General features: G+C 53.9%; 53 protein-coding genes (1 of these 53 only partly in view). 28 read left to right on the top strand and 25 right to left on the bottom strand.

Annotated features, from left to right (window positions below):
• Window positions 1-1,065, top strand: the 3' portion of a protein-coding gene (gene argA, locus WKJ04_RS09230; protein ID WP_337880165.1) for an amino-acid N-acetyltransferase. The gene continues 255 nt to the left of window position 1, outside the view; the window shows 1,065 of its 1,320 coding nt (coding positions 256-1,320); its start codon lies off the left edge, out of view; its stop codon occupies window positions 1,063-1,065.
• Here argA and WKJ04_RS09225 read toward each other — a convergent pair.
• Entirely contained in the window at window positions 1,060-2,142 is a 1,083-nt protein-coding gene (locus WKJ04_RS09225; RefSeq protein ID WP_337880164.1) for a glycerol-3-phosphate dehydrogenase/oxidase, read from the bottom strand. The two genes, argA and WKJ04_RS09225, sit on opposite strands and share 6 nt — an antisense overlap.
• A 131-nt stretch (window positions 2,143-2,273) precedes the next feature.
• Here WKJ04_RS09225 and WKJ04_RS09220 point away from each other — a divergent pair, with 131 nt between their 5' ends.
• Entirely contained in the window at window positions 2,274-3,038 is a 765-nt protein-coding gene (locus tag WKJ04_RS09220; protein WP_337880163.1) for an ABC transporter substrate-binding protein, read from the top strand.
• Between the two features lies 1 nt (window position 3,039).
• On the opposite strand, the gene WKJ04_RS09215 is transcribed toward WKJ04_RS09220, so the two are convergent.
• The gene (locus WKJ04_RS09215) at window positions 3,040-4,290 is read right to left on the bottom strand and encodes a glutamate-5-semialdehyde dehydrogenase (RefSeq protein WP_337880162.1); all 1,251 of its coding nucleotides are present in this window, start codon (window positions 4,288-4,290) and stop codon (window positions 3,040-3,042) included.
• Window positions 4,287-5,399, bottom strand: coding sequence for a glutamate 5-kinase (proB, locus tag WKJ04_RS09210; protein ID WP_337880161.1), 1,113 nt, complete (start codon window positions 5,397-5,399; stop codon window positions 4,287-4,289). The genes WKJ04_RS09215 and proB overlap by 4 nt, the downstream gene beginning before the upstream one ends.
• Before the next feature lie 192 nt (window positions 5,400-5,591).
• Here proB and WKJ04_RS09205 point away from each other — a divergent pair, with 192 nt between their 5' ends.
• The 3 genes from WKJ04_RS09205 (at window position 5,592) to WKJ04_RS09195 (ending at window position 7,596) form a co-directional block, all read left to right on the top strand.
• Window positions 5,592-6,233 (top strand): OmpA family protein, encoded by a 642-nt coding sequence (locus WKJ04_RS09205; protein ID WP_337880160.1) that lies wholly within the window; start codon window positions 5,592-5,594, stop codon window positions 6,231-6,233.
• Between the two features lie 113 nt (window positions 6,234-6,346).
• Window positions 6,347-7,195 carry an EamA family transporter gene (locus WKJ04_RS09200; RefSeq protein ID WP_337880159.1) on the top strand — a complete coding sequence of 283 codons (849 nt, stop codon included), beginning with the start codon at window positions 6,347-6,349 and terminating at the stop codon, window positions 7,193-7,195.
• 140 nt (window positions 7,196-7,335) lie between these two features.
• A complete protein-coding gene (locus WKJ04_RS09195) occupies window positions 7,336-7,596 on the top strand; it encodes a PspC domain-containing protein (protein ID WP_337880158.1) in 261 nt (86 codons plus the stop codon).
• Between the two features lie 93 nt (window positions 7,597-7,689).
• Here WKJ04_RS09195 and speE read toward each other — a convergent pair whose 3' ends face one another.
• Window positions 7,690-8,544, bottom strand: a complete 855-nt coding sequence (speE, locus tag WKJ04_RS09190; protein WP_337880157.1) for a polyamine aminopropyltransferase — start codon at window positions 8,542-8,544, stop codon at window positions 7,690-7,692.
• Between the two features lie 125 nt (window positions 8,545-8,669).
• Between speE and speA the strand changes: the two genes are divergently transcribed.
• From speA to WKJ04_RS09170, 4 genes are all read left to right on the top strand, one after another.
• A complete protein-coding gene (gene speA, locus WKJ04_RS09185) occupies window positions 8,670-10,556 on the top strand; it encodes a biosynthetic arginine decarboxylase (RefSeq protein ID WP_337880156.1) in 1,887 nt (628 codons plus the stop codon).
• 75 nt (window positions 10,557-10,631) lie between these two features.
• Window positions 10,632-11,525 carry an acyltransferase gene (locus WKJ04_RS09180; RefSeq protein ID WP_337880155.1) on the top strand — a complete coding sequence of 298 codons (894 nt, stop codon included), beginning with the start codon at window positions 10,632-10,634 and terminating at the stop codon, window positions 11,523-11,525.
• Window positions 11,525-12,448 (top strand): acyltransferase, encoded by a 924-nt coding sequence (locus WKJ04_RS09175; RefSeq protein ID WP_337880154.1) that lies wholly within the window; start codon window positions 11,525-11,527, stop codon window positions 12,446-12,448. Before WKJ04_RS09180 ends, WKJ04_RS09175 begins: the two co-directional genes overlap by 1 nt.
• A complete protein-coding gene (locus tag WKJ04_RS09170) occupies window positions 12,442-13,644 on the top strand; it encodes a mechanosensitive ion channel domain-containing protein (protein ID WP_337880153.1) in 1,203 nt (400 codons plus the stop codon). Before WKJ04_RS09175 ends, WKJ04_RS09170 begins: the two co-directional genes overlap by 7 nt.
• Before the next feature lie 3 nt (window positions 13,645-13,647).
• Here WKJ04_RS09170 and WKJ04_RS09165 read toward each other — a convergent pair whose 3' ends face one another.
• Window positions 13,648-14,835: a methyltransferase gene (locus WKJ04_RS09165; protein WP_337880152.1), complete on the bottom strand. Its 1,188-nt coding sequence runs from the start codon at window positions 14,833-14,835 to the stop codon at window positions 13,648-13,650.
• A 140-nt stretch (window positions 14,836-14,975) separates the two neighbouring features.
• Here WKJ04_RS09165 and WKJ04_RS09160 point away from each other — a divergent pair, with 140 nt between their 5' ends.
• A complete protein-coding gene (locus WKJ04_RS09160; RefSeq protein ID WP_337880151.1) occupies window positions 14,976-15,365 on the top strand; it encodes a response regulator in 390 nt (129 codons plus the stop codon).
• A gap of 31 nt (window positions 15,366-15,396) precedes the next feature.
• Here the strand turns inward: WKJ04_RS09160 and WKJ04_RS09155 are convergent, their stop codons facing one another.
• From WKJ04_RS09155 to WKJ04_RS09145, 3 genes are read right to left on the bottom strand one after another with little or no spacing between them, the layout of a single operon-like run.
• Window positions 15,397-16,365 (bottom strand): FHA domain-containing protein, encoded by a 969-nt coding sequence (locus tag WKJ04_RS09155; protein WP_337880150.1) that lies wholly within the window; start codon window positions 16,363-16,365, stop codon window positions 15,397-15,399.
• Window positions 16,353-17,597, bottom strand: coding sequence for a serine protease (locus tag WKJ04_RS09150; protein WP_337880149.1), 1,245 nt, complete (start codon window positions 17,595-17,597; stop codon window positions 16,353-16,355). The genes WKJ04_RS09155 and WKJ04_RS09150 overlap by 13 nt, the downstream gene beginning before the upstream one ends.
• 15 nt (window positions 17,598-17,612) lie before the next feature.
• The gene (locus WKJ04_RS09145; protein WP_337880148.1) at window positions 17,613-18,458 is read right to left on the bottom strand and encodes a tetratricopeptide repeat protein; all 846 of its coding nucleotides are present in this window, start codon (window positions 18,456-18,458) and stop codon (window positions 17,613-17,615) included.
• Between the two features lie 352 nt (window positions 18,459-18,810).
• On the opposite strand from WKJ04_RS09145, the gene WKJ04_RS09140 reads away from it, so the two are divergent.
• A complete protein-coding gene (locus WKJ04_RS09140; RefSeq protein ID WP_337880147.1) occupies window positions 18,811-20,550 on the top strand; it encodes an acetolactate synthase 3 large subunit in 1,740 nt (579 codons plus the stop codon).
• A 1-nt stretch (window position 20,551) separates the two neighbouring features.
• Window positions 20,552-21,046 (top strand): acetolactate synthase small subunit, encoded by a 495-nt coding sequence (ilvN, locus tag WKJ04_RS09135; protein ID WP_337841562.1) that lies wholly within the window; start codon window positions 20,552-20,554, stop codon window positions 21,044-21,046.
• Between the two features lie 40 nt (window positions 21,047-21,086).
• Here ilvN and WKJ04_RS09130 read toward each other — a convergent pair whose 3' ends face one another.
• On the bottom strand, window positions 21,087-21,452 hold the full coding sequence (locus tag WKJ04_RS09130; RefSeq protein ID WP_337880146.1) for a response regulator: 366 nt from the start codon (window positions 21,450-21,452) through the stop codon (window positions 21,087-21,089).
• A 320-nt stretch (window positions 21,453-21,772) separates the two neighbouring features.
• Between WKJ04_RS09130 and WKJ04_RS09125 the strand changes: the two genes are divergently transcribed.
• The 7 genes from WKJ04_RS09125 to WKJ04_RS09095 all read left to right on the top strand — a co-directional run bounded on the left by WKJ04_RS09125 (window position 21,773) and on the right by WKJ04_RS09095 (window position 31,625).
• Entirely contained in the window at window positions 21,773-23,452 is a 1,680-nt protein-coding gene (locus tag WKJ04_RS09125; RefSeq protein WP_337880145.1) for a diguanylate cyclase, read from the top strand.
• Window positions 23,453-23,533: 81 nt separating this feature from the next.
• Entirely contained in the window at window positions 23,534-27,001 is a 3,468-nt protein-coding gene (locus tag WKJ04_RS09120) for an ATP-binding protein (protein WP_337880144.1), read from the top strand.
• Complete coding sequence (locus WKJ04_RS09115; RefSeq protein ID WP_337880143.1) at window positions 27,002-27,652, top strand: response regulator transcription factor; 651 nt, start codon at window positions 27,002-27,004, stop codon at window positions 27,650-27,652.
• A 294-nt stretch (window positions 27,653-27,946) separates the two neighbouring features.
• Entirely contained in the window at window positions 27,947-28,759 is an 813-nt protein-coding gene (locus tag WKJ04_RS09110; protein ID WP_337880142.1) for a protein-glutamate O-methyltransferase CheR, read from the top strand.
• The gene (locus WKJ04_RS09105) at window positions 28,756-30,675 is read left to right on the top strand and encodes a diguanylate cyclase (RefSeq protein WP_337880141.1); all 1,920 of its coding nucleotides are present in this window, start codon (window positions 28,756-28,758) and stop codon (window positions 30,673-30,675) included. Before WKJ04_RS09110 ends, WKJ04_RS09105 begins: the two co-directional genes overlap by 4 nt.
• Window positions 30,647-31,027 (top strand): response regulator, encoded by a 381-nt coding sequence (locus WKJ04_RS09100; RefSeq protein WP_337880140.1) that lies wholly within the window; start codon window positions 30,647-30,649, stop codon window positions 31,025-31,027. Before WKJ04_RS09105 ends, WKJ04_RS09100 begins: the two co-directional genes overlap by 29 nt.
• Window positions 31,014-31,625 carry a chemotaxis protein CheC gene (locus tag WKJ04_RS09095; protein ID WP_337880139.1) on the top strand — a complete coding sequence of 204 codons (612 nt, stop codon included), beginning with the start codon at window positions 31,014-31,016 and terminating at the stop codon, window positions 31,623-31,625. Before WKJ04_RS09100 ends, WKJ04_RS09095 begins: the two co-directional genes overlap by 14 nt.
• A gap of 67 nt (window positions 31,626-31,692) precedes the next feature.
• Here the strand turns inward: WKJ04_RS09095 and WKJ04_RS09090 are convergent, their stop codons facing one another.
• From WKJ04_RS09090 to WKJ04_RS09030, 13 genes are all read right to left on the bottom strand, one after another.
• On the bottom strand, window positions 31,693-32,892 hold the full coding sequence (locus WKJ04_RS09090) for an EAL domain-containing response regulator (RefSeq protein WP_337880138.1): 1,200 nt from the start codon (window positions 32,890-32,892) through the stop codon (window positions 31,693-31,695).
• Window positions 32,889-33,980 (bottom strand): chemotaxis response regulator protein-glutamate methylesterase, encoded by a 1,092-nt coding sequence (locus WKJ04_RS09085; protein ID WP_337880137.1) that lies wholly within the window; start codon window positions 33,978-33,980, stop codon window positions 32,889-32,891. The genes WKJ04_RS09090 and WKJ04_RS09085 overlap by 4 nt, the downstream gene beginning before the upstream one ends.
• An 8-nt stretch (window positions 33,981-33,988) precedes the next feature.
• The gene (locus WKJ04_RS09080; protein WP_337880136.1) at window positions 33,989-34,480 is read right to left on the bottom strand and encodes a chemotaxis protein CheD; all 492 of its coding nucleotides are present in this window, start codon (window positions 34,478-34,480) and stop codon (window positions 33,989-33,991) included.
• Window positions 34,477-35,298, bottom strand: coding sequence for a CheR family methyltransferase (locus WKJ04_RS09075; protein ID WP_337841574.1), 822 nt, complete (start codon window positions 35,296-35,298; stop codon window positions 34,477-34,479). Before WKJ04_RS09075 ends, WKJ04_RS09080 begins: the two co-directional genes overlap by 4 nt.
• A gap of 25 nt (window positions 35,299-35,323) precedes the next feature.
• Window positions 35,324-36,949 carry a methyl-accepting chemotaxis protein gene (locus tag WKJ04_RS09070; protein WP_337880135.1) on the bottom strand — a complete coding sequence of 542 codons (1,626 nt, stop codon included), beginning with the start codon at window positions 36,947-36,949 and terminating at the stop codon, window positions 35,324-35,326.
• A gap of 91 nt (window positions 36,950-37,040) precedes the next feature.
• A complete protein-coding gene (locus WKJ04_RS09065) occupies window positions 37,041-38,669 on the bottom strand; it encodes a methyl-accepting chemotaxis protein (RefSeq protein ID WP_337880134.1) in 1,629 nt (542 codons plus the stop codon).
• Complete coding sequence (locus WKJ04_RS09060) at window positions 38,659-39,156, bottom strand: chemotaxis protein CheW (protein ID WP_337841577.1); 498 nt, start codon at window positions 39,154-39,156, stop codon at window positions 38,659-38,661. Before WKJ04_RS09060 ends, WKJ04_RS09065 begins: the two co-directional genes overlap by 11 nt.
• A gap of 20 nt (window positions 39,157-39,176) precedes the next feature.
• A complete protein-coding gene (locus tag WKJ04_RS09055) occupies window positions 39,177-41,306 on the bottom strand; it encodes a chemotaxis protein CheA (RefSeq protein ID WP_337880133.1) in 2,130 nt (709 codons plus the stop codon).
• An 11-nt stretch (window positions 41,307-41,317) separates the two neighbouring features.
• The gene (locus WKJ04_RS09050; RefSeq protein WP_337880132.1) at window positions 41,318-41,620 is read right to left on the bottom strand and encodes an STAS domain-containing protein; all 303 of its coding nucleotides are present in this window, start codon (window positions 41,618-41,620) and stop codon (window positions 41,318-41,320) included.
• A 7-nt stretch (window positions 41,621-41,627) separates the two neighbouring features.
• Window positions 41,628-41,996 carry a response regulator gene (locus WKJ04_RS09045; RefSeq protein ID WP_337841580.1) on the bottom strand — a complete coding sequence of 123 codons (369 nt, stop codon included), beginning with the start codon at window positions 41,994-41,996 and terminating at the stop codon, window positions 41,628-41,630.
• 12 nt (window positions 41,997-42,008) lie between these two features.
• Window positions 42,009-43,208, bottom strand: coding sequence for a methyl-accepting chemotaxis protein (locus tag WKJ04_RS09040; RefSeq protein ID WP_337880131.1), 1,200 nt, complete (start codon window positions 43,206-43,208; stop codon window positions 42,009-42,011).
• Window positions 43,209-43,378: 170 nt separating this feature from the next.
• Window positions 43,379-44,026 (bottom strand): response regulator transcription factor, encoded by a 648-nt coding sequence (locus tag WKJ04_RS09035; RefSeq protein ID WP_337880130.1) that lies wholly within the window; start codon window positions 44,024-44,026, stop codon window positions 43,379-43,381.
• A gap of 137 nt (window positions 44,027-44,163) precedes the next feature.
• Window positions 44,164-45,402 (bottom strand): divalent metal cation transporter, encoded by a 1,239-nt coding sequence (locus tag WKJ04_RS09030; protein WP_337880129.1) that lies wholly within the window; start codon window positions 45,400-45,402, stop codon window positions 44,164-44,166.
• 157 nt (window positions 45,403-45,559) lie between these two features.
• On the opposite strand from WKJ04_RS09030, the gene WKJ04_RS09025 reads away from it, so the two are divergent.
• The gene (locus WKJ04_RS09025; RefSeq protein WP_337880128.1) at window positions 45,560-45,835 is read left to right on the top strand and encodes a hypothetical protein; all 276 of its coding nucleotides are present in this window, start codon (window positions 45,560-45,562) and stop codon (window positions 45,833-45,835) included.
• Here WKJ04_RS09025 and WKJ04_RS09020 read toward each other — a convergent pair.
• On the bottom strand, window positions 45,832-46,398 hold the full coding sequence (locus WKJ04_RS09020; protein ID WP_337880173.1) for a GNAT family N-acetyltransferase: 567 nt from the start codon (window positions 46,396-46,398) through the stop codon (window positions 45,832-45,834). The two genes, WKJ04_RS09025 and WKJ04_RS09020, sit on opposite strands and share 4 nt — an antisense overlap.
• Before the next feature lie 83 nt (window positions 46,399-46,481).
• On the opposite strand from WKJ04_RS09020, the gene WKJ04_RS09015 reads away from it, so the two are divergent.
• Window positions 46,482-47,822 carry an FAD-binding oxidoreductase gene (locus WKJ04_RS09015; protein ID WP_337880127.1) on the top strand — a complete coding sequence of 447 codons (1,341 nt, stop codon included), beginning with the start codon at window positions 46,482-46,484 and terminating at the stop codon, window positions 47,820-47,822.
• Window positions 47,823-47,886: 64 nt separating this feature from the next.
• Window positions 47,887-48,051 carry a hypothetical protein gene (locus WKJ04_RS09010; protein ID WP_337880126.1) on the top strand — a complete coding sequence of 55 codons (165 nt, stop codon included), beginning with the start codon at window positions 47,887-47,889 and terminating at the stop codon, window positions 48,049-48,051.
• On the opposite strand, the gene WKJ04_RS09005 is transcribed toward WKJ04_RS09010, so the two are convergent.
• Window positions 48,009-48,770, bottom strand: coding sequence for a transporter substrate-binding domain-containing protein (locus tag WKJ04_RS09005; protein ID WP_337880125.1), 762 nt, complete (start codon window positions 48,768-48,770; stop codon window positions 48,009-48,011). The genes WKJ04_RS09010 and WKJ04_RS09005 overlap by 43 nt on opposite strands.
• An 88-nt stretch (window positions 48,771-48,858) precedes the next feature.
• On the opposite strand from WKJ04_RS09005, the gene WKJ04_RS09000 reads away from it, so the two are divergent.
• Complete coding sequence (locus tag WKJ04_RS09000) at window positions 48,859-49,110, top strand: GNAT family N-acetyltransferase (protein WP_337880124.1); 252 nt, start codon at window positions 48,859-48,861, stop codon at window positions 49,108-49,110.
• 78 nt (window positions 49,111-49,188) lie between these two features.
• Window positions 49,189-49,737 carry a glycine zipper 2TM domain-containing protein gene (locus WKJ04_RS08995; RefSeq protein ID WP_337880123.1) on the top strand — a complete coding sequence of 183 codons (549 nt, stop codon included), beginning with the start codon at window positions 49,189-49,191 and terminating at the stop codon, window positions 49,735-49,737.
• Between the two features lie 104 nt (window positions 49,738-49,841).
• Here WKJ04_RS08995 and WKJ04_RS08990 read toward each other — a convergent pair whose 3' ends face one another.
• Window positions 49,842-50,429, bottom strand: coding sequence for a hypothetical protein (locus WKJ04_RS08990; RefSeq protein WP_337880122.1), 588 nt, complete (start codon window positions 50,427-50,429; stop codon window positions 49,842-49,844).
• 336 nt (window positions 50,430-50,765) lie between these two features.
• Here WKJ04_RS08990 and WKJ04_RS08985 point away from each other — a divergent pair, with 336 nt between their 5' ends.
• From WKJ04_RS08985 to WKJ04_RS08970, 4 genes are all read left to right on the top strand, one after another.
• The gene (locus WKJ04_RS08985; protein ID WP_337880121.1) at window positions 50,766-51,143 is read left to right on the top strand and encodes a DUF1294 domain-containing protein; all 378 of its coding nucleotides are present in this window, start codon (window positions 50,766-50,768) and stop codon (window positions 51,141-51,143) included.
• Window positions 51,144-51,234: 91 nt separating this feature from the next.
• Window positions 51,235-52,407, top strand: coding sequence for a dipeptidase (locus WKJ04_RS08980; RefSeq protein ID WP_337880120.1), 1,173 nt, complete (start codon window positions 51,235-51,237; stop codon window positions 52,405-52,407).
• Between the two features lie 24 nt (window positions 52,408-52,431).
• The gene (locus WKJ04_RS08975) at window positions 52,432-55,746 is read left to right on the top strand and encodes an MHYT domain-containing protein (protein WP_337880119.1); all 3,315 of its coding nucleotides are present in this window, start codon (window positions 52,432-52,434) and stop codon (window positions 55,744-55,746) included.
• On the top strand, window positions 55,746-56,741 hold the full coding sequence (locus WKJ04_RS08970; RefSeq protein WP_337880118.1) for an HD domain-containing phosphohydrolase: 996 nt from the start codon (window positions 55,746-55,748) through the stop codon (window positions 56,739-56,741). Before WKJ04_RS08975 ends, WKJ04_RS08970 begins: the two co-directional genes overlap by 1 nt.
• The last annotated feature ends 30 nt before the right edge of the window (window positions 56,742-56,771 follow it).

The following is a 56,771-nucleotide window of genomic DNA, read 5'->3' as shown; positions in this document are numbered from 1 at the left end:
ACCGACGATGCGTCCTTTAAAGTCATCAAGCAGGTGGCGGGCGCATTGCAGCTGGATATTACCGCCCGTCTGTCCATGAGTTTAAGCAATACCCCCATGCATAATGCCCAGATCAACGTGGTCAGCGGCAACTTTGTGATAGCGCAGCCTTTGGGGGTTGATGATGGTGTGGACTATCTGCACAGCGGCCGGGTACGCCGTATCGATGTGGCAGGTATCCGCCGTCAGCTTGACACCAACGGCATCGTGCTGATGGGGCCAATCGCGGCTTCTGTCACAGGCGAAAGTTTCAACCTGACGGCTGAAGAAATTGCGACCCAGGTCGCCATCAAACTGAAAGCCGACAAAATGATCGGCTTTAACGAAGCAGGCGGCATTATGGGCGCTGACGGAGAGATTACCGCCGAACTGATGCCCAATTACGCCGAAAAAGTGATGCTGGACATGGAGCAACAGGAAGGCGCCTGCACCGGAACTCTGGCCTTTTTGCATGCGGCTATTACCGCCTGCCGCTCCGGCGTGTCACGCTGTCACCTGGTCAGCTTCAGCGAAAACGGCGCCATGCTGCAGGAGCTGTTTTCACGCGACGGTATTGGCACTCAAATTGTCACCGAAGCAGCGGAACGGCTGCGTCTGGCGGCAATCAGCGATATTGGCGGTATTCTCGACTTAATACGGCCACTGGAGCAACAAGGCCTGCTGGTACGGCGTTCCCGTGAACAACTGGAGATGGAAATTGACCAGTTTACCGTGATTGAACGTGACGGCCTGATCATCGGCTGCGCGGCCTTATACCCTTTCCCGGAAGACAATGTCGGTGAATTTGCCTGCCTGGCCGTCCATGAACATTACCGTGATGCAGACCGTGGTACCGCCCTGTTGAAAAACATCATTCAAATTGCCCGTCAACGCAAATATGACCGCTTATTTGCACTGACCACCCGCAGCATTCACTGGTTCCAGGAGCAGGGTTTTGAACTGGTTGGGGTTGAAGACCTGCCAGCGAAAAAGAAACAACTCTACAACTACCAGCGTCGCTCCAAAATCCTGGCGCTGGACTTATAAGGCTTTTTGTTTCACCTGTTCAACCACAGCCCGGGCCAGAGCCCGGGCTGTGGTCCATTTACCACCCGAAACCGTCAGCACCTGCTGTTGCCAGTGCAGCTGATACTCCCGGCTGGCCCGTCCGGCGTCCTGACTCCCACCCAATAAAGGCCGCACCCCGGCAAACTCGCGCACAATGTCATTGCGGGTAGCGGGTTGATCAAAATAATGGTTATACAAACTCAACAGGTAGTGCCGCTCCTGATCGCTGACGACAATCTTTTCATGCAGCTGTTGCCGCACTTCGGTGGTGCCCACCAGAGTGTTGCCCTGGTAAGGCAATACAAACACCAGCCGCTGCTCGCCAGGTACCTGCAGCATATGGCCGTAACGGCTTACAGCAGGTAACACCAAATGGCTGCCACGCACCAGATCCAATGCTGTATCCAGCGCCAGACCCGACTGTTCCAGCAAGGCGTTGCTCCACGGCCCGGCCACATTGACGACAAAATCAAACTGCTGCCACTGCGTCTGTCCGGCCACAGCCAGAGCTCCGGCGCCACTCAGCTGCACCACGGGGCTCTGACAATGCAATATTGCACCAGCCTTACTGGCCTGCTCTGCCACCCACAGCCCCAGTTTGTAATCATCCATCTGACCATCAAAGAATAAATAAGCCCCGGTCAGCCCTTGTGGTTTTAATGCCGGCGAACAGCGCAACACCTGTTGTGGGGTCAGCCAACGGTGTCGGCCTATGCCTTTTTTTCCGGATAAAAAGTCGTACAGCATCAGGCCTAGTTTTAGCTGCCAGCGTGGCCTGCCACTGCCCTGATAAAGCGGAAACAACAGCGGTAAACGCCGGGTCAGGCTGGGCGCTTTTTTCAGCCACCAGCGCCGCTCCTGCAAAGCCTCACGCACCAGGCGAAACTCCGCCTGCTCCAGATAACGCAAGCCGCCATGCAACAGCTTGGATGATGCCTGACTGGTAGCCTGCATCAGCTCATCCCGCTCAAACAGCTCCACCTGATAACCGGCCAAAGCCAGCTGCCAGGCACAGCACAAGCCATTGATGCCTCCCCCTACCACTGCAACCTTCATAACTACACCCGCTAACCAGCTGATTTAGTTATCAAAGCAGAGCCCGGCGCTGTTGTCGAATAAAGCGACACCTTGACTTTGAACCTCACTGGAGTAGTGTCAGTAATAGCGGGAGCAGCGGAGGCACAGGAATGAAGGGTGGCATAGCAAAAAATCTGGTCCGACTGATTTTGCTTTTTGCCACAGCACCGGCTGTTGCAGCCCCATTACGTCTGTATACCGAAGAGTTTTTTCCCTACAACTACAGCCTGCGCAATGAAGTCTTAGGTATTAATGCCGACTTGCTGAAACAAGCCTGTCAGACCGCCAATCTGGAATGCCGTTTTCAGTCGCTGCCCTGGTTAAGGGCTTATGAACTGGCACAGCATCACGAAAGCTCAGGTGTCTTTTCGATAGTCCGTACCGCCAAACGTGAACGCCAGTTTCAGTGGGTGGGTCCGCTCGCGTCCTCCAACACCTATCTGTACCGGCTGAAAAGCCGACCCGAGGTGGCTCCGGCCGATCTGGAACAGGCCAAGGCTTTTGGTGTCGCCGTCACCCATGGCGATTTTTTTGAACAATACCTGCTCAGCCAGGGCTTTAAGCAGGATAAAAACCTGCTGCTGGTGCAAAGCAGGCTCGATGCGGTACCGCTGTTTCTGGCCGGAAAACTGGATTTACTGATCAGCTCCGATCAGGTCATAGACGGCTGGCTGCGGCCTTATGGCAAAAGCCGTGCTGATGTCGAACCTGTGCTGGATATCTCCTATCTGGGACAAAACTATCTGGCGCTGAACCTGGATGTACCGGCCAAAAAAGTCAAAGCGCTGCAACAGGCGGTTGACCAGTTGCGCGCAGAAGGTCTGGTGGAACAACTTTTCCAGCAATACAAACAGGAAAAAGCGCCAGCGCATTAGATCAACTGCGGATCTGACCATCCCCCAGCACCAGGTATTTTTCGGTGGTTAAGGCTTCCAGCCCCATAGGGCCATACGCATGCAGTTTGGAGGTGGAAATGCCAATCTCGGCGCCCAACCCCAATTCACCGCCGTCACTGAAACGCGACGATGCATTGACCATCACCACAGCACTGTTGATATCGCGGATAAAGCGCTGTGCTGTGCTGTAATCCTGGGTGCAGATCACCTCGGTATGGCCTGAGCTATGGCGCTGAATATGCGCCACAGCAGCAGCATAATCCGGCACTGTTTTGACCGACAACGCCAGACGCAGGTATTCCGTATCAAATTGCGCCTCATCGGCCAGCTGTGCCTGACTGAAAAAACCAAGACTGTGCGTACAGGCAAACACCTCCACCTGCTGTGCCGCCAGTGCGGCCGCCGCTTTGGGCAAAAAGTGCCCGGCAATCTGCTGATGCACCAGCAAGGTTTCCAGCGCATTGCAAACCCCGGGCCTTTGGGTTTTGCCGTTCAGCAGCAGCGCCAGCGCTTTGTCCAGGTCGGCATCTTTATCGACATACAAATGGCAAATGCCTTTGTAATGCTGAATGACCGGAATTTTGCTGTGGTCACTGACAAAATGGATCAGGCCTTCGCCTCCCCTTGGGATCACTAAATCAATGTACTGCTTTTGCTGCAACAGCTGCAGCAATAACCCGCGGTCCGGGTCTGGCACCACCGAAATAGCGGCGGAGTGAATACCCTGCTGCTGCAATGCCTGCTGCATCACAGCAGCGATGGCCAGGCTGGATTGCAGGGCCTCGCGGCCGCCCCGTAAAATCACTGCGTTACCGGACTTTAAACACAAAGCGCCGGCGTCGGCTGTGACATTGGGCCTGGCTTCATAAATCATCGCAATGACGCCGAGCGGGATCCGCATACGGCCCACCTGAATGCCATTGGGCCTGGTGGTCAAATCACGGATCTGGCCAACCGGGTCCGGCAAGGCCGCCACTTGCCGCACTGCAGCAGCCAGCTTCAGCAAGCGCTCCGGCGTCAGCAGCAAGCGGTCCAGCATGGCGTCGTCCAGGCCTTTGTCGCGGCCAGCCGCCATATCCAGCGCATTGGCGGCCAGAATAGCCTGCTGCTGATTTTCAATGCCTTGCGCTATGGCGTGCAGCGCGGCATTTTTTTCTGCTTCAGACAATTGCGCCAGCTGCAGCGACGCTGCTTTGGCCTGCTGACAAAACTCTGTGACCGAAAAACTCATGACTTGACCTCCAGCAGGGCTAAATCGTCACGGTGCACTGCCACTTCACTGGGGCAATAACCCAGCACACCGGCGATGTTCTGACTGTGTATGCCCTTAATTTTGCCAAGCTCAGCGGTGTTGTACTGGCTAATGCCTTTGGCCAGTTTTTGGCCCGCGCTGTCACATAACCAGATGGCATCGCCTTTTTCAAAATCACCGCTGACCGCCGTGATGCCTTTGGGCAACAACGAAGCGCCCCGTTCCAGCACGGCTTTGGCCGCCCCTTCGTCCAGCTGCACTTCACCGTAAGTTTTCAGGCTGTGCAGCAGCCAGTGTTTTTTCGCACTGACGCGGGATAACTGCTTATGAAACAGGGTGCCGGGGTTTTGTCCTGCCAGCAGGCTGGCAAAACTGCTGGCTTTCTGACCATTGATAATCAGGGTGTCTATGCCCAGGCTGGTCGCCTTTTGCGCCGCCTGTAACTTGGTGACCATACCGCCGGTGCCTGTCTGATGATGGCTGCCCCCGGCCATCGCATAAATGTCGCTGCTGAGCTGATGCACATCCGCCAGCAAAGTGGCCGCCGGATTGGTTCTGGGGTTGGCGGTATACAAGCCGTCCACGTCGGAACAAATCACCAGCACGTCGGCATCCACCACGCTGGCAACCAGCGCCGCCAGATTGTCGTTGTCGCCCACTTTCAGCTCGGCTGTGGCCACAGTGTCGTTTTCGTTCACTATTGGCAACACGCCATGGTCCAGCAAGGTGCGCAGCGTGTTATGCACATTCAGGTAACGGCGCCGGTCAGACAAATCGTCGTGGGTCAGCAAAATCTGGGCACAATCAAAGTCAAACAGGTTGCGCCAGCTTTGCATCATGCGGGTTTGCCCCACAGCCGCCATCGCCTGTTTGACGTTAATCGGCAAGGGGTGATGCGGGAATGGGATAGCAGCCCGGCCTGCAGCCACACTGCCCGAAGACACCAGCACCACCTCAACCCCTTGCTGCCGGCATTCGCTGATAAAATTCGCGATGGCCAGCAGGTAGCGGGTTGAACATCCTTTTGCTTCCGGTGCAATCAGCGCACTGCCGACCTTCAGCACCAGACGCCGCCATAACAACGCCATAACAGGCTTACTCCTTTGGTTAAAATTCACCCCGAGCATACTGGTTTGGACGTATAAATGTCTAGCCGACTTCAGACTGATTTTACCTGGCCTTCGCAACAAGGCTGAAATTCAGCAGCAATTCAGGCAGTTGCCATAGACTGGTCAAAAAGGCGTGTTAGATTGCGCCGTACAACGGTTAAGGAGAGAAGGATGAATTCAAAAGGTTTCACTGTGATGGCGCTGTGCAGCGCTTTGGTACTGACAGGTTGTGCTGTAGCGCCGCAAAACCAGAATACCGCCAAAGGTGCTGCCATTGGTGCCGGTGTAGGCGCGGTTTTAGGCAAAGCGACTGGGAACCATAAAAACAAGCGGCTGGCTATAGGGGCCGCTATTGGTGCGCTGGCCGGCGCCGCCGTCGGCCGTTACATGGACAACCAGGAAATGGCGCTGCGGGATCAGTTGTCCGGTACAGGCGTGAAAGTCCACCGCGACGGCAATATTCTGCGGCTGGAAATTCCGTCGCAAATTACCTTTCAGGTCAACCGCTCCGATATTCAGCCGCAGTTATACCCTGTGCTGAATGACGTGGCCAAAGTGCTGGGTGAATACGACAAAACCCTGCTGGTGATCAGCGGCCATACCGATGATACCGGCTCCTACGACTACAATATGCAGCTGTCGGCCAAACGTGCAGACAGCGTGAAACAGTACCTGATGGCTCAAGGCTTGAACCCGATCCGGCTGGAAACCCAGGGTCTGGGCCCAAGCTACCCGGCCGTGCCTAATACCTCAGAAGCCAACCGAGCCATGAACCGCCGGGTGGAAATTCATATTGAACCTGTGACTCAATAACTCAGCTTCGCGCTTCCTGACGGTGCCTTGTCCTTCCCAACCTGACGGGGCACTTTCGCTTCTGCCTGAAGTCCGCTACTCTGCGCCGGTGTTTTTCAGCGGTGAAACAATCTATGGCGTGGTTATGGCTGGTCACTCTGGTTTGGGCCTTTAGTTTTTCGTTAATTGGCGAGTTTCTGGCTGCAACGGTAGACCCTTACCTGGCCGTCAGCAGCCGGATGGCGCTGGCGTTACTGCTGTTCCTGCCCTTGCTGCTGAAATACCGCACACCGGCCAGACTGGCCAGCCAGCTGGCGGCCATAGGCGCCATTCAACTGGGGCTGATGTACCTGCTGCTGTATCACAGTTTTTTGTACCTTAGCGTGGCCGAAGTGCTGCTGTTTACCATTCTGACCCCTGTGTATATTTCAGTGCTGGATTATTACTGGCGTTACCGCCGCCTGCACTGGCGCTGGCTGGGGCCTGCGCTCTTGGCCGTGTTGGGCGCACTGGTGATTCGTTACCAGCAGCTCAGCGCCGAATTCTGGTGGGGGTTAGTGCTGATCCAGGCGGCCAACTTCTGTTTTGCTGTGGGCCAGGTGGCTTACCGCCAACTCGATTTAGGTGACGCCAGACAGCAAGCCTGCCACTACGGCTGGTTTTTTGCCGGTGCCGCTACCGTCAGTTTTAGTGCATCCCTGCTGTTTGCCAACTGGCAACGCTTGCCCGACACCCCGCTGGAATACGGCATTTTGCTCTGGTTGGGTCTGGTCGCTTCCGGTCTGGGGTATCTTGCCTGGAGTATTGCCTCGCGTCAGGTCAGCGCCAACCAGCTGGCGGTGATGAATAACCTGCTGATCCCGGCCGGGCTGTTGGTTAACTTTGTGTTCTGGCAACACCAGGTGAACTGGTGGACTTTAACCGCAGGGTCGGCGCTGATAGTGCTCAGCCTGGTATGGGCGGGCAGGCAAAAAGCCAGCTGAACTGCAAGGTCAGTTCCCTACATGAACGGCATGCAGAGCCCTCAAAAAAAACTGGACAAGTTTCAGGATATGATTGATTTTAGGGTAATAGTCACCCTAAATGCGTGTGATACCGCAATGAACAGCCACAAGGAGCAGGCATGCAAAACATTCACGAGAAGCCAATACTGACGCGGGGAAAATTTCCCCTTATTGCCGGTGTTTGTTCCGGTTTGGCAGACTATTATGGCCTGTCCATAAATGGCGTACGTGTCGCTTTCCTTATTACCAGCTTTTTCTTTGCCATCGCGTTGATTGCTTATGTTGTTTTATGGCTGGTGTTACCTAAATACCCATCTACCCAGGCAATGGCCCGTCATTTAAGACGTAAAGCTGCACAGCGCAGAGCTGTGGGCAGCTAAACATCCGATCTCCGAAAGCCAGCTAAAAGCCATCAATTCAGCCCAAAAACAAAGGGCAGCTCAGTGGCTGCCCTTTTTACCTGTTCATTCGGCTTATTTCAGGCCAAACTCGCGCAATACAAAGTTGGGCAGCGCCATCGCAGCCTGGTGAATGCTGGCGTTGTAGTACTCGGTGTTAAAGGGCGCCTGAGTGGCCGCCTCAACCCGGAAGCCGTCAAACTGGGCGTCTTTGCGCGCCAGGGTGCAGGTCCACCAGCCAGATGGGTACACCATCTGTGGGAACTGCAGGGTTTGCAGCGCGGCGAAACCGGCGTCACTCATGGCTTCGCGCATGGCTTTTAACAGCGGCATATGGATCAGTGGCGATTCGCTTTGTTGCACCAGAATACCGCCAGGCTTTAACGCCTTCAGGCAGCTTTCATAAAAGGCGCGGTTAAACAGGCCTTCGCCCGGACCAATGGGGTCGGTGGAATCCACAATCACTACGTCCAGTGATTCTGGCGCCGCGTCACGCATAAAAGCGATACCGTCGGCAAATTTTAATGTGGCGCGTGGGTCGTTATTGGACGCACAGAGCTCAGGAAAATACTTTTCCGCCATCCGGGTGACCTGCTCGTCAATATCAATCTGGGTGACTTGCGCTATTGGGTGCTTCAGCACTTCACGCAGCGTGCCACAGTCGCCACCACCAATAATGACCACCTGTTGTGGGTTCGGATGGGTGAATAACACCGGATGGCTCAACATTTCGTGGTACAGGAAGTTGTCGCGGCTGCTCAGCATAATGACACCGTCAATCACCATCATATTGCCAAACTGGGTGGTTTCGAACATCTCAATATGCTGGAAAGGGGAGCGCACCTCATCCAGTTTTTTGGTAATTTCCAGACCAAAAACACTGCCGCTGGCGGCAAACACTTCGGTAAACCACTGATCAGTTTTCAACATAAAGCACCCCTCCTGAAAAACGAAGCGCAACATTTTGCCAGCGCAGGCCGGCATAAACAAATTTTTCATGTTTTTTTCGCCGCATTGGTTTTAAAATACCGCATCTTTTTTATCAGGGCATGACAATGGCAGATTGGGGTATTGAAAAGGCACGTTCTATTTATAACGTCGCGGTCTGGAGCGAAGGCTATTTTGATGTGAACAACAAAGGCGATCTGGTGGCTTATCCGGATCAGGATCACAACAAACCTGGCATCAGCATGCCAGAGCTGACCGCACGTTTTAAAGAAGAAGGCTTAACCCTGCCGGTGTTGGTGCGTTTTACCGACATTCTGCAGCACCGCGTAGGCACGCTGATCAGCTCCTTTATGCAGGCCAAAGCCGAAAAGGATTATCAGGGCGAATACACCGCCGTTTATCCAATTAAAGTGAACCAGCAGTTTTCCGTGGTGAAAAAGCTGGTCAGCCATGACAGCGGTAAAGTGGGCCTGGAGGCCGGTTCCAAACCTGAGCTGATGGCTATTTTAGGTGTGACCGACCAACCACTGCGTATTGTCTGTAACGGTTATAAAGATTCCGAGTTCCTGCGTCTGGCCACCATTGGCCAGATGATGGGCCACAGCGTTTATGTGGTGGTGGAAAAAATTACCGAACTGAAAACCCTGTTGCGTGAAATCGACAGCCTGGGTCATGCGCCTTATATCGGCATCCGCATCAAGCTGAACTCAGTGGGTAAAGGCAAATGGCAGAACACAGGCGGTGAAAAAGGCAAATTCGGCCTGACCGCCACCCAGGTGCTGCAAGCCATTGATATTCTGCGTGACGCTGGCAAGCTGGAATTGCTGAAACTGGTGCATTTCCATATCGGCTCGCAAATTGCCAATATCCGCGACATTCACAACGCCATCCGCGAATGTGCCCGCCACTATGCGGAACTGCGTACTTTAGGTGTGCCTATTGAAACGGTCGACGTGGGTGGTGGTTTAGGGGTGGATTACGAAGGCTCGAACAGCCGCTCAGCCTGCTCAATGAACTACACCATGCTGGAATACGCCCGTAACGTGGTGTACGGCTTAAAAGAAGTCTGTGACGAATACGACCTGCCTCACCCAAACATTATTACCGAGTCGGGCCGTGCCATGACCGCGCACCACGCGGTGCTGGTGACCGACGCTATTGACATTGAACGGGCCCCGGGCCTGGTCAAACTGCCAGAACCAAGCGAAGACTCGCCGGCGGTGATTTGGGGGTTGTGGGATTCATACAAAAACGTCACGCCACGCTCAGCAGTCGAGGCTTACCACGACGCAGTGCATTTCTTTACCGATGCGCACGCTCAGTACGTGCACGGCCTACTGACGCTGCAGGACTGGTCGCTGCTGGAACAAATTTACTTCGCCACCTTAAACAAGGTGAAAAACATGCTCGACCTGTCATCCCGTTCACACCGTGATATTCACGACGAGCTGAACGAGAAGCTGGCCGACAAGCTGTTTGTCAATTTCTCTTTGTTCCAGTCAATGCCAGATGCCTGGGGGATTGACCAGTTGTTTCCGGTGATGCCGCTGGAGCGCATGAACGAAAGCCTGGAACACCGCGCCATTATTCAGGACATTACCTGTGACTCGGACGGCGCGCTGAAAAGCTATGCCGACGGCAATGGCATTGAATCCACCCTGCCGCTGCCATCCTACAAAGAAGATGAGCAGTTCCTGCTGGGTATGTTTATGGTCGGTGCGTACCAGGAAATTCTGGGCGACCTGCACAACCTGTTTGGCGACACCGACTCTGTGCATGTCGAGCTGGATGAGACCGGCGGCTACCGCCTGACCAACCCAATCAAAGGCGACACTGTGGCCGACGTACTGCGTTATGTGCAGTTCGACGCCAAGAAACTGATTGCTTCGTACCAGAAGCAACTGGCGAAAATTGACGTCACTGCCGAGCAGCAAAGCCTGCTGCTGGAAGAGTTGAAATCCGGCGTTTATGGTTACACCTACTTCGAAGATTAAGTTAAACTAGCCACTGATCGGATCAGTTACGGGGGTCAGAGTACGACTCTGACCCCAGCTTCAGATGGTGGTGTTATGTTGCATTTCTTACCTTCGCCCGTGCGCGGCTCCTTGTCTTTCCTGCTGTACCTGCTGAACACCCTGTTCTGGTTTGTGCCTATTTCTTTGCTGGCTGTGATGAAGCTGCCGCCGGTGAAACTGTGGCGCACCTGGATCACCCATTTACTGGATTTCTGCGCCAGCGCCTGGATCAGCCTGAATAACCTGACCACCCGCATCTTCACCCGCATTCGCTGGGACGTCAAAGGCCTGGAGACCTTAAGCCTGAAAGACTGGTACCTGGTGGTTGCTAACCACCAAAGCTGGGTCGATATTCTGGTGCTGCAGAAAATATTTAACCGAAAAATTCCGTTTCTGAAGTTCTTTCTGAAAAAAGAGCTGATTTATGTGCCGTTGCTGGGCACCTGCTGGTGGGCGCTGGATTTCCCTTTTATGAAGCGTTTTACCGCCAGGCAACTGGCCGACAACCCGGCGCTGAAAGGCAAAGACATTGAAACCACCCGCAAGGCCTGTGAAAAATTCCGCTACAAGCCGGTGTCTGTGATGAATTTTCTCGAAGGCACCCGCTTCACCGCGCACAAACATGACAAACAACAATCGCCTTTTGCCCACCTGCTGAAACCCAAAGCGGGCGGTATTTCTTTTGTGCTGAATGCGATGGGCGAGCACCTGCATAAACTGCTGGATGTGACCATTTATTACCCGAAACACAACCCCAGTTTCTGGGATTACATTTCCGGCAAAGTGCAGGACATTAAGGTGCGGGTGCGGGTGTTGCCGATAGAACAGCACCTGATTGGCGACTATGACGATCCGCAGTTCCGGCAAAAATTCCAACACTGGGTGAACCAGTTGTGGTTAGATAAAGACCGGACGTTAACAGAATTGGCGCATGGGGAAAAAGGCTGATGTTGTTGTGGTTACCTGCGGTTCTGAAAGCGCCACTGGCGTTTATTTGTTTTAGCCTGAATCTGGCGTTATGGGGTGCCTTGGTCACACTGACAGGTATTGGCAAGCTGCTCTCCCCTACCGCCACACTGCGGGCCTGGTGGTCAGCGCCGGCCCACCGCTTTTACCGCGGCTGGTCACGCGGCAATAAATGGCTGATGGAGCTGTTTAATCCGGTGCAGTGGCAACTGAGTGGTGCCGAAGCACTGAACCAGAACACCTGGTATTTACTGATTGCCAACCACAAAAGCTGGATGGATATTCCGGTGCTGAGCCAGTTTGCACTGGACCGCATTCCTGAACCCAAGTTTTTCCTGAAGGAAGAGCTGAAATGGGTGCCTTTTATCGGCTCCGGCAGCTGGGCTTTGGATATGCCCTTTATGAAACGCTACAGTCAGGCGCAAATTCACAAAAATCCGGCACTGAAGGGCAAAGACATTGAAACCACCCGTCAGTCCTGCGAAAAGTTTAAACACCAGCCCACTACTATTATCAACTTTGTCGAAGGTACCCGCTTCACGCCGGCCAAACACAAAGCCAAACGCAGCCCCTTCACCTATTTATTGCCGCCCAAAGCCGGTGGCATCGCCTTTACGCTGGCCGCTATGGGTTCCCAGTTTGATGCCGTGCTGGATGTGACAATTCTCTATCCGGACAATCCCGGCCATGTGATGCTGGATATGCTCTGTGGCCGCTTAAAGCGGGTGGTGGTGCAGGTGCAGGTATTGGCGGTGGACGAGCAAATTATCGGCGATTACTTTAACGATGAGCAGTTCAGAGTCCGCTTTCAGAACTGGCTGAATCAGCGCTGGCTGGACAAAGACCTGCAAATCAGCCGGTACCAAAACGCGGCTTCGGCTGCTGAGCAAAACGCCTTATGTTAGATACCTGGTTTGTGCAGGCGGCGCAGGCCGCAGGCTTAGACTGGCCTGTCTCCCATCCGGCTTTTTTGTTTGTCCGGCTGCTGCTGGCTTTTATCCTGCTGGCCGCTTTATTTACGCTGGCCCGACGTTACCTGCGGCCTTTATTAACCCATCTGCTGGACCGGCTGGATGGCAGGCTGGAACAGGAAACCGAACGGGACAGGCGCACATTAGCCAGCCATCTGGCCCATCTGGTGCCTGCTGCGGTACTGATTAACAGTGTGGCACCTTACTTCAGCCATTGGCCCGACTTTGTGCTATTGCTGGATGATGCGCTTTGGGTCTACCTGTATCTGGTGGCTGGCCTGGCGTTTGCCGCCTTAATCAACTTTGTCTGCCGTATTTACGCCACGCTGTACCCGGCCAGCAATGTGCCTTACCTGGGCCTGGCTCAGGTACTGAAGCTGCTGGACGCCATAGTGATTGGCATTCTGATTTTAAGCACTCTGCTTGGCAAATCGCCTGTCTATCTGCTGAGCGGCCTGGGTGCGCTAACGGCTGTACTGCTGCTGGTATTTAAAGACACTATTCTCGGCCTGGTGGCCAGTGTGCAGCTGGCCACCAATAAAATGGTGTCTCTGGGGGACTGGATAGAGATGCCCAAATACGGCGCCGATGGTGCAGTGATCGAAGTGGCCTTGACCACTGTGAAAGTGCAGAATTGGGACAACACCATTACCACCATTCCCACTTATGCGCTGATCGCCGACTCCTTTAAAAACTGGCGCGGTATGCAGCAATCCGGTGGCCGGCGTATTAAGCGGGCGCTGAAAATTGATATCCACAGCATTGGTTTTCTGGATGAGCAGGAAAAACAACAGATCAGCCAGCACGCCGAGCTGCGCGACTTTGTGCAAAGCGACAGCGCACAGCAGTTACTGCCTTTACCACAGCTGACGAATGTGCGGCTGTATCGCGCTTATGCCGAATGGCTGCTGCGCCAGCACCCTAAAATTAACCAGAATATGACCTTAATGGTGCGCCAGCTGGAATCCAACGAAGTGGGCCTGCCACTGGAGATTTACTGTTTTTGTGCCGACAAAGCCTGGGTCAATTACGAGCAGGTGCAGGCCGAGCTGTTTGAGCAGCTGTTCGCCACCTTGCCCCTCTTTACCCTGAGCGCTTTCCAGCGGCTGGGACACAGAGGCCCAGCATAACACTCAGCGCCTGGCCGCGCTGATCCACCAGTTTCTTGGCGTCAGCGCCGCCGGGCAAAAGCGCCTTAGCTGCACCTGATAGCCCTGCTCCTGCAAATACAGCACTCTGTCGAGCACCAGATACAACTCCAGTGCAGGCGCAAAAACGGAACGGACCAACTGTTGGCGGCGCACCTGCAGTTGCCGCGCGGCCCCTTCGGCCAAAAACGGCGCTACATCCAGATCGTCTGGGATGGACCAGCCATGCGCAGCCGCGGCAAAGTCCGCAAAAGCCCGAAACTCACCGCTAAACCAGTGTTTTGCCACCGAATCCAGTGGCCGGTATTCCGGCTGCCCGGTGCAGTGCTGATACAACGTCTGATAGCTTAGCCGCCACCAGACTTCCAGATGCCGCAACCGGGCTATGCGTTCTCCGGCCGTACTCTGGCTCTGCACCGCCAGTTTTAATTGTTCTTTGCTAAGCGGCAACAGCTGCCCCCGCTGAGCCTGCTGCGACAAGCCACTATACTCCGGCTGCCGTATTAAGTGGTAACAACAGGGGATCAGATCAATTTGCTGTGTCTGTTGCGAAGAGGCAGATTGCAGCAACTGCAGATGCAAATCGCCGCAGGCATGCAGTGCCACTGCATGTTGTTTGGCGTGCAGGTACTGCTGGCTGGCCGGTTGCAACACATCCGCCTGTACAAAACGCTGCGGTAACTTCAGCCGGCAGGCTTCCGCGTCTCCCTGGGCACACAGCTGTGCCTGCCATTCCAGGCTCAGCACCTGTCGCTGTTTACTGGCACTCAACCAACGCCCCAAATGCCCCTTACCAGCGCACCACTCCAGCACGGGCAAGGGTAAATCGGGTAATTGGTTTACCCAGAATTCTATTTGTTGCTGTTTGCGGCCTTTGATATCACGCGCCAACCAGAATGGCATAGGATCAGCTGTTGGTTTTATCTCCGTCTGGCGGGCCACTATCCAGTCGGTCACTTCGGCCAGTTGTGGAAAAAAATCAGCCAGTTGCTGGCGGCGCAGTGGCTCATTCTGCTCCAGCTGATCCAGTTGCGTTTCACTCAGCCTGTCCAGCCATGCCTGCAGCTGAGGGTGTTGCCAGCCTGGCTCCGCCTGATAAAAAGGTAAAAACCGCCAGAATGGCTGATGCTGGTACAGCAACTGCTCCAGCTGTTGCCACAAGGTACTGAACACTGACGTTCCCCTAAGCCCGAAAAGGCGCCACTATAACAACAGCCGCAAAAAAAATCTGGCTGCAGTTCTGCCTTAACTGGCAGCTCAGCGCAAAATCATGCACACTCAACAACAGATACCCCAAGGTGCGGAGAGCCCAGGTGACTGAACTTAAACGTATTATGCATGTGGAAGATGACCCGTCGATTCAGGCGGTCGCTAAAGTGGCGCTGGAAGTGGTGGGTGGTTTTACGGTGGAAACCTGCAATGGCGGTGAAGAAGCACTGCAACGTTTTACCAGCTTCGCCCCGCAGTTGATCCTGCTGGATGTGATGATGCCCGGCATGGACGGCCCCAGTACCCTGAAACAACTGCAGCAGGATCATGATCTGAGCACTGTTCCTGTGGTCTTTATGACGGCCAAAGTGCAGGCCAGCGAAATTCAGTCCTATAAAGCCTTGGGCGCTGCCGATGTGGTGGTAAAACCTTTTGACCCCATGGCCCTTTCAGACCAGATCCGCAGCATCTGGCGTGGTTTCGGCCAAAGCTGAAGAAGGCAGCGCTGCCGCTGCCACGCTTTGGTTAAAGGTCATCCTGCTGTGCAGATTCCGCCTGAAACAATGCGTCCAGTTGCTGCTGGTAGTCTGCTTCTGACATTCCCTGCCCCAAATAAAACACCGCTGGCAATAGACGTTCGTCGTATCGCAGCGAACGGTCATAAGGCGAAGGCGGCATCAGCAATTGCAGCCACTGCTGCCCGCTGACCAGCGCCATCAGCACTGTGGCCAGCAGCAGTTGGTAACGACGCCGCCACTGAGTCGCCAGCCAGAAGTTCGCGGCAAACAACAACCAGAATAGGGCACTGTAACCCAGCACCTCCAGCCAGTTGGCCCAGGCCGCACCATCACTGTTAAAACCTATCCAGAAACACAGCATGCCCCAGACCGCCGAGCCCGCAATAGCAGCGTAGGTCAGGCTGAGTTGTGGCAAAAAGAAACTGTCCTGCTGATGCAGACGGCTCCATAGCGCCAGCAAGGCTGGCCAGAGGCAAAACATTAACAGCGATTTGGGAATTTCCAGCAAACGGCCGGGCCAGGCTTGCTGCAGCTGGCTGGGCAGCGTCAGCCAGACAGTGCCAATATGTTCGGCCGCAATCAACAGCGCAAACAACAGAATTAACACGCCATGTCCCATGGCCGTCAGGCGTTGGGTCAGCAAGCTTAACGGCAACGCCGGAGCCACCTGATGCTGATCGTCATACAGGCGTAATGCCTGATCGCCCAACCAGCAGATTTCCCCCGAACGCAGCGGCTCTTTTTGCTCCACCGCTTTGCGCCCGGCGACATAACTGCCATTCACCGAACTTAAATCTTCCAGCTGCCACTGGCCGTCTTCATCCAGACTCAGGCTGGCGTGATGAGGACACACATGTTTGTCGAACAGAATTACATCGTTGTCAAAAGCGCGGCCCAGACGGATATGCGACTGGTTAAATTTATGCCGTTCCACCACTTTCAGCTGAGCATTCAGCACCTCAACTAAAATTGCCATGTCACCGCCTCCCTGAATTTACGGGTAAAGGCCAGCGCCATCTCTTTTTCAACACCCGCCAGCGTGAAATGGCTAATCACCCCCTGGTGTGACTGGTCGAGCGACGCCGAGATATAGGCGACGTCATAGAGCCCGGGGTAGTCTTTGTACGAACGCAGGCAGAATACTGCTTTGGCCTGTTGCCCGGCGTTTGCCTGCACCACCTGAGTATCACAACGGAAGCGGCTGACATCCTCTTCACCGGCTTTATTGTCGGCATTCATTTGGCTGATGCTGTTCTGATAGCGGCGGAAAAACTGCAGCGGATGCAAACCTTTGGCTTGCTGCCACTCAAACTGCATTTCAATGCGGCCGGTACTGAACTCATTGGACAGGAAAATCTCTTCCGGCTGATTGCAGAATGCATTGACTCTTTTGATATCGTCTTTGTCTTTTTCCAGATTGGAGCTGCCCCAGCAGCGCACAAAAGGCACCACTTCGTCCGGCACCCTGGCCGGGCCAAAAGCTTTGGTTTTCCAATCGGCCTGCAGAATTTGCTCAAACATCCGTCTTTGGCTTTGCAGCAGTTGCTGCTGAATATCCTGTTTTAAATCATCCGCTTTTGGCTTCTGTAGTAACTTCAGCAAGGCATCGGCCGGTACCAGAAAGCCTAAATCGTTCCCTGCAGAAGCCACATTAATGCCAATCACCTCACCTTGCTCATTCACTGCGGGCCCGCCGCTCATGCCGCTGTTAATGGCACCGGTAAAATGAATACGGGGGTAAAAGCTGTGTTTTTGCAGGCCATTGTAGGTGCCGGGCACCACAATCAGCCCTAAATCGTGCGGGTTACCCAAGGAATACACAGCGGCGCCCTGCACCGGGGCTTGTGACTGGATCTGAAAAGGCTTTACGGCCTGATAATCTGACGCCAGCAAGGCCAGGTCGTTCACCACATCCACCGAAACTATCTGCAGCTGCCCGGCGGCCTGGTCTTTGTTCAGAAACTCCAGCTGGTATTTGTCCGGAAACAACACAGCTTCTGACACCACATGGTAGTTGGTGACAATAAGCGCGGGTTCAGCCAATAAAAAACCACTGCCTATGGCCGATTTGGCGCCGGAGTTTTTGTCCAGCACCTTAATCTGCAATAAAGCGTCGGCATAATCGGCAAAGACTTTTTCCGCCACAGCGGCCGCCTGCACCGAAGCGGCCCCCAACAACAACAACAGCATCCAGCAGCGCAGTATCATGAAAGGTCCTTTGGCTCAGTACAGCAGGCTGTAAAGCTTACGACGGAACGACGAGGCCAAGGGGTCACCTTTAGGTAAAGTGGCCAGCATATCCAGGCACAATTTTTTCGCCTCACCATAGTTCAGATCCTGTTTGAGGATCTGATACAGCAATTCCAGCGCTTCGCCGCTGCGCTGCACCTGATGGTACTGCACGGCCAGCTGCTGTTTCAGCTCGTTGTTGGCCGGATCAGCCGCCAAGGCCTGTTCCAGTGCTTTCACTTTCGGGCTTTCGGAGGCTTGCTGCGCCAGTTCTAAACGTGCTTTGACACTCTGATACAAGGCATCCTGATCAGCCATCAGCACAGTGGCCAGCGCCTGCTCTGCGGCTGTCAACTGGCCCAGCTCCACTTGTGCCAATGCCAGATGCAAACGGATTTGTACATCCTGGGGTGCCAGTTCAGCGGCCTGCTTCAGCAGCGGGTAAGCCTCAGCAAAATTCTGTTCGGCCAGCAAGGCCTGCGCCTGTTGCAGCAGTTGTTGCTCTGGTTTGGGTAAAAAGGCCTGCAAGCGGCTGAGTATCGCGTCTTCCGGTTCTTCACCGGCAAAACCATCCACCGGTTGCCCTTGCTGGATCACTAAAGTTGTCGGCACTGAGCGCACACCAAAATGTGCCGCCAGTTGCTGCTCCTGGTCACAATCGACCACCGCCAGCGTCAGCTCATTCGGATAACGCTGCGCTATCCCTTGCAACACGGGGCCAAAATTCAGGCAGGCCGGGCTGCGCTCGGAGAAAAAATAAAACAGTACAGGCTGGGTAAAAGATTTCTCCAGTAAAGCCCGCACATTGTCCATCGATACAAATTGAATATTGTCAGCCACTTCAGCTACCTGTAAATCCCGATCTCTGCCGGTATCATGTGGGCTAAACCCGGCTTTTGCAAGCAGCAAGCCGCGCGGCGAAGGCCAGCCAGCCCTTTTAGAGTTTTTGCTTTAACCCAAAAAAGCCATCGACTTTCGCCAGCCCTTACCGTAAATTAACCAGCAAGCCTGCACTTCATTAAAACCATTATTCAGACAGGCATTTAGTTTTGACAGCCTTTCCTCTGTCAGCGTCCACGTAAAAAAGCAGCTTGGCTCAGTTCCTGAGCCTGCCAGCATTCGGCTGGCTGTTGGTGTTTGCCGCAACTGCAAACGCCGTTTTCTGTATGCAATAACGATGAGACCTGACCAAATGACAAGCGAAAACACCCAACCAGAACTGCTGTCTGGGGGAGCCATGCTGATCCGCGCCTTGGCTGATGAAGGCGTTGAGTATGTATATGGTTACCCGGGCGGTGCCGTGTTACACATCTACGATGCGCTGTTTCAGCAACATCAGGTGAAACACGTACTGGTCCGGCACGAACAGGCAGCCACTCATATGGCCGACGCCTACGCCCGGGCCAGTGGGAAAGCCGGTGTGGTGTTGGTCACCTCCGGCCCCGGCGCCACCAACGCTGTCACCGGTATTGCCACTGCCTATATGGATTCGATTCCTATGGTGGTGATTTGTGGCCAGGTGATGAGCCACCTGATTGGGGATGACGCCTTCCAGGAAACCGACATGCTCGGCATTTCCCGTCCTATTGTGAAACACAATATGTCGGTGCGCCGACCGGAAGACATTCCTTACCTGGTGAAAAAGGCCTTTTATATTGCCCAAAGCGGCCGGCCTGGCCCTGTCGTTTTAGATGTTCCAAAAGACATGACCATCCCCAGCCAGAAGTTCCCGTATGAATACCCGCAGGACATTAAACTGCGTTCATACAACCCCAATGCCAAAGGGCACCCGGGCCAGATTAAAAAAGCGCTGGCAACCTTGTTGGCGGCGAAGCGCCCTGTGCTGTATTCCGGCGGCGGCGTGGTGCTGGGCAAAGCATCTGACGAACTGACCGAACTGGCCCGGCGTTTAAAGTTACCAGTGACCAACACCCTGATGGGTCTGGGCGCTTATCCGGCGTCGGACCAGCAGTTTATTGGTATGTTAGGCATGCATGGTACCTATGAAGCCAACCAGGCGATGCACCACGCCGATGTGATTTTTGCCGTCGGTGCCCGCTTTGATGACCGCGTCACCAACGCCACCAAAAAATTCTGCCCGGACGCCACCATTATTCATATCGACATAGACCCGGCCAGCATCTCAAAAACCGTGAATGCCCATATTCCTATAGTGGGCCTGGTGAAACCTGTACTGCAGGAAATGTTGTCTCAGCTGGACAAACAAAACGGCGAACTGGACCAGGCCGCCTTGTCGGACTGGTGGCAACAAATCAACCAATGGCGTGAACGCCACGGTGGCCGTTATGACCAGAGCAGCGCCCAACTGAAACCTCAAGCGGTGATTGAAGCGGTACACCGTCATACGCAGGGGGATGCCTATGTCACCTCCGACGTCGGTCAGCACCAGATGTTTGCCGCCCAGTACTACAAGTTTGATAAACCAAACCGCTGGATCAACTCAGGCGGCCTCGGCACCATGGGCTTTGGTTTACCAGCCGCTATGGGGGTGAAACTGCATTACCCGGACGCCGAAGTGGTTTGTGTGACCGGTGAAGGCTCCATTCAGATGAACATTCAGGAGCTGTCGACCTGCAAGCAGTATGGTCTGGCGGTGAAAATTATTAACCTGAACAACGGTTATCTGGGCATGGTGAAGCAGTGGCAGGATATGAACTATGACAGCCGTTACTCCAGCTCCTATATGGATTCGCTGCCTGACTTTGTCAAACTGGCCGAAGCTTATGGCCATGTTGGCATTCGCGTGACCAAACCGGAAGAACTGGAACCGGCGCTGGAACGCGCTTTTGCGCTGAAAGACAAGCTGGTGTTTCTGGATATTCATGTCGACCCGACCGAACACGTCTACCCGATGCAGGTGCCCGGCGGTGCGATGAACCAGATGTTCTTAAGCAAAACGGAGCGGGTGTAAGATGCGGCATATTATTTCTGTTCTGCTGGAAAACGAATCTGGCGCCCTGGCCCGTGTGGTGGGTTTATTTGCCCAGCGTGGCTACAACATTGACTCCTTGACCGTGGCGGCCACGGAAGACCCGACCATGTCGCGGCTGACCCTGGTCACCCGTGGGGATGACAAAGTGATTGAACAGATCACCAAACAGCTGCATAAGCTGATTGAAGTGGTCAAACTGATGGATTTGAGCGAAGCGGCCCACATTGAACGTGAACTGCTGATGGTGAAAGTGCGCGCCACCAACAATGACCAACGCGAAGAGGTCAAACGTTCAGCCGATATATTCCGCGGCCAGATCATTGATGTCAGCCCCACCACCTACACCATTCAGATTGTCGGCACCTCTGAAAAGCTGGAAGCTTTTATTGAGGCCCTGCAAGGCGTACAAATTCTGGAAACTGTGCGCACTGGGGTGTCGGGCATAGCCCGAGGTGAACGCACCTTAAGCCTTTAACTGTGAACATGATCAGGTCCGGCATGCCGGACCTGATGGTTTAGATAAAGTGACTGTCTTGCAGTATTTGCCGGGTCACATCCGCAGTGATAGGTTTGCGGTAATAACGCACCCCCTGCTCATCGGCCTGTTCTTCCACCGAACGCATCAGATTGGCGGTTAATAACGCCAGTTCACACACAGGCTGCATTTCTTTGATTTTACTGGCGACCAGCAAACCACTTAAATCCGGCACATTGTAATCCAGCACCGCCAGCTGAAACTCGCCCTGAGCCGCCTGAGCTACGGCATCATCGCCGGACTCGGCCTGAACAATTTCAGCTTTGGGTAATAAATCCCTCAGGTAGTTGGTTAAAAAGATCCGGCATATTTTACTGTCATCTAAAATCAGCACCCGTATTGTCATCCCACTGGCCTCCGTTTCCCTTTTCATCCCTGGCCCGGCGGCCAGTATCAGGCAGTATAGTCAAACTTCCCTGAAATCGAGAAAGCCTGCGACTGAATCAGGTCGAACAACCTCAGCTTCGCTTAACACCAGTAGGCTCACCAGTTTTCGGCCCGGGCATTACCAAAGATCATGTCTGACTCTACCTGCCGCAGCGAGGCCATGATTCAATGGTGAAGGACACCTGACGACCCTGTCTGGAACAAGTCCGGCGTTGCCGGAACCCAGTTCAGCAACCGGCGCGCCACATGCTGAATCCTACACCGACTGCAGAGCCTAGAATGACCTTACTTGACCATTTCAATAAGTCCCGTTTGAAAGTCAAACTCCTGCTGCTGGCAGGACTTCCGCTGCTTATCGTGCTGCTGGCGCTGCTACTGATCCTCAGCCATCTGTATCAGGCCAATGCCCGTATCAGCACTTTGTATAGCGACAGAGTGGTGCCCTTACAACAGCTGAAAACGGTGTCGGATGCCTATGCGATTGATCTGGTGGACAGTACCAATAAACGATTGTCGTCGCTGATCAGCTCAGAACAGGCCCTGCAATTGCTGATGGAAACACAATACAACGCCAGCCAGGCCTGGCAGCAGTATCTGCAGACCGAACTGGTCGGCGCTGAGCGGACACTTATCGACACCATAGAGCCCAAACTGGCCCGGGTAAATGCGTTGCATCAGCAGATTACCATGGCGATAGCACGTGATGATCTGATCACATTGCAGCACATAGCCAGAGACAGACTTTATCCCGGCATCGACAGCCTGAACCTGGACCTGAAGCAGTTGTCCGCCATTCAGCTGACGGAAGCACAGCGTATTTACACCGATAGCCAGCGGAACCTGCGCCTGGCTTATGGCATAGCGGTGCTGGTCTTGCTGGCCATGTTATTCTGTGTGGCTGGTCTGATCAGGACCTTGTCAAAACTGACGCTTCAGTCTGTTCAAAACGCCACCCAGTCCGCTACGGCCTTGTTTAGTACGCCCTTTCCGACTCAGGACCCCCTGACAGATGAACATCATGAGGTTCGCAGTTATTTGCTGGACACCATAGAACAGATCCGTAAACAGCTGGGATTTGGCATTGAAGAGACCATGCGGTTGCTTTCGGCCATTCCTGCCCCGGTGCTGGCGATTTGGGACGAAAAAGGTCGGGTCAGCAGTGTCAATTATGCGTTCGAACGGCTGTTTGGTTTATCCCGGGAGAACATTGTGGGTCAACATATTGAATCCACCCCCATCTGGCCGGAGAACGCATCCTCGACTGCCATCAAAACCCATCTTGCGGCCGCCCGGCAGGGATCCAGCGCCACTTTCCATACCCAACTGGAATTGCGTCAGGGTCACAGCGGCAGCCGCTTGTTTCTGGCCACAGTCTCAAGCTGGCGACAACGCAATAACCCGGTGACATTGCTGGCGTTTGAAGATGTGACCGCCTGGCACAAAAGAGAACAATCCCTGAGCAACAAAGTGGCCAGAGACCCATTAACAGGGTTGCTGAATCGTGACGGCTTTCATCAGATGGCTGATGATCTCTGGTTTCGCTGGAAAGCTTATGATGCGCCTTTTGCCCTGGTGATGGTCGATATCAATAACTTCAAGCCAATTAATGACAACTACGGCCATCAGACCGGCGATGCCGTGCTGAAGGAATTTGCTGACCGCCTGCAGCACAGCTGCCGTAATTCGGATATCAGTGTCCGTTGGGGTGGGGATGAATTTATTGTACTGCTGGTTGGCTGCCCCAACGCCGAAGTGGCGATTCGCCAGGTTCAGCGTATAACTGCCGCATTGGCACCAGGTTTAACTCTGGATGGTCAACAGCTTGAATTAAGCGCCAGCTTTGGTTGTGTGCATGTCGCAGAGCCTCAGGCGAATGACTTACGCTCTGTGGACGACCTGTTGCATCTCGCCGATACCCGGATGTACGCACAAAAACGTCAACCCGCCTTTTCAGGCTGATATGTGTCTTCTGTTTTTTCATACGGATCAACGCCATACTGGGATTTATCTGATATCGCTGACAGCTGACTGGAACATGGTTTGAAACACTGGTTTTTTGTTGTGTTTTTTTTCCTCTGGAGTTTGGGCCAGGCCTCGTTGCAGGCCGCAGAACCTTTGGCGTTACACAGGCCGCTGGCCAGGGTACTCAGCAGTGAAAATGGCCTGAAACAGAATATGGCGCGGGCTTTGGCAGAAGACCAGTGGGGTCGGCTCTGGATAGGGACGCTGGAGGGCTTGCATCTGGTGGAAGGCGACAGCGTGAAGTTAGTGCAGTTGCCGGGGGGCCAGACAGCCGGAAAAATTATTCTGGATCTGCAGACCGATCGACAATACGGGATGTGGTTTGCCACCAATACCGGCTTGTATAAAGCCGACACCCGAACCCTGAAGGTCGAAGCCATCACGGCCGCCGCCGCTCTGCCCTATATTCACAAACTGGCCTGGTTAACAGACACAGTATTGGGCATTCTGACCTCTGACCAGCAACTGCACCTGCTGGATACCCAAAGCCAGCAAGTGCGTCAGGCAACACTGAATTTTCCGGTGTCTGAACTGCACGCCACACCAGAGGGTCTGTTGCTGCGCAGCCAAAATCAGTTTTTTTTGTACCGGCCCAATCAGCACGACCAGCCTCAGCCATTCGCTGCAAGCGCCCCCGACGCTATCAGCAGCAGCCTGTGGTTTGAGCAGGCCTTATGGCTGGTCACTTTGGATTGGCAGTTGTGGCGCTGCATCCCAACTGCCTGCGAGCAGGTGCAGTTACCGGCCTTAACGGAATCGTTCAGTGAGGTCACAGCCCTGACCAGCTGGCAGCAGCAACTGGTGGTTGTACGTCAGGACAGCATCGTTTTGTACCAGCCCGAAAATGGCCAGTCCAGGCTGGTATTGCCACAGCTCATCAGCAGCACCTACAGCTCCCGCACCAAACAAATTAAGCTGCAAATGCTGCGCACCGGTGAGCTGGCCATTGGCCGCGACCGTGGGGTACTGCTGGTACCATTGAGTTATCAGGATCTGAGCAGTTTTGCTGCTCGGGCCCCCGGATTCAGCGCCACACTGAACACTCTGACCAGTGTCGGCGCAGATCAGTTGTTGGTCGCTACCGATCAGGCGCTGGAGCTTTACCGAACCGACCTGCCACAACCGGCGCGGATCCAGCAATTGCCTTACCCTAAACCTATGGTTCCGCTGTTGTTTAAACGTTTAGGTCCGTTGCTGCTGATGTCAACGGCAGAAGCAGGTATTCAGTTGGTGAACCTGGATAAAGCTGAAATAACTCCCTGGCCTTATCAGTTTGCCGAACTGGAGGACAACAAGATCCTGATTGATGTGCTGCCCCTGGATCAACAACACTTCTTACTGCTGTTTAACCGCAAGCTGATGCTGATGCGACAGCAAGGAACCCGCTTCGACAAAATCTGGATCACCGACTTGCCCACAAAAGACACCTCAGGCTTGCTGTATCAGGACGGTCAGCTACTGCTCGCAGCTTATTATCAGGGGGTGCTCAGCAGCCACTGGACCCAGTGGGAACAGCCGCCACTGCACTGGCAGTATCAGTTGGCGGGCGACCCGGTGTTAGGCCTGCGTCGTACCGGTAGCGGCGAACTTCAGCTCTGGTCCGCCGAACAGGGGGTGCGTTTGCTGAACAAGAACAGCGATGGCTGGCACGCCACTCCCATTGAGGCGATGCGTCAATTGCCGAACCAGACGGTGGTCTGCAGCGCAGAACTGGCGGATGGCTACTGGTTTGCAGCCACCCATCAGGGCATCGCCGTCTTTGATCGCAGCAATCAGCTGATCAGACTACTGACTGAATACGACGGCCTGGTACAGCACGAGTTTAATCAGTTTCAATGTGGGCAGATGGGAAATCAGGTGTATATGGCGGGCGACGCTGGGGTCACCTTGCTGGGGTCACCTCAAGAGCTGTCGACTGTGCAGGCCCGACTGGACTGGAGCCATGTTCTGGTTGACGGAACCCAACATTTGATCTCAGACAGCCCATTGCAGTTGACCGAACCCAATGTCATTGAATTCAGTTTCAACCTGGGGCCAGCCCCTGTGTTGGCACCGGTGCGTTATCAGTACCGGCTGGAGCCTGCCAACTCCCAATGGTTTGATCTCAACATCAGTACCCTGAGGTTCTCTCAACTGGCCACTGGTCAGTACCAGCTGAACGTCCGGGCTATTGACGCAGACGGCCGTTGGTCTGATCCACTTCAGCTCCATTTTTCCGTCAAGCCGAAATTCTGGCGCAGCCCGGCGGCTTATGGGCTGTATCTGTTGCTGGCCACTTTGCTGTTCTGGTTGCATTTCCGGCAACGCTGGCAAATTCAGCAGGCCCGTCTGGCAACCGCCGAAGCTCAGCATAAACTGCAACAGGACTACACCCATCAGCTGGAACTGGCCGTGCAACAGCGCACGGCCAGTCTGGAACAACAACAGCAGGAACTGGTCTTGCTGCAACAGGAAAAAATTGCGTTTTTAAGCAGCACCAGCCATGACCTGAAAAACTTATCGGCCCTGGTCCGGCTGAATCTGACGGATTTACGGCAACATCTGCAGCCCTCCGGTGAACCGGGTTGGCACACGGTCAATAACAGCTGCAAGTTACTCAATACCCTGGTCGACGACATTCTGGAATTATCCAAGCTGAACGCCGGCGTGATCACCCCCCAGCTGCAATTGGTGAATTTAAGTCAGCTGTTGCAGCAGCTGTACCAGACTTTTGTGCCTATGGCGGCTGAGCTAAAAGTCCGGCTGGAACTGAACGTCGAACCCGATCTGCTGGTGGTTACCGATAAACACCTGGTGGCCCGTATGCTGATGAATCTGTTGGACAATGCGCTGAAAAATCTGCAGGAAGGTGAACTGGTACAACTGGAGCTGAAACACCGTTACCAGCACAGCCAGCAGCTGTATTTGTCAATCCGGGATTCAGGCCCTGGGTTACCCCAACCGATGCGACGCCATTGGGGGAACGCTTTTCAGCGGGGTAACCAAAGTTATCAGGGGTCAGGTTTGGGCCTGAGCATAGTACGCAAAATTGCCGAGTTACTGGTGTTGCCGATCAACTTATACAGTTCAGAACGGGGCACCAGTTTTGGTCTGCGTTTTGTCCGGGCAGAGCCATATACCGTGCCTGCAGCAGCTGTTGGTTCAGCTCTGGTGATAGATCCGGACCCTCAGGTCCGGCAATCTTTGTATTACGAACTGGTGCGGCATGGTTTGCAGGTCAGCGTATTTTCGTCTTTGCGCGACTTTCAACGTTCAGGTCAGACCGGGTTTCGCCTGCTGATTTCTGATGTACACTTGAACGCGACGGAAGACCACCTGACGGAATTGACCTTATTGACCTCCAGGTTAGCCCCTGGCGGTAAGCTGTTACTGATGTCGGCCGACGCCACCTTGCGTCAGCGCCTGCCAGAACACAAAGCCGTGTATTTTATGCTGAAACCTGTGAAACGCGCCCGCCTTGCCTGGCTGTTAGCAAAGGACCAATAGATGACATTTCAGATTGTGCTGGCCGAAGACCACCCTATTTACCTGGATGCACTGAGCCGGTCTTTGCAACAGGCTATTGCCGGGTTGCAGGTGTACCAGGCCGCAGATTACCTGCTGCTGTTTGAACTGCTGGAGAAGTACTGTGACGAACTGGATTTATTGCTGATGGATTTGTCGATGCCCGGCAGCTCAGGTTTGAGTGGCCTGCATTTTATCCGCAGCCGCTTTCCCGAGTTGCCTATTGTGATCCTGAGTGGCCATGACGACCTGGCGATGCGTCAGCTGTGTCTGAGTGCCGGTGCTTCGGCATTTTTATCCAAAGCGGCCGACAGTGCTGATGTGGTCCACACCATCAGCCAACTGCTGCAAGGCGATTACCAGTTTCCAACCGCAGTGCAACGCCAGCCCGAAGCGGGTTCAGCCCAGTTGCGTATAGCCCGCCTCACCCCTGGCCAATACAAAGTGTTTAAACTGCTGGCTGAAGGCTACAGTAACAAACAGATCGCCAATCAGTTAGGGCTGGCCGAAAAAACCGTCAAAGTGCATGTGTCCGCCATTCTGGAAAAACTGGAAGTCGACAACCGTACTCAGGCCGCTTGCCTGCTGGCTGATGCTGCCGCCTCCTGGTTGAAAGCCCCTCCCCATTCCTGACCAACCAAACTGGCTCCCAGCGCCGTTAACACAGCTGCGGCTGCAAATGAGACGGGGGCATACCCAAATCAGTTGCAGCTGCAGCAAGGCGACAAGCCAGTGAGACCCCAGGAGCATAGTCACCTTATGTGACTGGGGCGAGATGGCGCCGTCAACACAGCTGCGGCTGCAAATGAGAAGGGTATAGGTCTAAAGACCTAGCGGTTCTAGCCCTAGAGGTCAGTAGTGTGAAACCTGACCCGCTTTTACACTGTGAGTCTGGGCCAAGTGCATTTTTAGTTTCCGGGGCTGTGTATGCAACTTGAAACCGACTTATCCGAACAAAGTTTCCGCCTGATCAGCCAATGGCTGTATCAACGCAGCGGTATTCATTTGGGCGACGAAAAAAAAGTGCTGGTCAAAGCCCGGTTAGCCGCCCGACTGCGGGACTTACAACTGGGCAATTTTGAACAGTATCTGGACCTGATCACCAGTCACAGTGCGGCCTCAGAACAACAGATAGCGCTCAATTCGCTGACCACCAATGAAACTTATTTTTTCCGCGAAGAAGCACATTTTGAGTTTCTGCAGCGCTGGTTACCTAAAGCGCCTCTGTGCCAGCCATTGCGTTGCTGGAGCGCCGCGGCATCGAGCGGGCAAGAAGCTTACAGTCTGGCCATGATGCTGGCGGATAAGTATGGCTTTAACACGGACTGGAATATTCAGGGCACAGATATCAACAGTGAAGTGGTGCAGGCGGCCAGACGTGCGGTGTATCCACTGGCGCAGGCAGACCGCATCCCGCTGCAGATGTTACAAAAATACTGCCGTAAAGGCCGGGGCAAAGATAGCGGATCTTTTATGGTGACGCCGGAATTGCGGCAAAAAGTGCAGTTTTTCCAGCTGAATCTGATGCAGATGCCCGCTGAGACTCTGCGTTTTGACGTGATATTGCTGCGTAATGTGCTGATTTATTTTAAAGCTGCCGACCGCAAATACCTGATCAGCCAGCTGCTGCAGCGTTTGAAACCAGGTGGCTTGTTGCTGGTAGGCCATACCGAAAGCATCAACGGTTATGATGAAGGGTTAAAGCTGTTGCAACCAGCCTGTTACCAGTGGCTGCCATGACCCCAATCCCAAAGGAACAGTGTCAGCCTTTAGCCCGGACTGTGGCTCAGGGCATTTCCGTATTTGCCCTTTGCCCCTTTATTGCGCTGACACTGAGCATAGTCTTGATTGTCAGCCTGAGCTCCTGGTATCGCAGCACCGAGGTCAGACGCAGCCTGATCAGCCAGCTGGAAACCAACCTTCGAGCCACTGCGCTCACGGAAGCTGAACTGCTGTCGCAGCAACTGACCACTGTGGCCGAACAGTTGCACATCCTGGCCCCTGAGCATTTGTATTACCTCAATGCACCCACTCCAAACCCGCAGCGCACAGCGGCAGAACTGGGGTTTGCCTTGTTGCCCAATGGATTTTTAGTGGAAAAATCCGGCCAGGGAGTGCATATGTTTTATCAGGGGCAACCACCCTACCGCCCTGAGCAGTTGGTGCTGGCGCTGAAAACCAGACGGCTGAACCTGCTGTATCAGGCGGTGGTCGACACCAACCCTTTGATTGACCAACTGTATTTTATCAGCACCGACAATATGAGCCGGATCTACCCGCCTTTGCCTGCAGACTCCGCCTCCTTGCAGTCACCACGGCCTTTGGTGCAACAGAACTTTTATTACCTGGCAGATCAGCAACATAACCCGACACGCCAACTGACCTGGACTCAGGCATACCCTGACGCCTTTGGTATGGGCCTGATGGTGTCAGCCCTGCAGCCACTGTATCAGCACAACCAGCTGGCGGGGGTTATGGGGGCTGATATCACTTTACCCAGCCTCGCTGCCTCTTTATTGCAACGGGCCTCTCAGCATGGCTATCAGGTGCTGCTGCTATCCGGTCAAGACGACATTCTGGCCGTATCGGCGACACTGAAACCTCAACTGCAACTGACAGAGCGCAACCATACACAGCAGCAATTGAGCGAATGGCCTGGAGGCACAGAACAGCGGCCAATCGTGACCCTTCAGGGGCAAGATTATGTGCTGAGCAGGCACCAGGTGGCGGCAACCGGCTGGCAGCTGGTATTGCTGCAGCCTATGACCCTGATCAATAACACTGTCACTCAGCAGGAGCAGAACGAACTTCAGCTGCATCTGGCAGCCTTTTTCGTGTTATTTTTGCTGGTCAGTCTGTATTTCCGTTTTATGTATGCGAAAGCCAGCCAGTTTGCTGTCAGCCTGATTCACCCTATCCGCCGCCTGACCAGCTGGACCAACACCCTCGGGACTGTCCCCAGCCCGGATCCCCTGACCGACCAAAGCCGTATTCAGGAAATCCGTACTTTGGTCGATAATTTCCGCGCCATGGTGTTTGAGCTGCATGAACGCAACCAGCAGCTGCAACAAACCAATCAGGCGCAACAACAACTGGAAGCTGAAAGTCTGCATTACCAGCATCAGGCCAGCACCGACCGCCTGACCGGCGTCGCCAACCGCCAGGCGCTGGAGCTGGCTTTGGCCAGTTACACGACGGCGGCTGTGCCCGGTAACCTCAGCCTGATCCTGCTGGACATCGATCATTTCAAACAAATCAACGATACTTATGGACATCAGACCGGTGATCGGGTGCTGACACAGGTGGCAACCCGTTTAGCGCCGCTGGTGGAGCCCCCCGGCCTGTTTGGCCGCTGGGGTGGAGAGGAATTCCTGGTAGTGTGCCCAGGTTACCGCTTGTCAAACGCGGCCGAACTGGCAGAACAACTCAGGCTGCAGGTACAGCTGTTGCAGTTTGACCAGCCATTTCAAATCAGCATTTCTTTAGGTGTCGCCCAACAACAGCCTGCAGAGGCTGTGGATCGTACTTTAGGTCGGGCTGATTTTATGTTGTATCAGTCAAAACAACAGGGGCGTAACAGGGTCAGTCAGGCTCCGTTGCCCGCTGCGTCAGAAGAGAATGAAATTTATGCAGAAGAAGATTTTAGTGGTCGATGACAGTAAAGTATCCCGCCTTTTTGTGGTGAGTTACTGGCGGGACCTGCGCCCGGACTGGATTTTTGTTGAGGCCGAAGGTGGCGAGCAGGCCATTCAGATGGCTGAAAGCCAGCAGTTTGACGTGATAGTGCTGGATTACAACATGCCGGATATAGATGGCTTACATGTTGCTGAAAAGGTTAAAATAAACCAAAAAAATTGTTTTGTGGCGCTGCTCACCGCCAATATACAGCGTTACATTCAGGACGAAGCAGAACAGGCCCGGCTGTTTTATTACCGCAAACCTGTCACCCCGGACCTGATCCGGCAAATAGCACAGGATGCTGAGGAGTACCACAATGCAATTCAGTGACTTACAAAAAGACGCCCTGTGCGAAGTTTTTAATATCAGTGTCAGTCAGGCGGCGGCCGCTATGAGTGAGATAGTGCAGCAACCGATCCGGATGACGGTGCCCAAGGTGGATGTCTGCGATATTTCCCAAGCCATCAGCCAGCTGGACAGGGGTTATGATATTTGTGGGATAGCCCAGCGTTTTCAGAGCAGTTTCAGCGGCCAGGCCATTTTACTCTTTCCTGAACACCGCAGCCTGGAACTGGTCCGGCTGATGGTGGGGCTGGATACACCGGTGCAGCAAATCACCGAGCTGGAACAGGATGCGATGGCTGAAATAGGCAATATAGTGCTGAACGCCTGTCTGGCCTCGTTATCCAACCTGTTTAACCAACGTTTTGACTTAACCATTCCGCAGCTGGTGATGGGTGACAGCAGCCAGGTGCTCAGTGAGTATGAAGACGAACAGGTGCTGATCCTGCTGCAAATTCTGTTTTATCTGGAAGACCGGGAACTGGAAGGCAGTATCGTCTTTGTGGTGAACCTGCAGTCCATGCTGGCACTGCAAGAGTGTATAGGTACTTTTATTCAGGGAGCGCAACGCAGCCAAAACACCTGAAAAAAGCAGCAGACCCTGAACAGCACTCGATGCAGTCAGACCCGTAAACTGCTTGAGATTAGAGGATTTAACGCAGAAAATTCATGCCCGCCTGCCACCAGCTGAACAATTTATCTTCCGGCATAGGTGGAGAAATAAAGTAGCCCTGTCCGACATGGCAACCGGCACCACTCAGGTAATTCCAGTCCGCTTCCGTTTCAATGCCCTCAGCAACAACAACAATGCCCAGTTTCATGCACATTTGCAGGGTACTTTCAAAAATGACCTGCAAGTGCGATTTCCCGGCAATGCCTTTAATCAGGGAACGATCCACTTTCAGTTCAGTAAAAGGGATTTGCGCCAGCTGTTTGACAGAAGAATAGCCGGTACCGTAGTCATCAATGGACAAGCCTGCACCGGCCAGCCGCAGCCGGGTCAAAATGGACAAGGCTTTGCCTATATCGCGGATCACCGAGGTTTCCGTCACTTCAAAGGTCAGGCCTTTGGCTGCCACATCGGCCTGTTTCAGCAGCGTCATAATATTTTTAGAGAACTCATCATTATCAAAAGACACCGCAGATAAATTGACAGCAATTTTGATAGAAAAACCCTGAGCAGCCCAACGTTGCTGCTGCTCAGCGGCCATACGCACCACCTCATAACTCAGTTGATCGATCAGCTGGTAGTTTTCGCAGAGTTGGATAAAGTCATTCGGGAACACAATACGTTCATCGTATTTCAGCCGCACCAGGGCTTCCACTTCCGTCAGCTCTCCGCTGGCAAATTCAATTTTCGGCTGGTAATGCAACACAAAACGACGTTCTGCCAGTGCCTGTTCCAGTTCTGCTTTGCTCAGCACTGGCGCACTGACCGCAGGCACGTTGTGTTGTTGGCTCTCAACCCGTCCTTTATACAGATGCAATTTTTCCAGCAAGGAGCTGCGCTGCACCGGTTTTTGCAGTGAGCCCAGTACATAAAGCCCCTCTGTTGTTGCCATAAATTCAACCGCTGAGATCAAAGCGGCTTCGCGGGAGCTGACGATCAGAATGGCGGAGCGCTGCTGGCGCGCCGCCAGCAGATGAATCAGTTCAATGCCGTCGATGTCCGGCATTTCTAAATCGCAAATCAAAATATCAAAATCATGTTCACCCTGCTCAATCAATGCCAGGGCTTCGCGGCCGTTTTCTGCGCCGGACAGGTGACTGCAGCCGAACTCCCGGCATAAACTCAACAGGTATTCACGTTGTGTTTTGCTGTCTTCCACCACCAACAATGATAAATCGTTCATGCCTCGTTCCTCTGCGATTTAAAGCTGTAACTACTGATTACCGCAGCCACCTGCTCCAGACTCAGGACCACCGCAGCAGCGTCACGTTTGATGGCTTCTTTAGGCATACCAAACACCACTGAACTGGCTTCATCCTGCGCATAGGTCATGGCGCCCGCCTCTCGCATCTCCAACAGGCCACGGGCACCATCATCTCCCATACCGGTCAGAATAAAACCCACGGCATTCTTACCGGCACTTTTCGCCACAGAGCGGAATAACACGTCCACCGACGGGCAATGCCGGTTTACCGCTGGGCCGGCCTTGACACTGACCTGAAAAAACGCACCGCTGCGGACCAGGCTCATATGCTTGCCGCCTGGCGCAATCAATGCCAGACCAGGCCGCACTTTGTCACCATCCTGCGCTTCTTTCACGTCAATAGTGCAAATCTGATTCAGCCGGCTGGCAAAGGCTGCAGTAAATTTTTCCGGCATATGCTGCACAATAACAAGGCCTGGGCAGCCAGGCGACAGCTCCGTCAGGATCTGCTCCAGCGCTATGGTGCCGCCAGTGGAAGTGCCAATGGCCACCACTTTTTCGGTGGTTTTGCTCATGGCCGTCGCCTGAGTTTCGGTCTGTGTCAAAGCGGGACTGACCGGCAGCGAACTGTTTTTAGTGCGCCTCAGCGCCGCCACATTGGAACGGGCGGCTTCACGAATGGCGCTGAGCAGCTCCTGTTTGCTGTCCTGCAAAAAGCCCTTCACGCCGCTTTGCGGTTTGGTAAAGATGGCGACGGCTCCTGCGCTTAAAGCTTCCATCGTGGTTTCTGCACCCTGCTCTGTCAGGGAAGAACAAATCACCACTGGAGTCGGCCTGCCCTGCATAATTTTTTTCAGAAAGGTAATACCGTCCATACGCGGCATTTCAACATCCAGAGTAATCACATCAGGCCAGTCTGCTTTCATTCGGGCCACCGCAAAAATAGGATCGGCCGCCGTGCCTGTGACTTCAATGTCAGGCTGATTGGCCATCATGTCAGACAAAACCTGACGCACCACGGCCGAGTCATCCACAATCAATACTTTGATTTTTTTGGTTTTGTCCATTTTTGTCTTTACCCCGCCACTACCTGCTCTATATCCAGCGCCCCGGTGCGGCTGTCAAATCGGAGCCGTCTGGCGGGTTGCCCCCCTGTGTCCTCTCGGTCAAGCTGTAACTGATGCTCGCGAATAAACTGCCGGGCCATTTCCAGATTCAGTGCACCAATCTGAAACTGCCGGGCCAGCTGGCCACTGAGCAGGTTACCGGCACCACCGGCCAGACTGACCTGCAGTTCTTGCGGTGGGATTTGGTGTTTTTGCACCTGTTGCCATAAATAAGGCAACACCTGATCCGCATACTTGCCCTGCACCAGCACTTTGCCGGCTTCAGTGGCCGGGGTATGTGGCGAAATGTAGTGGCACATTGCATAAAAGCGGCTGGCCGGATGCCACAACACCAGCGACACACAAGAACCCAATACAGTAAAATACAACTGACGCCCGCCCGTACCGTACACAAAGTCGCCGGGAGCCAGATTGGTTAACTCCAGTCTGGCGGCTGTCATGCTTTCAACCTGTAACAGGCCGGCTGAATTTGTTGTAAGCGATCATCGTAACCATGAATACTTTCTGAATGCCCCACCAGCAAGTAGCCACCAGGTTTCAGGAACTTCAGCACATTGCGGACAATTTTTTGTTTGTCTTCCAACTCGAAATAAATCAGTACATTGCGCAAAAGAATCAAGTCAAAGCGGTAGTTAAACTGCTTGGGCTCCATCAGGTTCAGCGGTTCAAAGCTGACCTTCTGACACAACTCAGGCCGGAACTTAAACCAGCCTTCATCTTTGCCTTTGCCTTTCAGGGCATAGGCTTTCAGTAAGTCCTGTGGAATTTTACGGCTGGCTTCAATCGGATAAATCGCCTGCCTGGCAGTGCACAGCACCGCCGTATTGATATCCGTGCCCACCACAGACCAAGGCTGATAGCCGCCAAACTGCTGCGCCAGTACCATAGCCACCGAATAAGCTTCCTGACCGGTAGAGGCCGCCGCGCTCCAGACCTGAAAAGGGGCTGCAGGGGTTGTGGTTTTATGCCCTGCGGCGACTTTCTCCAAAAAACGGAAATGTTTTTCCTCACGAAAGAAGTAAGTTTCATTGGTGGTCAGAATATTGACTGCCAGCTCATGTTCCAGCTGTTCTGCCGGATTGAGCAACACCCGGATGTATTGCTCAAAACTGGCCAGCTCCAGTTCCCGCATGCGTTTTTGCAGGCGGCCGCAGACCAGGCTGCGTTTGGTGTCATTCAGAAAAATACCACTGCGCTGGTACAACCAATCCCGGACTTGTCGAAACGACTGCTCTGAAATGCTACTGCTGACCTGCACAACCCCTCCTGCGTCTTACCGAGGCTCAGAAGTTTTCGAAATCAAAGTCGGCTTCATCAGCAGCAGTCGCTTTTTTGCTGACTTTGGCAGTTTTTACCGGCTGGGCATGATGCACAGCTTTTTTCGGCCGCTGCTGCGCCGTGTGCTGGGTAATGCTGAAAAACTCCATCAGTTGCTGTAACTGCACGGCCTGCTGGGTCAATTCTTCAGAGGTGGATGACAACTCTTCTGACGCCGCAGCATTTTGTTGCGTGGCCTGGGTGATCTGCAGAATGGCGTCATTAATTTCACCCGCGCCAACCGACTGCTCGTTACTGGCGGCAGAAATTTCCTGCACCAGCTCAGCGGTACGCTGAATGGAAGGCACAATTTCGGTCAGCAGGGAGCCCGCCTGTTCAGCCAGCGTGACCGAACTGGTGGCCACTTCACCAATTTCTTTGGCGGCCGTCTGACTGCGGGCCGCCAGTTTACGCACCTCAGCGGCCACCACAGCAAAGCCCCGGCCATGCTCGCCGGCCCGGCCCGCTTCAATGGCCGCATTCAGCGCCAGCAAGTTGGTCTGGTAAGCAATGTCATCAATAATGCCTATTTTCTGCGCAATCTGACGCATGGCCGCTACCGTCTCGCTGACCGCTTTGCCACCACTGATCGCCTGATTGGCACTTTTCGACGCAATGCCCTCAGTAATTTTCGAGTTTTCATTGTTTTGCGTAATGGAAGCGGTCATCTCCTCCATAGCAGCAGAGGTTTCTTCAATACTGGCGGCCTGCTCAGAGGAGGACTGACTTAACGACTGAGCCGTCGCATTCATTTGCTCAGCTGCCGAAGATAAAGTGTCAGTGGAGGACCGCACTTCGCTGATGATTTCCGATAATTTCTGCACCATCTGGCTGATGGCAAACAACATACTGGACTGATCGCCCTGCGCCAGCTGCACATTCACAGTTAAGTCACCGGCCGCCACTTTGGTAATCACATCTTCCGCATAAGCCGGCTCACCGCCCAACTGACGGGTCAGACTGCGGGTGATCAGCACCCCCAGAATCAGACTGGCCAGGATGCTGGCAAAGATACAGCCCAGGTTCACCCACAGTGCAGTAGTGTAACTGGCTTCGGAGGCATTAAATGACTGCTCAGCCACTTTCAGCTGCACATCCACCAGTTTGGCGAAACTGTCCGACACCGGCTCTATTTTCGGATACAACTGCTGCAATACAAAGTTATCCAATGCCTCACGGTCGCCATCACGGAGGACCTGCTTTAACTTAGCCACCGCAGCATCCGCTTCGGCCAGCTGGGGCTTGATCTGCGCTACCAGTTCTTTTTCCGCAGACACCAGTTCAGTGACCAGGTAGGCGTTCCAACGCTCATGAATAATGGCGTCCGCTTTGTCAACATTGGTCAGGCCGTCGGCCATACTCAGGCCGTTATTACGCACCTTGTGTGCCGTATCGACAATATTAACCGCATACATATCGGCAATCAGCTTCAGGTCTTTCAGCGGGATCACCCGGTCTTTGTACACAGAGCCCATAGCCCGGTTGGAGTCCTGCATGGCCAGAATGCCCATTACACCAACAATAAGGATCAGGGCAATCATCGCGCCGGCCAGCGTGGCGAGCCGGGTGGCTACTTTCATTTTTCTAAACATAAAACACCTTTTGTTGTCAGCTCTCTGGCAGGGCCAGACTTTAGTTTGTGTTCTGCTGGTTTCCCGTCCAGGCGGGAACCACGGCAACGCGTTAAGTTTTGAAGTAAGACACCATCTGCTGCAAGTCCTCAGCCTGTTGAGTCAACTGCTCAGAGGTGGAGGACAATTCTTCTGAGGCCGCGGCATTGTGCTGCGTTGTCAGCGAGATCTGTGCTATGGCTTCGTTAATACCGCAAGTGCCAGCGGATTGTTCCTGACTGGACGCCGCAATTTCCTGCACCAGTTCCGCCGTCTGCTCTATTGCGGGCACTATCTGTGCCAGCAAACCACCCGCCTGTTCGGCCAGAGTGACAGACTGCCCCGCCACTTCACCAATCTCTTTGGCGGCCGTCTGACTGCGGGCGGCCAGTTTACGGACCTCAGCTGCAACCACAGCAAAACCACGGCCATGTTCACCGGCACGGCCTGCTTCAATAGCGGCATTCAGCGCCAATAAATTGGTTTGATAGGCAATGTCGTCCACTATGCTGATTTTTTGGGCAATTTGTTTCATGGCGCTGACGGTCTGCAGCACCGCCTGTCCGCCATGTTGCGCCCTTGAGGCAGCTTTGGTGGCAATCTCATTGGTGGTTTTGGCGTTGTCGCTGTTCTGGCTGATGGACACACTCATCTGCTCCATCGCTGCGGACGTTTCTTCCACACTGGCGGCCTGTTGACTGGATGACTGGCTCAACGCCTGAGCCGTTGCATTCATCTGCTCTGAAGCCACCAACAGACTGTCGGTGGATGCACGTACCTGTTGAATAATCTGGCTGAGCTTCGCAATCATCTTTGCCATACCCGCCAGCATACTGCTGTGGTCGCCATTCAGAAGCTGCACCTTGACAGTCAAATCCCCGGCAGCCACCCGGGATATCACCTGTTCGGCGTACTGAGGTTCACCGCCCAGCTTTTTCCGTAACAGCAGATAGCTATAGCTCAGGGCCAATGCCAGTAACAACACAATGGCCAGTTGCATCACATAAATGACAGTTTTCATGGTGGCTGCGGCCTCTTCAGCCTGCTGCACAGCGTCCAGTGTGCGGGTATCCAGCAACACAAAAAACTCGTCGATAGGCCGCATAATACGGGCCTTACTCTGGTGATAGGCGTCGTCATGCATCAGCGCTCTGGCTTGTGCCAAATCGGCTTTACCCGGTACAAACTGACCTTTGCCATCCGGTACCAGCCCTTTCACTGCATTCATTGCAATGACTTCTGTATTGACCAGCGCATTGGAGTTCTGGCTGGCTTCGGCAAGTTTCGCCAGTTCCTGCTCGGTAAAGCCTGCTTGCTGCATCAGCTCCAGTAACGGCATTTGCCCGTTGCTGTCAGGCCGGGGCGGGCGGCCATCCGCGGTATAAAAATCCCAGTAAATGCGCTGATAGTCTTGTGGCCTTGGCAGTTCACCATTCCGGATACGCAAAATACGGTTGTACACCTGTTCATACCGGGGGTCCTGAGTCACCACATAGGTCCGGGCAAGACGGGTCAGATCATCAGAACTCTGGCGCAGTTCATCTGCCAGCAAGTACGACTGGTAACGTTGCTGGTGGGTGCGGCTGACCTGCTGGTTCAGTTCAGACAAGCGGTATTGCGCCACTGCCAAGGCGGCCATCAGTGCAGCCATGACCAGCACCAGCACAGTGAACAGCTGCTTGACAGTCAGGTTATTTTTCACTGACTTTCTCCACCAGTGAAGCCAGTTCATCCACAGATAAGGCTTTGTCACCACGCAGCAGGATCACAAACTGGCCGTCCACATTGATCACCCCATGAATAAACTGCGCTTTGACCCTGGCACCAAAAGTGGGGGCAGGTTCAATCTGGGTGGTATCCACTTCAATGACTTCAGTTACGCTGTCTACCAAGGCCCCCAGCACCACCAGTTGGTCCTCGTAAGGAATTTCCAGTACCACAATGCAGGTGCGCTCTTTCAGTTCTGTGGCACCTTTACCCAACCGTAACGACAGATCGATCACAGGCACCACTTCACCGCGCAGATTCAGCACGCCTTTGACAAAATCCGGCATCAGCGGAATAGCAGTGACATTGTCGTACTCCAGTATTTCTTTCACTGTTTCTATACTGATGCCAAAAAACTCATCCCGGATCATAAAGGTCAGGTACTGACGCTCAGTGACAGACTCAGATTTATGCGGTTCCATAGTGTGATTCACTCCCCAGACTACGAATGGGCAACACAGCTTTCTTGCTGAATTGCAAAATCAATCAGTTGTGGTACATCGAGAATAAAGCCAACCTCACCACTGCCCAGAATGGTGGTGCCACTCAGGCCTCGTGCTGATTTGACGACCGCGTGCAAAGGTTTAATCACGGCCTGTAATTCACCATGCAAAGCATCCACCACCAGGCCGGCGCGTTGGTGGCCGTACTGCACCACCAGAATATTTTCCCGCTCTGTGGCGTTCCCGGATGACAAACGGAACAAATCGTTGATCCGGACAAAAGGCAAAACTTCACCACGCAGATTAAAGTAATCCCGTCGTTCGGCCTGCTCTGCCTGACAGTCGGCACTGAATTCAATACATTCCTGCACCATATTCAGCGGCACCACAAAATGAGTGTCCGCCACGCTGACTTCAAAACCATCGATAATGGCCAGGGTCAGCGGCAGACGAATACGGAACAAAGTGCCTTTGCCCAGCTGGGATTCAATAAAAATCTGGCCACGCAGCTCTTCCAGGTTGCGTTTCACCACATCCATACCCACACCGCGGCCAGACAGGTTGGTCACTTGGGACGCCGTGGAGAAACCCGGTGCAAAAATCAGCTTAAAACACTCTTCTTCCGTCAGTGCCTGCTCGGCGCTGATCAGGCCTTTTTCTATGGCTTTTTGCCGCAGTTTTTCCGCATTCAGGCCCTGACCATCGTCCTGAATTTCCAGCACCACAGCGCCAGCCTCATGGTAAGCATTCAGTCGTAACAAGCCCTGAGCAGGTTTGCCCTGATACAAACGCAGCTCTTTGGCTTCAATGCCGTGATCCAACGCATTGCGTACTATATGCATCAGAGGATCCGACAGCTTTTCCACCATGCTTTTATCCAGCTCGGTTTCAGCACCGAGAATTTCCAGCTGAATATCTTTGCCAAGCTCTTTGGACACGTCCCGCACAATGCGTTTCAGCCGGCTGAATGAATCGCCAATCTGTACCATACGCAGCCCCAGAGTGCCGTCGCGGATTTGTTCAATCAGCGACGTCATCACCCCAAAGGATTCCGACAGTTTTTCGTCATCCCGTTGCTGCACCAGCAACTGGTTAGCCGCGCCAGCAGTGACCAGCTCGCCAATCAGGTTGATCAGTTGGTCCAGCTTGCGGGCTTCTACTTTCAGAAACTGCAAATCCGCCGGCCTTTTGTGTTCGGTACTTTTTTGTTTGTGTAACGCGACATCCAGCAAAGCCGGATCCAAAACCCCTTGTTGCACCAGCATCTGTCCCACTGCGACTGTGGATTTATCCTGACGGATTTCCTGCTGTTGTGTCTGTAGGGCCTTTTCCAGTTCTTTGGCCGTAACAGCCCCAGCTTCCAGCAAGACTTCACCCAAAGGCTGATCCAGCACCGGCAACTGCTGCAATTTTTGCTTCAGTTCAGCCGGCGCCTGGATCAGCACCTCACTGCTGTCCTGAATAAACTCAAACACATCTTCAATATCTTGTTTGCTGGCAGCCGACTGCAGTTGCATATCCAGCTGCAGATAACAGTTTTCCGGGTCAAAGTCGGCGGCGGGCGGAAATTGGGCTGTCAACTGCACGGCAGACAGCTGCCCGAGTTTTTGCAGATACGCCAGTTGGGAGGACGGGTCCATGCCGTCTTTAAACACATCCTGACCATAACGGATTTTCAGTTGCCACAGTCCGGGCAAGGATTCCGCCGCAGCCTGGGGGGAGGGTGCAGCAACAGCGGCAGCAGGCTGAATAAACCCCATCAACTGCTGCAACAACACAGCACCGGTCGCTTTATCGGCCTGCAACCCGGGTGTGGCCACTGCATCGACCAGATGACCCATATGGGACTGGCAATCCAGCATCAGCGACAATAACTGCGGGCTTAATTCGAGTTTCTGATCCCGCACTTTGTCCAGCACTGTCTCCACATTGTGGGTAAAAGCCACAATGTCGTCGAAACCAAAAATACCAGCGGAGCCTTTAATGGTATGAGCGGCCCGGAATACTGCGTCTATATGCTCGGCAATGTCGGCGGTGCCAGCTTCGACATCCAGCAGGCACTGCTCCATCGATTCCAGCAATTCTCTGGCTTCATCAATAAACAGCTGTTTTGCCTGTTCCATATCCATAGCCCGGCCCCTTATTCCAGATTGCCCGGAAATTCAAACTGATAGATATCCAGCAAGCGCTGCACCATGGTGTTTTCCGTGCCTGTGACCCTGACCAAAGACTGCAGTTGCAATTGGTGACTTAACCACCACACCAGTTGCAAGCCTGCGCTGTCGATGTCCTCAACGGAGGATAAATCCAGCAACACCTTGGCTCCGGCGTTCACCAGACCAGAGCGGCATTGTTCCATCAGCTCATGCACAGTAAAGATGGTCAGGTCCTGGTTAAAAGCCCAGACCTGAAAATCGGCGGATTGGGAAAAAGTCAGCGCCATAACAACCTCAGGGCAGGATCAGTTTATTGACCGCGTCCAACATCTGATCAGGTTTAAAGGGTTTCACCACCCAGGCTTTGGCTCCGGCCGCTTTACCGGCGGCTTTTTTCTCTTCCGCCCCTTCAGTGGTCAGCATAATGACGGGGGTAAAGCGGTAGGCAGGCAGCTTTTTCAGTTCAGTCACAAAGGTAATGCCGTCCATGTTGGGCATATTGACATCTGAAATCACCAGATGAATTTTGTCGCCGGAGCATTTGCTCAATGCATCTTTGCCATCCACAGCTTCAAGCACCTGAAAACCGGCATTGCGCAATGTCATGCCAACCACCTGACGAATACTGATCGAATCGTCCACGACGAGAATAGTTTTAGTCATACCCTGAAATTCCTAAAAGAAAGTGATCTCTGAGCTGGCGGCCGCTTTGGATGCAGACCGGCCCTGATGCACGGACACCTGCTCTAAAGTGGTGTAAGTCCGTTGTAGCTGTTCCAGCCAGTCCTGCACACGCACCAGCTCCAGAGGGCCCTGCTGCTGACTGTGTTGTTCCAGATACTGCTGCAGCTTTTCCATATCGGCCATGATATGGCCGAGGATCTGGCTGACTCTGTCCTGAAACTGCAATTCAACCACCACCTGCTGAATATGTTGCTGCACTTCACTGCTTTCGTGTTCGAGCTCCACCGCAGACTGCAACAGGTTCTGACTGACAGAACTGAAATCATGCAACACTTTGGCAATGGCCTGACTGACCTGCTCCAGACGTTGTTCATCCTGCTCGGTAAAACGCTGGGTCGAATTCAATGTGTTTTCCAGTGTACTGTTCACTTCTTCTATACGCTGGGTAATACGGCTGCCCGTGGCCCCGGAACGGGTCGATAAAGTACGGACTTCATCCGCCACCACGGCAAAACCGCGGCCATGTTCACCGGCTCTGGCGGCTTCAATGGCAGCATTCAGTGCCAATAAGTTGGTCTGTGACGCAATACCAGCCACTTCCGACCCCATGGCTTTGAGTTCATCGGTGATGGCTGCCAGCGATTTGATTTCAGCCAACAACTGATCCCGGCTGTGCATCGCCTGACGCAGCTGATCAACCACCAGATTCAGCTCCTGGTCTGCCGTCGCCACCACCTGATCCAGCCCCTGACCACCGTGCATGGCGCCGGCGGTTTTCCGGGATGCAGCCACCGCATTACCCAGCTGCTCGCTGATCGCCATAAACTGTTGCACCAGTTGGGTGATGCCTGTTTCGGTCTGTTCCCTGACCAACCCCTGCTGATTCATCCAGAGTGGCAATAACGCGGTTAACAGCTGTTGATAGTGCTGTTGCACCTGCACAGACTGCTGCAGTGTTTCCTGCTGCTGTTTCTGCATCTGTTGCCACTGCACCCTCTGCTGTTGGTGCTGCTGTTTTTGGCTCCAAAGCCCGGCCAGAATCAACGCCATGGTCAACAGGATCAGCAGCGCAGGTCCCCATGGACTGACACCTGCCCACACCATACCCAGCGCCAGAACCGCACTGACCAGACTTGCCAGAAACCAGGGTTGAATGGAGTTTTTGGAAAGAAGATGAAATTGTGACGTCATAATGTTTCAGCTAACCACTTCATGCTTAAGCATTTTATTTAAAGGCCAAACTAGCATAGCAGCGTGTCTTAAATTTGCCTGTGTTGTACTTTAGAAAAGTACCCACCCCAAAACCAGTAACCTTACCAGCCGCCTGACAGCCGCTTTGACGACTTTTTAATCAGCTGTTCCTAAAGTTGAATTAACTGATGACGCAAGGCAAAGCGGATCCAGTCACTGGGGCAGCTTAACCCCAGTTTTTTACTGATCGTCGACCGGTGAAACTCGACTGTTTTATTGCTGATATAAAGTCTGGCAGCGATTTCACGGGCAGTGTGACCTTCTGCAGTCAGTTGCAGTATTTGTTTTTGTTTCAGACTTAACGAAGACAGCCCTTGGTCGGCGCTCAGGTGCTCAGGCTGCACCAGCGCCTGCACCAATAAGGGTGAAAATTGTTCCGGCAGATAAAACTGCCCGGCCAGTACCTGACGCAGACCGTGCAGGCTTTGCGCTGCAGAAGCCATTTTGGATAAAACGCCCTGGACACCCAGCCGTACCGCCTGCAGCACAGGTACAAAATCGGCCGGACTGGCTAGCAACAGAATCTTCAGGTGAGGGAATTGTTGCCGCAACTGCTCTGTCACCAAAGTGGCGGTAATTTCAGGCAGGCGGGCAGAGAGCAGCAAAGCATCAGGTTTATGCAGCCGGCACAGACTCAGCACGTCAGGCCCGTTGTCTGCCGTGGCCAGCACCTCATAGTGGTGCTGCTTTAATAACTCAACCAGGCAGTCGCGAAATAACAACTCTGCATCAGCCACAATCAGTTTTGGATACACCACGTTTGAGCCCGGTTCACTTGTTCGGGCCGCAGTATAGGAAGATAGCCTGCCGCGCTCCATAACGCAGAGGTCCTACCCAGCTAAGACTAAAGACCTAGAACTCAGACCAGACAGGGCTCAGCCGGGCGGCACCTGGTTTAACCGGACATCAGCCACCCGATAAACAACAAGGCAAAACCAAACAGATACAGCAGCCCCAACCAGGATAAACAGCGGATCCACAAGGCCATTTGACCGGCGCTTTGCATCAGCCGGTAGTTCAGCCAGGCGAACACCGGCGTGGTGACAAACGCCAGGCTCATTGCAAAGGTCAGCATAGGGCCCAGTGAAGATTTAAAGAATAAAATCACAGCCAGACCTGCCATGGCTTGCAACAGGAGCCAGACCGAATAACTGCGGTGATTGTTGGTGTGTTGCCAGCCAAGCAGCTGAAAGGACTCGTTGATAGTGCGGGCGTAGCCATCCAATACCGTCAGGGTGGTGCCAAACATACATAAAAAAGCCACAAAAGCGACCAGCAAGGTCGACCAGTCACCCATGGTTCTGGCATACATTCCCACAAACTGCTGAATATAAGCACCACCGGCCAGCGCGACCTCTTGCGCTGAGCCAAACTGCACCAGGGCCCCCAGCGCCAGAAACACCAGCGCCAGCGCCGTGGTACTCCAGTACCCCAGATGGAAATCGAACAGGCCATTGGCCCGGCTGACCGGGTTCTGTTGTTGTTTGGCTTTCAGCCACAAGGAGTTAATGGCGGAAATTTCAATAGGGGCCGGCATCCAGCCCATTAAAGCCACCAGAAAGCCTAAGTAAGCCAGTTGCCAGGGCGAAGGTGCCACATACTCTGGAGGGGCCTGCATACCTTTTTGCCAGGCAATCACCGCGGCGGCCACTGTAGTGAGGGTCAGCAGCCCCATCACCCACTTGGACACTTTGTCCAGCAAGCGGTATTGGCCGGCCAGCAACAGCAGCACGCAGACCAGCAGCAACAGGCAACACAGCAGGGTCAGGGAGACAGGCACCGGAATAAAATACTGCAACAAAGCCGCAGTTAAAATCAGCACCCCGGCCGTATTGACCACAGCCGCAATCAGGTTCAGCCAGACAAAACCCAATAAATAGCCACGGCTTTGCCGGCGGTAACCTTCCAGCAAGGTTTCTCCGCTTTGCAGGCTGTACTCCACACCAAAACGGAAAAATGGGTATTTCAGTACATTCACCAGCACAATCAGCAGCGCCAGCTGCCAGCCAAATAAAGCACCGGCCTGAGTAGAAGCAACAATATGCGAGCCGCCAATGGCCGCTGTGGCCAATAAAATGCCCGGCCCCAACGCCTGCAGGCGACTGAGCCACTCTTGTTTTCCCTGTTGTGTCATGTGGTTGTAGTTATGGCTGATGAAAAGTGCCCCAGCTTAGCCAAAGCAAAACATGAACTCCATGCCCGGGCGGAAAAATAGCCATCGTAGCGCAACAAACTTGCCGCTCTGCCCTGGCTCTGGCATGCTGCGATTTTTCTGCCTGCCGGAGTACACAATGGATCAGGAACAGCTTGATCAGAGCCTGTTATTTGAAGTGCTGGAAAACCAGCTGGCCGACAACCACCCGAAACAGGTGAAAGAAACCATGTTGCGGCTGCGTATGACAGGCCACAGCAATGAAGAAGCGCTGGAACTGATGGCCTGCGCCTTAGCACCGGAAATGCAGGCCGTGATTGAACAAGGACAAAGCTTTAACCTGGAACGGTATGTGCAACATCTGGCGTTGTTACCTGAAACGCCCTGGTTGAGTGATGCAGACCTGGCCGACTAACCAAACAACAAAATCATCTCGGCCGCCTCACAGCGGCAATCAAAACCACAACGCACACATTCGTAGCCATTGTGGCTGTCAGCACGCCATTTATCCGGGTGAATTTTCACCAGTTGGCCCCCCTGTTTACTGAAATAACGGACAGCAGCATTGCCTGGGCTTTGCCGCCATAAATGTGCCACCCCAGCCTTGGCGCCCTGTGCTTTTAATGCCTGGATCGAGCGCTGCATCAGTTCGCCGCCAATGCCCTGCCCCTGCAACCTGGGGCTGATAGTGTTGCATTTAAAATAGGCCACCTGCGCAGCTGGCACAGGCCAAAGTTCCGGACTGCACCAGGCATCAGGTTGCCAGTTACCCGCCGCCCAGGCCAGGCGGAACCCCACCAGTTGGTCGTCCTGATAAGCCACGAAGCTGGCATCCTTCCCTTGTTGAATGCCGAGCTGGTGGTAATAAGCCAGAGTCGGCTGGTCCAGATAACCGGCACCATGCACAGTGTTCGCCAGCACCAGCAACGGCTGATAATCCTGCAACTGCAGCTGACGGTAATAAATGCGCTCTGACATGCTCACGGCTGGCCCTCTTGGTTTTTCCGGTGAATCTTGCCATGATGCGCGAAAAGTCCCGCCACTGACAAGAAGGACCCCGCATGTACGATCCCTTGCACGACCCACATCCAGGCATTGGTTTGTCCTACCCGGACAGCTACTGGGCCAGCCACTCCGGGCAGGCTCCTGCCGATCAGGGCCCACTGACACAGGACACGGACACCGAAGTGGCGATTATCGGCGCCGGTTATACCGGCCTGTCCTGTGCTTACCACCTGGCGGCAGAGCATGGTATTCAGCCCCTGGTGCTGGAAGCCAACCGCACGGCCTGGGGCTGCAGTGGCCGCAACGCAGGTTTTGTGCTGAAGTCGTCCGGCCGCAAGCCTTATTCCGTGATGAAACAACAGTATGGCCCCGATGTCATGCAGGCCATTTACCGCGAGTTTTGTGAAGGGCTGGACACAGTCAAAGGCTTGATCGCCAGCGGCATCGATTGCGATCAGCAGGAGATGGGTTACCTGCGCATGGCGCATAAACCCGCCATGATTAAAACCCTGCAGGCGCAGGCCGCGCTGATGCAGCGTGAGTTTAACTATCAGGTGGAATTTATCGGACGGGACCAGCTGCATCAGCACTATGTGGCCGATCAGCAGGCTTACGCCGCCTTGCGCTTTTATGATGGTTTTGGCCTGAATCCACTCAAGCTGGCCTGGGGCTATCAGCGATTGGCCATGCAGTATGGCGCAACGATCCACAGCGCCAGCCCGGTACTGGACTGGCGGACCGAACACGGCAAACAACTGCTGATCACACCACAAGGCCGGGTCCGGGCTGACCGGGTGGTGATAGCCAGCAACGGCTACACACCCAAAGCCTTACACCCTGGTGTGCAGGCGCGGTCTTTACCTGTGTTGTCCCAAATTATTGTCACAGAACCCTTAACTCTGGAGCAACTGGCCGCCTGTAACCTGCTGACCAGCCAGGTGGTCATGGACACCAGGGCACTGAAGTATTACTACCGTAAGCTGCCGGATAACCGCATTCTGTTTGGCGGCCGCGGCGCTATTACCGGCCAGGGCGCTGAAGACCCTTATTTTGCCAACCGTCTGCTCGCCGTGCTGAAGCAGAGTTTCCCGGCACTGCAGACGCTGCGTTATGATTACAGCTGGTCTGGCTGGATTTGTATGGCGCTGGATGATATTCCGCATCTGGCCGCTGCCGATGACAGCGGTAAAGTACTGTACAGCATGGGGTATTGTGGGGCTGGCCTGACCTTTTCTGCTCAGGCCGGCAAACGGCTGGCCCAGCGTATTGCCGGAGTGCAGTTGCCTGCGATCCCGCTGTACCAGCAACCCTTACCCCGCTTCCCGCTGCCAGCCTTGCGTCGTCTGGGGCAATGGGGCTATTTTCAGTATGGCCGTATCAAGGATCAGTGGTTTTAAAGTTTGGGTAAACCAGCTAGACTGGCGCCCTTTTTTCACCGGGGCGTCCGGTCCGGAGGTTATGATGAGTTCGAGCAAAGCACTGAAAAAGAAAATCGCCAAACGGGCCAAACAGAAGAAAAACATTCAGGTGAAAAACTCAATCCGACTGAAACAAAAAGCTCAGTCTGAGCAGGACAACAGCCCTCAGCCTGAAGTGGCTGACGCATCGTCTTCAGAAAACAGCTGATTCCGCTGGCCAAAATACTTCAGTTGCAACTCTTGATAGTCCGCAGATTTCACCACATCCGCCAAGGCCCTGTCGAACCTGGCGCGCAAGGCGTCATTGCGAAACGCGGCATGGTACAAAGCGGGCGCAAACAGTCTGGCGAAGTCCAGTTCGTCCGGCGACCGGCCATGCAGTTTCAGGTAGTAGTTCAGAATATTGCTATCTGCAATTACCAGGTCACAACGACTCATCAGTAACATCTGCACCTGTTGGCTCTGATTGGCCAGTTCCTGGTAACTCTCTACCGCATTGACGCTGGTTTCAAATTCTTTGCCCAATAAACGCCGTGCATTGTGAAAAGCCACCACTGTGTAGGGCTGAATATCCATCATACGACGAATTTGAATGGAGCGGATCTTCAGGCTTGCCACCACATTCTGATACTGAATGTAAGGCGTGGAATAAAACAACGGCTGGCTGGGGTCGACTTTTTGCAAGGTGGCTATATCGGCTTTGCCTTCCAGCAGCAGGTCACGCAGCCTGGCATTGGGAACATGCAAAAATTGCGCTTCGCTTCCCATTTTTTTTAACACCAGCCGTATCAAATCCAGCTCAAATCCGGATTGATCCGACAGGTTAATGTATGGCGGTTTATCCAGCCCCACCAACACTGTCAGGCTGGTTTTCGCCAAAGCGGACGAGGACATCAGCAGGGTCAGAACGAACAGGAGCATTTTCATGCGTGGTACTTCTCCTCTGGGCAGGGACAACGCCAGCACCTTCTGTTAAAAGATAGGCATGTTTTCTGTCATTCGCACGGAGTTTGTCATGCAACACCAGGTTATTCATCAATCTCAGCAACAGCGTTTTGTCATTCAGCTCAGCCAGACTCAGGCCTGTCTGTTCTATCGGCTCGACACCGCCAGGCATGAAATAAATTTTTACTCCACCTTTGTGCCTGAAGAAGCCCGGGGCCTGGGTCTGGCCCGGCGGCTGACTGAAGCCGCTTTGGCCTTTGCACGGCAACAGCAGCTGCAGATCAAAGCCGATTGCTGGTATGTGCAAAAGTTTCTGAACTGATTCAGCGGGCATAAAGTTAAGGCCAGTTATCTTGATGATGTCAGCACAGGCTGAATTGAATCGGATACGAGGTGAATCATGAACAAGTCTTTAATCGCAGGTGTCGTGGTAGGGGGTATTGCCGTCACAGCTCTGGGTTCTATCGCTGGCTACAGCTATCTGGATAAAGAACCACAATTTGCCGAAGTGGTGGCCAGCAAAGCCCTGTATCAGTCCGTCTCTGTACCGGCCGAACAATGCACAGACCAGGTAGTGCAGCAACGCCGCCCGGTGCAGGATCAGAATCAGATTGCCGGTACTGTGATTGGTGCAGTGGTCGGTGGTGTACTGGGTAATCAGGTGGGTGGAGGCTCGGGTAAAAAAATTGCCACAGTGGCCGGTGCAGCCGCCGGTGGTTATGCCGGTAAGCAAGTACAGACAGACATGCAGAACAAGGATGTAGAAACCAGCACCCGCCGTGTCTGCAAAACAGTGCAGAAAACTGAAAAACAGCTGATTGGCTACGATGTCACCTACATTATGGATGGCAAAGTCCACAAAACCCGGCTGGATCAAGAGCCCGCTGAGCGGGTGCCCGTGGTTGACGGCAAGCCTGACTTTAACAGCAGCCTGAGCGCGAAAAGCTAACCCCAGGCAGTCAGTCCTCAAGCACAAGCCTGTTGGGCGTCAGGAAAAGCCCAACAGGCATTGATAAGACCATCAGCACCAGGCCGGCAGCGATCCCCTGACCGTCATTCGTCGCCTTCGAACCGCTGCCTCATAGCCGGCATGGGTTTCAGCCCTTGGGGTAACTCAAATAAAGCCGGGTCCTGAGCCCCCAGTTTCAGGTCTGTCAGTTTCATTCTGATTCTGGATTCATGGCTCCCTTCTTTGCTGACAAAGTGCATTTGCAACGGGATCTGCTCTGCAGTGAACCAGATAAAACCACCGACGGATTTATCCGGCAACAGGATACGGTATTTGATGGTATTGATACCGTCCAGGTGTTCTGAGCCCATCAGCTCGATACTGACATCCTCGGGCATTTCGCCACGCATCTGGCTGGCCTGATGGGCGGCAATTTCTGAGTAGCTTTCAAACACCGGCATCAAATGCCAGAACTTGCCCAGGTCGGGCCGTAAAATCATCACCCTCTGCATGCCTTCCACATTCATTTCAATACGTTCTTTACCAAAGGAGTGATACAACTGCTGCTGCAAGACCCCACCTGAATATTCAATCTGACGCACGGCGCTGTATTCGGCCTGGGCCACCGGCAGGCCATGTGCCTCTGCAGCCGGGAGCAGCAGGCTTACAGCCATCACGAATAATTTCCACATCATTTGTTCCTGTCGCTTGTCCGCAAGCCCAGCTGTACACCCTGGTCGCAGGCCTGCTGTCGATTTGGTTAAATTCCGCTCAAAAAGCAGAAAGCGGCACTGTACCGGGGAACGCCTGACACAGTTGTGAAAGAATGTAGGCAGTAAAAGCAACAGCCATCAGAGGTGTATTCAGTTGAATTTCAGCTAAGATCCTTTAAGTTAGAATGAGTTAGCTTATTGATTCCCGCACTGAGGTGCAGTCTGGAGCCATGAACTGGCCGGGCAGAACCACATCAGCTGCCGCACCTGAAATAGTTTGTCACGGCCCAGGCCAACTTTTTACAAGGATCTCCGATGACCCAATCTTCTGTTGCTGTTGGTTTGAAAATCAGTCTGGTGGTCTTCGGGATACTGACCCTGCTGCTGTTGTATCTGGACTGGCAGCTGATCATTCCTGGCTGGCTCAAGTACCTGCTGCTGGGTCTGAACCTGGTCACATTGTTGGCCTACTGGCGCGATAAAAAGGCGGCAGAGCAGCAAAGCTGGCGGACTCAGGAAAGCAGCCTGTTGTTGCTCGGCTTGTTGGGGGGCTGGCCTGCCGCCTTAGTGGCACAGCACTGGTTCCGGCATAAAAACAAAAAACTGAGTTTCCAAATTCTTTTTTATCTGACCATCACGCTCAATGGCGGCCTGTTTTATGCGGTCTGGCTGCACAGCCCTTTGCAGCCATAAGCAGAAAAACTGCGGCAACTTTGCTGGTCGCCCCGGGCAAAGCACGTTAAATTAGTCCCTTACACTATTTTCAGATGCTGTTGAGGAACTTATGCGCTTGTCTGCTTTACCTTTTTCCTTGGTACTTACACTGATATCCGGCCAGAGCCTGGCCAGTGATCTGGCAACCAAAGCACAACAACTGGCGCAGCAGAAGCTGATTATCGATACCCACATTGATGTGCCTTACCGTTTGCATGAGGACTGGGAAGATGTGACCCAGGCCACGAAACGCGGCGAATTTGACTACCCGCGCGCCAAAGCCGGTGGTCTGAATGCGCCTTTTATGTCCATTTATATCCCCTCGTCTTATGAAAAAAACGGCGGTGGTTACCAGTTTGCCAACCAGCTGATTGATGGCATGGAAGCGCTGGTGGCCCGGGCACCGGATAAGTTTGCCATGGCTTACCACAGCAACGATCTGGCCGAACAATTCACACAAGGCAAAATCTCGCTGGCATTGGGCATGGAGAATGGCACCCCCATTGAAGGTAAGCTGGAAAACCTGCAGCACTTTTACGACAGAGGCATTCGCTACATCACCCTGACGCACTCGGAAAGCAACCATATAGCCGATTCCAGCTACGACCTGCGCCGGCAGTGGAAAGGTTTAAGTCCCTTTGGCAAAAAGCTGGTGACCGCAATGAACAACACCGGCGTGATGATTGATATTTCCCATGTGTCCGACGCCGCGTTTTACCAGGTGGTGGAGCTCAGCAAAGCACCGGTCATTGCCTCGCATTCCTCACTTCGGGCCTTTGTGCCGGGTTTTGAGCGGAATATGGACGATAAAATGATCAAAGCGCTGGCGAAAAACGGTGGCGTTATTCAAATCAACTTCGGTTCCGCTTTTATTGTGCAGGCCGCCAATCAATGGGGTTTACAGCGGGACGCCGCCTTTAAAGCCTCGGGCCAGACCGACAAAGATGCCTTTACCGCCGAGTATAAAAAACAACAGCCCTACCCTTTCGCCAGCCTGGAAAAGGTGCTGGACCACATTGATTATGTCGTCAAACTGGTCGGCATCGACTACGTGGGTATAGGCTCAGATTTTGACGGCGTCGGTGATTCACTGCCGGAACAGCTGAAAGATGTGTCGATGTACCCCAACCTGATCAAAGGTTTGCTGGAACGGGGTTATTCAGAGCAGGATATTGAAAAAGTGTTGTCTGGTAACCTGTTGCGGGTGTGGCGTGCTGTTGAAGACTACGCCGCCAAACATTAACCTCATCACAGTGGAGGCCTGAGTATGTGGTCCTGGCTGAATCAACTTTTTACCCATCCGGCCAATTCCGAACTGCTGCTTGGGTCTTATGATCCCTGGTTAGTGCTGTTGTCTGTGGCCATCGCCGTGTTTGCTTCTGCGATGGCGCTGCAGGTGACAGCCCAGGCCACCGAAGTGAAACGCAAAGGGCTGCGCCGTCTGATGCTGGCCAGTGGCAGCCTGAGCCTGGGTTGTGGCGTCTGGTCTATGCACTTTATCGGTATGCTGGCTTTTGCCTTATGCACACCGGTCAGCTACACACCTGGCCTGACAGCACTGTCGATGTTGCCCAGTATTGCCGCGTCCTGGGTGGCGCTGAATCTGATCAGCCAGAAAAAAATCAGCCTGCTACAACTGGCCACAGGCGGGCTCTTAGTGGGTGCCGGTATTGGCACCATGCATTACAGTGGTATGGCGGCGATGCAGCTCTCTGCCGCTCTGCGTTATGACCTGTCAATCTTTGCTTTATCTATTCTGGTCGCCGTGGTACTGGCCATGCTGGCGCTGTGGATCCGTTTTGGACTGAAGCGGCTGCAGCTGCAGCCAACCAGCCTGACGCTGCTCGCCGCCACAGTGATGGGCGCCGCTATTGCCGGTATGCACTACACCGGCATGGCCGCCGCACGTTTTGTGCCACCACCGGGTTTTGTGCCACAAACAGAACGTGGTGAAACCCCGCTGGTACTGGCGGCCGGCATTACCGTGCTGACGCTGGTCATAACGATGCTGGTCGTGATTGTGACCATGTTATTGCGTTATCGCGAAGCCAGCGCGCAGGCCAAAGCCAGCGAAAGCCGGCTCCGCTCCATGATGGAAACTGCGGTGGATGGTATTGTCACCATCGACAGCAACGGCATCATTCAGAGTGTCAACAAAGCAGCAGAACGTATTTTCGGCTGGAGTTCCGCAGAAATGCTGGGACGCAATGTCACCATGCTGACTCCGGACCCGATTAAATCCGAACATGACGGTTACCTGCAAAACTACCTGCACACCGGCAAAGCCAGCATTATTGGCCAGGGCCGGGATGTGATGGCCTGCCACAAAGATGGCCGGTCACTGCCTGTGCGACTGGCCATAGGTCACGCCAGGCTGCCAGAACAGGACTTATTTGTCGCTTTTATTACCGACATCAGCTCCCGGCTGCAGATGGAGCAGGCGCTGAAAGAAAACGAAGAAAAATTCCGATCTTTAATCAGCAATATTCCTGGCGCTGCGTACCGCTGTCTGTACAACGAACATTGGGACATGTTGTTTATCAGTGACGCCATTGAAGGGATTTGCGGCTACCCGGCCACTGATTTTATGCTGCCCCATCAGGTACGGCGCTGGACCTCACTGATCCATCCGGATGATTTAGCCGTAGTGCAACAGATGGAGATGTATCAGAACAGTTTTCAGCTGGAATACCGCATTCTGCACCGCGATGGCTCAGTGCGCTGGCTGTTGGAACAAGGCCAGGCCATTGTGGACCCGCAGGACAACATTCTCTGGCTGGACGGCTTTTTGATGGATATCACTCAGCGTAAGCAGATGGAAGTTGAACTGCTCAAGGCGAAAAACCAGGCCGAAGACGCAGCCGCGGCCCGCGCTTCTTTTCTCGCCAATATGAGCCATGAAATCCGCACCCCAATGAATGCCATTATTGGTTTCAGTGACCTGTTGCTGAGTTCCCAGCTGCAGCCCGAGCAGCGCAAGCATCTGTCGACCATTCATGGCTCCGCCCATTCACTGTTGCATCTGCTCAATGACGTACTGGACAGTGCCAAGCTGGAAAAAGGCAAACTGGAGCTGGAAATCGACAATTTCTCCTTACCTGCCTTGCTCGATTCAGTGGTGTCTACCTTATGGCTGCAGGCCCGAAAAAAACAGCTGGCGCTGGAGCTGAAGCTGGCCCCCGAACTGGGGGAGTTTTACCTGGGAGCGCCTGATCGGCTGCGGCAGATACTGACCAACCTGATTGGCAATGCCATTAAATTTACCGAAAAGGGGCAGGTGACAGTGCTGGCAGGTCTGACGGCCGATCAGCAAGTGCAATTCCGCATTACGGATACCGGCATTGGCATCGCCGCCCACAGGTTGCCTTTTATTTTCGATGCCTTTACCCAGGCCGACGCGTCGATGAGCCGGCGTTTTGGCGGTACCGGCCTTGGCACCACCATCAGCAAGCAACTGGTGGAGCTGATGGGTGGGCAAATTCGGGTGGAAAGTACCGAAGGGGTCGGCAGTTGCTTTGAATTCACGCTGCCGCTGCAACCGGGCCAGTATCAGCCACAACCTGTTCAGGGCCAGGCCATAAAATTACCTGCGCTGAAGGTGCTGATTGCCGACGATATTCCGCAGAATCTGGAACTGTTGCAGCTGTTACTGCAACGCGCCGGTCATGCCGTGATCTGTGCCCGCGATGGTCTGGAAGCCGTCGCGCTGTATCAGCAACACCAGCCTCAGCTGGTTCTGATGGATATTCAGATGCCCCATCTGGACGGTTTGGGAGCCTGCCGGCAGATCCGTCAGCTGGAAGCGCAACTGGGGCTCAAAACAGTCCCTGTCATTGCGCTTACCGCCAGTGTGCTGGATGAGGATAAACAAGCCGCCCGTGAAGCCGGTATGCAGGGCTTTGCCACCAAACCTGTGGATTTTGTCGCCCTGAGCCGGGAAATAGCCGCCGTGCTTGGCCTCGACCTGCCGGAAACAGCCGACGAACCTGAGGATGTGCAACCAGAGCAATTGATCAATCTGAACAAAGCGCTGCAGCTGTGGGGGCATCAGGACAGCTACCTGTTTAACCTGCGCCAGTTTCTGCAGCAAGTGCCAGACCAGCTGGAACTGATGCTCAGTGCGTATCAGCAAAACAACCTGACCGAAGTACAACACAAAGCCCATGCGCTCAAAGGGGTCAGTGGCAATCTGGCGCTGGAAGCCTTCAGCCGGATTGGCGCCGAACTGGAGCAGGCGGCCCGGCAGCTGCAACCTGAGCGCTGTTTGCAGCTGATCGGCAGACTGCAAAGTGGCTGGCCCCGCCTGGAGAAAGCCGCTGCAGCGCTGCAGGTACAACAACGTCAGCAAACCGCCACCGAACCTGTTGCTCTGGCGCAGTTAGAGCAGTTATTGCAGCAATTGGCGACGGGACTGGCCAAACACCAGCTCGACAGCCAGTTGGTGCAGCAATTAAGCCAGGTGCAATGCCCCTGGCAGCAGGAAATCCGCCACATTCTGGAGCTGGCAGATGATTTTGAATTTCAGGCCGCTTTAGCACAACTGGACCAGCTAAAGCCGCAGCTTAATCAGGAAAATCACTGATGAACCAGGCCAAAATTTTGCTGGTCGACGACGAAGCCACCAACCTCAAAGTGCTGCGTAATGTGCTGCAGGATCAGTACCAGCTGATGTTCGCCAAACAGGGGGATGAAGCGCTGCAGCTGGCGGCTGAACACAAACCGGATTTAATACTGCTGGATGTGATGATGCCGGGCAAAACCGGCTTTGAAGTGTGTGCGCAGCTGAAGCAAAACCCCGAGCTCTGTGCTATTCCAGTCATTTTTGTCACAGCGCTGAAAGAAGAGCTGGACGAAACCAAAGGCTTTGAATTGGGTGCCGTGGATTACATCACCAAACCAATCAGTCCGGCCGTGGTGCGGGCCAGAGTAAAAACCCATTTGTCGCTGGTACAGGCTGAAGAGCTGAAACAAACCCGCCTGCAGGTGATTCAACGATTGGGACGCGCCGCTGAATACAAAGACAACGAAACAGGTCTGCATGTTTTGCGTATGAGCCATTATGCCCATGTACTGGCTTTGGCCTATGGCCTGGATGCCCAGCAGGCGGAAAACTTACTGCATGCCGCCCCTATGCACGACATAGGCAAAATAGGTATTCCGGATCATATTCTGCTGAAACCCGGCAAACTGACCACAGAAGAATTTGCCGAAATGAAGCGGCATCCGCTGATCGGGGCTGAAATTATCGGCCATTGTGACTCGGCCCTGCTGCAAATGGCCAAACAAGTCGCCTTATACCACCATGAAAAGTGGGATGGCACCGGCTACCCATACGGACTGAAAGCAGACCAAATACCACTGGAAGCCCGTATTGTGGCCGTAGCGGATGTGTTTGACGCCCTGACCAGCCCCCGGCCCTATAAACCGGCCTGGTCTTTGCAGCAGACCATGGACTATATGCAGCAACAAAAGGGCCTGCATTTTGAACCTGTGTTGATAGAGCTGCTGGAACAAAAACTGCCGGACATTCTCGCTATTCAGCAGAAATGGGCGGAAAAAGAAGTCTCTTCACAGTAAAGATATTGCGAATTCAGCCGTGGCTTAGCA

Origin of the sequence: Rheinheimera sp. (genome assembly GCF_037442345.1) — a bacterium.
In the GTDB taxonomy this organism is placed as follows: Bacteria; Pseudomonadota; Gammaproteobacteria; order Enterobacterales; family Alteromonadaceae; genus Pararheinheimera.
The sequence above is the reverse complement of the archived record's forward strand: the minus strand, read 5'-3'. Positions and strand labels throughout refer to the sequence as shown.

What these genes read in the sequence shown, in the direction of transcription:
- WKJ04_RS09110 (WP_337880142.1), top strand. Translation starts at nt 27,947, where the DNA reads ATGCAACTTGAAACCGACTTATCCGAACAAAGTTTCCGCCTGATCAGC.
- WKJ04_RS08990 (WP_337880122.1), bottom strand. Translation starts at nt 50,429, where the DNA reads ATGTGGAAATTATTCGTGATGGCTGTAAGCCTGCTGCTCCCGGCTGCA.
- WKJ04_RS09090 (WP_337880138.1), bottom strand. Translation starts at nt 32,892, where the DNA reads ATGAACGATTTATCATTGTTGGTGGTGGAAGACAGCAAAACACAACGT.
- WKJ04_RS09205 (WP_337880160.1), top strand. Translation starts at nt 5,592, where the DNA reads ATGAATTCAAAAGGTTTCACTGTGATGGCGCTGTGCAGCGCTTTGGTA.
- WKJ04_RS09140 (WP_337880147.1), top strand. Translation starts at nt 18,811, where the DNA reads ATGACAAGCGAAAACACCCAACCAGAACTGCTGTCTGGGGGAGCCATG.
- WKJ04_RS09000 (WP_337880124.1), top strand. Translation starts at nt 48,859, where the DNA reads ATGCAACACCAGGTTATTCATCAATCTCAGCAACAGCGTTTTGTCATT.
- WKJ04_RS09170 (WP_337880153.1), top strand. Translation starts at nt 12,442, where the DNA reads ATGTTAGATACCTGGTTTGTGCAGGCGGCGCAGGCCGCAGGCTTAGAC.
- WKJ04_RS09050 (WP_337880132.1), bottom strand. Translation starts at nt 41,620, where the DNA reads ATGGCGCTGACTTTTTCCCAATCCGCCGATTTTCAGGTCTGGGCTTTT.
- WKJ04_RS08970 (WP_337880118.1), top strand. Translation starts at nt 55,746, where the DNA reads ATGAACCAGGCCAAAATTTTGCTGGTCGACGACGAAGCCACCAACCTC.
- WKJ04_RS08995 (WP_337880123.1), top strand. Translation starts at nt 49,189, where the DNA reads ATGAACAAGTCTTTAATCGCAGGTGTCGTGGTAGGGGGTATTGCCGTC.
- ilvN (WP_337841562.1), top strand. Translation starts at nt 20,552, where the DNA reads ATGCGGCATATTATTTCTGTTCTGCTGGAAAACGAATCTGGCGCCCTG.
- WKJ04_RS09030 (WP_337880129.1), bottom strand. Translation starts at nt 45,402, where the DNA reads ATGACACAACAGGGAAAACAAGAGTGGCTCAGTCGCCTGCAGGCGTTG.
- WKJ04_RS09020 (WP_337880173.1), bottom strand. Translation starts at nt 46,398, where the DNA reads ATGTCAGAGCGCATTTATTACCGTCAGCTGCAGTTGCAGGATTATCAG.
- proB (WP_337880161.1), bottom strand. Translation starts at nt 5,399, where the DNA reads ATGGCGTTGTTATGGCGGCGTCTGGTGCTGAAGGTCGGCAGTGCGCTG.
- WKJ04_RS09055 (WP_337880133.1), bottom strand. Translation starts at nt 41,306, where the DNA reads ATGGATATGGAACAGGCAAAACAGCTGTTTATTGATGAAGCCAGAGAA.
- WKJ04_RS09115 (WP_337880143.1), top strand. Translation starts at nt 27,002, where the DNA reads ATGACATTTCAGATTGTGCTGGCCGAAGACCACCCTATTTACCTGGAT.
- WKJ04_RS09130 (WP_337880146.1), bottom strand. Translation starts at nt 21,452, where the DNA reads ATGACAATACGGGTGCTGATTTTAGATGACAGTAAAATATGCCGGATC.
- WKJ04_RS09010 (WP_337880126.1), top strand. Translation starts at nt 47,887, where the DNA reads ATGAGTTCGAGCAAAGCACTGAAAAAGAAAATCGCCAAACGGGCCAAA.
- WKJ04_RS09100 (WP_337880140.1), top strand. Translation starts at nt 30,647, where the DNA reads ATGCAGAAGAAGATTTTAGTGGTCGATGACAGTAAAGTATCCCGCCTT.
- WKJ04_RS08975 (WP_337880119.1), top strand. Translation starts at nt 52,432, where the DNA reads ATGTGGTCCTGGCTGAATCAACTTTTTACCCATCCGGCCAATTCCGAA.
- WKJ04_RS09155 (WP_337880150.1), bottom strand. Translation starts at nt 16,365, where the DNA reads ATGGCAATTTTAGTTGAGGTGCTGAATGCTCAGCTGAAAGTGGTGGAA.
- speA (WP_337880156.1), top strand. Translation starts at nt 8,670, where the DNA reads ATGGCAGATTGGGGTATTGAAAAGGCACGTTCTATTTATAACGTCGCG.
- WKJ04_RS08980 (WP_337880120.1), top strand. Translation starts at nt 51,235, where the DNA reads ATGCGCTTGTCTGCTTTACCTTTTTCCTTGGTACTTACACTGATATCC.
- WKJ04_RS09095 (WP_337880139.1), top strand. Translation starts at nt 31,014, where the DNA reads ATGCAATTCAGTGACTTACAAAAAGACGCCCTGTGCGAAGTTTTTAAT.
- WKJ04_RS09150 (WP_337880149.1), bottom strand. Translation starts at nt 17,597, where the DNA reads ATGATACTGCGCTGCTGGATGCTGTTGTTGTTGTTGGGGGCCGCTTCG.
- speE (WP_337880157.1), bottom strand. Translation starts at nt 8,544, where the DNA reads ATGTTGAAAACTGATCAGTGGTTTACCGAAGTGTTTGCCGCCAGCGGC.
- WKJ04_RS09085 (WP_337880137.1), bottom strand. Translation starts at nt 33,980, where the DNA reads ATGGACAAAACCAAAAAAATCAAAGTATTGATTGTGGATGACTCGGCC.
- WKJ04_RS09220 (WP_337880163.1), top strand. Translation starts at nt 2,274, where the DNA reads ATGAAGGGTGGCATAGCAAAAAATCTGGTCCGACTGATTTTGCTTTTT.
- WKJ04_RS09200 (WP_337880159.1), top strand. Translation starts at nt 6,347, where the DNA reads ATGGCGTGGTTATGGCTGGTCACTCTGGTTTGGGCCTTTAGTTTTTCG.
- WKJ04_RS09060 (WP_337841577.1), bottom strand. Translation starts at nt 39,156, where the DNA reads ATGGAACCGCATAAATCTGAGTCTGTCACTGAGCGTCAGTACCTGACC.
- WKJ04_RS09070 (WP_337880135.1), bottom strand. Translation starts at nt 36,949, where the DNA reads ATGTTTAGAAAAATGAAAGTAGCCACCCGGCTCGCCACGCTGGCCGGC.
- WKJ04_RS09225 (WP_337880164.1), bottom strand. Translation starts at nt 2,142, where the DNA reads ATGAAGGTTGCAGTGGTAGGGGGAGGCATCAATGGCTTGTGCTGTGCC.
- WKJ04_RS09005 (WP_337880125.1), bottom strand. Translation starts at nt 48,770, where the DNA reads ATGAAAATGCTCCTGTTCGTTCTGACCCTGCTGATGTCCTCGTCCGCT.
- WKJ04_RS09040 (WP_337880131.1), bottom strand. Translation starts at nt 43,208, where the DNA reads ATGACGTCACAATTTCATCTTCTTTCCAAAAACTCCATTCAACCCTGG.
- WKJ04_RS09105 (WP_337880141.1), top strand. Translation starts at nt 28,756, where the DNA reads ATGACCCCAATCCCAAAGGAACAGTGTCAGCCTTTAGCCCGGACTGTG.
- WKJ04_RS09215 (WP_337880162.1), bottom strand. Translation starts at nt 4,290, where the DNA reads ATGAGTTTTTCGGTCACAGAGTTTTGTCAGCAGGCCAAAGCAGCGTCG.
- WKJ04_RS09080 (WP_337880136.1), bottom strand. Translation starts at nt 34,480, where the DNA reads ATGACAGCCGCCAGACTGGAGTTAACCAATCTGGCTCCCGGCGACTTT.
- WKJ04_RS09015 (WP_337880127.1), top strand. Translation starts at nt 46,482, where the DNA reads ATGTACGATCCCTTGCACGACCCACATCCAGGCATTGGTTTGTCCTAC.
- WKJ04_RS09195 (WP_337880158.1), top strand. Translation starts at nt 7,336, where the DNA reads ATGCAAAACATTCACGAGAAGCCAATACTGACGCGGGGAAAATTTCCC.
- WKJ04_RS08985 (WP_337880121.1), top strand. Translation starts at nt 50,766, where the DNA reads ATGACCCAATCTTCTGTTGCTGTTGGTTTGAAAATCAGTCTGGTGGTC.
- WKJ04_RS09180 (WP_337880155.1), top strand. Translation starts at nt 10,632, where the DNA reads ATGTTGCATTTCTTACCTTCGCCCGTGCGCGGCTCCTTGTCTTTCCTG.
- WKJ04_RS09125 (WP_337880145.1), top strand. Translation starts at nt 21,773, where the DNA reads ATGACCTTACTTGACCATTTCAATAAGTCCCGTTTGAAAGTCAAACTC.
- WKJ04_RS09045 (WP_337841580.1), bottom strand. Translation starts at nt 41,996, where the DNA reads ATGACTAAAACTATTCTCGTCGTGGACGATTCGATCAGTATTCGTCAG.
- WKJ04_RS09025 (WP_337880128.1), top strand. Translation starts at nt 45,560, where the DNA reads ATGGATCAGGAACAGCTTGATCAGAGCCTGTTATTTGAAGTGCTGGAA.
- WKJ04_RS09175 (WP_337880154.1), top strand. Translation starts at nt 11,525, where the DNA reads ATGTTGTTGTGGTTACCTGCGGTTCTGAAAGCGCCACTGGCGTTTATT.